Annotated in this window: 39 protein-coding genes (1 of these 39 cut by a window edge); 19 read left to right on the top strand and 20 right to left on the bottom strand. The window is 45.1% G+C overall.

Annotated features, from left to right (window positions below; genetic code table 11):
• The 3 genes in view from ACFQS8_RS14375 to ACFQS8_RS14365 are tightly spaced (at most 13 nt apart) and all read left to right on the top strand, a layout consistent with a single transcriptional unit that may run on beyond the window.
• Positions 1 to 1,224, top strand: partial view of an alpha-amylase family glycosyl hydrolase gene (locus ACFQS8_RS14375; protein WP_382168555.1) — the 3' portion only. It extends 684 nt beyond the left edge of the window; only the last 1,224 of its 1,908 coding nucleotides appear in the window; its start codon lies off the left edge, out of view; its stop codon occupies positions 1,222 to 1,224.
• A complete protein-coding gene (locus ACFQS8_RS14370) occupies positions 1,225 to 2,889 on the top strand; it encodes an alpha-glucosidase (RefSeq protein WP_382168553.1) in 1,665 nt (554 codons plus the stop codon).
• 13 nt (positions 2,890 to 2,902) lie between these two features.
• Positions 2,903 to 3,931, top strand: coding sequence for a substrate-binding domain-containing protein (locus ACFQS8_RS14365; RefSeq protein ID WP_382168551.1), 1,029 nt, complete (start codon positions 2,903 to 2,905; stop codon positions 3,929 to 3,931).
• Between the two features lie 66 nt (positions 3,932 to 3,997).
• Here the strand turns inward: ACFQS8_RS14365 and ACFQS8_RS14360 are convergent, their stop codons facing one another.
• The 3 genes from ACFQS8_RS14360 to ACFQS8_RS14350 are packed head-to-tail and all read right to left on the bottom strand — an operon-like array spanning position 3,998 to position 6,560.
• Complete coding sequence (locus ACFQS8_RS14360) at positions 3,998 to 4,795, bottom strand: SDR family NAD(P)-dependent oxidoreductase (protein WP_382168549.1); 798 nt, start codon at positions 4,793 to 4,795, stop codon at positions 3,998 to 4,000.
• A gap of 47 nt (positions 4,796 to 4,842) precedes the next feature.
• Positions 4,843 to 5,757 carry a 2OG-Fe(II) oxygenase family protein gene (locus tag ACFQS8_RS14355; RefSeq protein WP_382168547.1) on the bottom strand — a complete coding sequence of 305 codons (915 nt, stop codon included), beginning with the start codon at positions 5,755 to 5,757 and terminating at the stop codon, positions 4,843 to 4,845.
• Positions 5,758 to 5,759: 2 nt separating this feature from the next.
• Positions 5,760 to 6,560 carry a CmcJ/NvfI family oxidoreductase gene (locus tag ACFQS8_RS14350; RefSeq protein WP_382168545.1) on the bottom strand — a complete coding sequence of 267 codons (801 nt, stop codon included), beginning with the start codon at positions 6,558 to 6,560 and terminating at the stop codon, positions 5,760 to 5,762.
• Between the two features lie 123 nt (positions 6,561 to 6,683).
• On the opposite strand from ACFQS8_RS14350, the gene ACFQS8_RS14345 reads away from it, so the two are divergent.
• The 3 genes from ACFQS8_RS14345 (at position 6,684) to ACFQS8_RS14335 (ending at position 9,562) form a co-directional block, all read left to right on the top strand.
• Positions 6,684 to 7,586: a LysR family transcriptional regulator gene (locus tag ACFQS8_RS14345; protein ID WP_382168650.1), complete on the top strand. Its 903-nt coding sequence runs from the start codon at positions 6,684 to 6,686 to the stop codon at positions 7,584 to 7,586.
• 103 nt (positions 7,587 to 7,689) lie between these two features.
• Positions 7,690 to 8,679, top strand: a complete 990-nt coding sequence (locus ACFQS8_RS14340; protein ID WP_382168543.1) for a zinc-dependent alcohol dehydrogenase family protein — start codon at positions 7,690 to 7,692, stop codon at positions 8,677 to 8,679.
• A 19-nt stretch (positions 8,680 to 8,698) separates the two neighbouring features.
• Positions 8,699 to 9,562, top strand: a complete 864-nt coding sequence (locus ACFQS8_RS14335; protein ID WP_382168542.1) for a DUF4437 domain-containing protein — start codon at positions 8,699 to 8,701, stop codon at positions 9,560 to 9,562.
• Between the two features lie 146 nt (positions 9,563 to 9,708).
• Here ACFQS8_RS14335 and ACFQS8_RS14330 read toward each other — a convergent pair whose 3' ends face one another.
• The 3 genes from ACFQS8_RS14330 to ACFQS8_RS14320 are packed head-to-tail and all read right to left on the bottom strand — an operon-like array spanning position 9,709 to position 15,174.
• The gene (locus tag ACFQS8_RS14330) at positions 9,709 to 12,990 is read right to left on the bottom strand and encodes an error-prone DNA polymerase (RefSeq protein ID WP_382168540.1); all 3,282 of its coding nucleotides are present in this window, start codon (positions 12,988 to 12,990) and stop codon (positions 9,709 to 9,711) included.
• A complete protein-coding gene (locus ACFQS8_RS14325; RefSeq protein WP_382168538.1) occupies positions 12,963 to 14,549 on the bottom strand; it encodes a Y-family DNA polymerase in 1,587 nt (528 codons plus the stop codon). Before ACFQS8_RS14325 ends, ACFQS8_RS14330 begins: the two co-directional genes overlap by 28 nt.
• Complete coding sequence (locus ACFQS8_RS14320) at positions 14,434 to 15,174, bottom strand: ImuA family protein (RefSeq protein ID WP_382168536.1); 741 nt, start codon at positions 15,172 to 15,174, stop codon at positions 14,434 to 14,436. Before ACFQS8_RS14320 ends, ACFQS8_RS14325 begins: the two co-directional genes overlap by 116 nt.
• A gap of 229 nt (positions 15,175 to 15,403) precedes the next feature.
• Here ACFQS8_RS14320 and ACFQS8_RS14315 point away from each other — a divergent pair, with 229 nt between their 5' ends.
• Complete coding sequence (locus ACFQS8_RS14315; RefSeq protein WP_382168534.1) at positions 15,404 to 16,861, top strand: NAD-dependent succinate-semialdehyde dehydrogenase; 1,458 nt, start codon at positions 15,404 to 15,406, stop codon at positions 16,859 to 16,861.
• 132 nt (positions 16,862 to 16,993) lie between these two features.
• Here the strand turns inward: ACFQS8_RS14315 and ACFQS8_RS14310 are convergent, their stop codons facing one another.
• The 5 genes from ACFQS8_RS14310 to ACFQS8_RS14290 form a co-directional block, all read right to left on the bottom strand.
• On the bottom strand, positions 16,994 to 17,902 hold the full coding sequence (locus ACFQS8_RS14310) for a hypothetical protein (RefSeq protein ID WP_382168532.1): 909 nt from the start codon (positions 17,900 to 17,902) through the stop codon (positions 16,994 to 16,996).
• A 74-nt stretch (positions 17,903 to 17,976) separates the two neighbouring features.
• Positions 17,977 to 20,643, bottom strand: a complete 2,667-nt coding sequence (locus ACFQS8_RS14305) for a TonB-dependent receptor (RefSeq protein ID WP_382168530.1) — start codon at positions 20,641 to 20,643, stop codon at positions 17,977 to 17,979.
• Positions 20,644 to 20,743: 100 nt separating this feature from the next.
• Positions 20,744 to 23,689: a TonB-dependent receptor gene (locus ACFQS8_RS14300; protein WP_382168528.1), complete on the bottom strand. Its 2,946-nt coding sequence runs from the start codon at positions 23,687 to 23,689 to the stop codon at positions 20,744 to 20,746.
• A gap of 46 nt (positions 23,690 to 23,735) precedes the next feature.
• Positions 23,736 to 24,716 (bottom strand): FecR family protein, encoded by a 981-nt coding sequence (locus ACFQS8_RS14295; RefSeq protein WP_382168526.1) that lies wholly within the window; start codon positions 24,714 to 24,716, stop codon positions 23,736 to 23,738.
• 2 nt (positions 24,717 to 24,718) lie between these two features.
• Positions 24,719 to 25,198 (bottom strand): RNA polymerase sigma factor, encoded by a 480-nt coding sequence (locus ACFQS8_RS14290; RefSeq protein WP_382168648.1) that lies wholly within the window; start codon positions 25,196 to 25,198, stop codon positions 24,719 to 24,721.
• 430 nt (positions 25,199 to 25,628) lie between these two features.
• Here ACFQS8_RS14290 and ACFQS8_RS14285 point away from each other — a divergent pair, with 430 nt between their 5' ends.
• Together ACFQS8_RS14285 and ACFQS8_RS14280 are read left to right on the top strand one after the other, a co-directional pair.
• On the top strand, positions 25,629 to 26,654 hold the full coding sequence (locus ACFQS8_RS14285) for a VOC family protein (protein ID WP_382168524.1): 1,026 nt from the start codon (positions 25,629 to 25,631) through the stop codon (positions 26,652 to 26,654).
• Positions 26,655 to 26,668: 14 nt separating this feature from the next.
• Positions 26,669 to 27,718 carry a nitrilase-related carbon-nitrogen hydrolase gene (locus ACFQS8_RS14280; protein WP_382168522.1) on the top strand — a complete coding sequence of 350 codons (1,050 nt, stop codon included), beginning with the start codon at positions 26,669 to 26,671 and terminating at the stop codon, positions 27,716 to 27,718.
• A 20-nt stretch (positions 27,719 to 27,738) separates the two neighbouring features.
• Here the strand turns inward: ACFQS8_RS14280 and ACFQS8_RS14275 are convergent, their stop codons facing one another.
• Positions 27,739 to 28,539, bottom strand: coding sequence for a GntR family transcriptional regulator (locus ACFQS8_RS14275; RefSeq protein WP_382168520.1), 801 nt, complete (start codon positions 28,537 to 28,539; stop codon positions 27,739 to 27,741).
• Between the two features lie 95 nt (positions 28,540 to 28,634).
• Between ACFQS8_RS14275 and ACFQS8_RS14270 the strand changes: the two genes are divergently transcribed.
• From ACFQS8_RS14270 to ACFQS8_RS14245, 6 genes are all read left to right on the top strand, one after another.
• Positions 28,635 to 28,940 (top strand): rhodanese-like domain-containing protein, encoded by a 306-nt coding sequence (locus ACFQS8_RS14270; protein ID WP_382168518.1) that lies wholly within the window; start codon positions 28,635 to 28,637, stop codon positions 28,938 to 28,940.
• Entirely contained in the window at positions 28,927 to 30,294 is a 1,368-nt protein-coding gene (locus ACFQS8_RS14265; RefSeq protein WP_382168517.1) for an MFS transporter, read from the top strand. Before ACFQS8_RS14270 ends, ACFQS8_RS14265 begins: the two co-directional genes overlap by 14 nt.
• A complete protein-coding gene (locus tag ACFQS8_RS14260; RefSeq protein WP_382168515.1) occupies positions 30,294 to 30,770 on the top strand; it encodes a DUF3598 domain-containing protein in 477 nt (158 codons plus the stop codon). Before ACFQS8_RS14265 ends, ACFQS8_RS14260 begins: the two co-directional genes overlap by 1 nt.
• Positions 30,771 to 30,812: 42 nt before the next feature.
• Positions 30,813 to 31,619, top strand: coding sequence for a DUF4437 domain-containing protein (locus ACFQS8_RS14255; protein WP_382168513.1), 807 nt, complete (start codon positions 30,813 to 30,815; stop codon positions 31,617 to 31,619).
• Positions 31,620 to 31,927: 308 nt separating this feature from the next.
• Positions 31,928 to 33,712, top strand: coding sequence for a TonB-dependent receptor (locus ACFQS8_RS14250; RefSeq protein ID WP_382168511.1), 1,785 nt, complete (start codon positions 31,928 to 31,930; stop codon positions 33,710 to 33,712).
• A gap of 161 nt (positions 33,713 to 33,873) precedes the next feature.
• Positions 33,874 to 34,761 (top strand): alpha/beta fold hydrolase, encoded by an 888-nt coding sequence (locus tag ACFQS8_RS14245; RefSeq protein ID WP_382168509.1) that lies wholly within the window; start codon positions 33,874 to 33,876, stop codon positions 34,759 to 34,761.
• A 152-nt stretch (positions 34,762 to 34,913) separates the two neighbouring features.
• Here ACFQS8_RS14245 and ACFQS8_RS14240 read toward each other — a convergent pair whose 3' ends face one another.
• The 3 genes from ACFQS8_RS14240 to ACFQS8_RS14230 all read right to left on the bottom strand — a co-directional run bounded on the left by ACFQS8_RS14240 (position 34,914) and on the right by ACFQS8_RS14230 (position 42,672).
• Positions 34,914 to 36,284, bottom strand: a complete 1,371-nt coding sequence (locus tag ACFQS8_RS14240; protein ID WP_382168507.1) for a DUF1552 domain-containing protein — start codon at positions 36,282 to 36,284, stop codon at positions 34,914 to 34,916.
• On the bottom strand, positions 36,277 to 39,561 hold the full coding sequence (locus ACFQS8_RS14235; RefSeq protein ID WP_382168505.1) for a DUF1592 domain-containing protein: 3,285 nt from the start codon (positions 39,559 to 39,561) through the stop codon (positions 36,277 to 36,279). The genes ACFQS8_RS14240 and ACFQS8_RS14235 overlap by 8 nt, the downstream gene beginning before the upstream one ends.
• A 279-nt stretch (positions 39,562 to 39,840) precedes the next feature.
• Entirely contained in the window at positions 39,841 to 42,672 is a 2,832-nt protein-coding gene (locus ACFQS8_RS14230; RefSeq protein ID WP_382168646.1) for a TonB-dependent receptor, read from the bottom strand.
• Between the two features lie 724 nt (positions 42,673 to 43,396).
• On the opposite strand from ACFQS8_RS14230, the gene ACFQS8_RS14225 reads away from it, so the two are divergent.
• On the top strand, positions 43,397 to 44,188 hold the full coding sequence (locus ACFQS8_RS14225; protein WP_382168503.1) for a 3-keto-disaccharide hydrolase: 792 nt from the start codon (positions 43,397 to 43,399) through the stop codon (positions 44,186 to 44,188).
• An 82-nt stretch (positions 44,189 to 44,270) separates the two neighbouring features.
• On the opposite strand, the gene ACFQS8_RS14220 is transcribed toward ACFQS8_RS14225, so the two are convergent.
• A complete protein-coding gene (locus ACFQS8_RS14220) occupies positions 44,271 to 45,569 on the bottom strand; it encodes a serine hydrolase domain-containing protein (protein WP_382168501.1) in 1,299 nt (432 codons plus the stop codon).
• A 477-nt stretch (positions 45,570 to 46,046) separates the two neighbouring features.
• On the opposite strand from ACFQS8_RS14220, the gene ACFQS8_RS14215 reads away from it, so the two are divergent.
• Positions 46,047 to 47,309 carry an MFS transporter gene (locus ACFQS8_RS14215; protein ID WP_382168500.1) on the top strand — a complete coding sequence of 421 codons (1,263 nt, stop codon included), beginning with the start codon at positions 46,047 to 46,049 and terminating at the stop codon, positions 47,307 to 47,309.
• A 309-nt stretch (positions 47,310 to 47,618) separates the two neighbouring features.
• On the opposite strand, the gene ACFQS8_RS14210 is transcribed toward ACFQS8_RS14215, so the two are convergent.
• The 4 genes from ACFQS8_RS14210 to ACFQS8_RS14195 all read right to left on the bottom strand — a co-directional run bounded on the left by ACFQS8_RS14210 (position 47,619) and on the right by ACFQS8_RS14195 (position 53,823).
• Positions 47,619 to 50,441 (bottom strand): TonB-dependent receptor, encoded by a 2,823-nt coding sequence (locus ACFQS8_RS14210; protein ID WP_382168644.1) that lies wholly within the window; start codon positions 50,439 to 50,441, stop codon positions 47,619 to 47,621.
• 558 nt (positions 50,442 to 50,999) lie between these two features.
• Positions 51,000 to 52,049 carry a FecR family protein gene (locus ACFQS8_RS14205; protein WP_382168498.1) on the bottom strand — a complete coding sequence of 350 codons (1,050 nt, stop codon included), beginning with the start codon at positions 52,047 to 52,049 and terminating at the stop codon, positions 51,000 to 51,002.
• On the bottom strand, positions 52,042 to 52,650 hold the full coding sequence (locus ACFQS8_RS14200; protein WP_382168496.1) for an RNA polymerase sigma factor: 609 nt from the start codon (positions 52,648 to 52,650) through the stop codon (positions 52,042 to 52,044). The genes ACFQS8_RS14205 and ACFQS8_RS14200 overlap by 8 nt, the downstream gene beginning before the upstream one ends.
• A gap of 189 nt (positions 52,651 to 52,839) precedes the next feature.
• Positions 52,840 to 53,823, bottom strand: a complete 984-nt coding sequence (locus ACFQS8_RS14195; RefSeq protein ID WP_382168494.1) for an aldose 1-epimerase — start codon at positions 53,821 to 53,823, stop codon at positions 52,840 to 52,842.
• A gap of 359 nt (positions 53,824 to 54,182) precedes the next feature.
• Between ACFQS8_RS14195 and ACFQS8_RS14190 the strand changes: the two genes are divergently transcribed.
• On the top strand, positions 54,183 to 57,164 hold the full coding sequence (locus ACFQS8_RS14190) for a TonB-dependent receptor (RefSeq protein WP_382168492.1): 2,982 nt from the start codon (positions 54,183 to 54,185) through the stop codon (positions 57,162 to 57,164).
• Between the two features lie 267 nt (positions 57,165 to 57,431).
• A partial coding sequence (locus tag ACFQS8_RS14185; protein ID WP_382168490.1) for a transaldolase family protein occupies positions 57,432 to 57,671 on the top strand: 240 nt, incomplete at its 3' end.

The raw sequence follows: 57,671 nt of genomic DNA, 5'->3' as shown, positions 1-57,671 counted from the left end.
ACCGGCTTCTTGGGAGATGATCCCATTCACCAAACGGAAGAAAATTTTGAGAAACTAACAGATCCAAATTTCGCATATAACATCTTCACCCCAGAAGAAGAGAAAAATGCTAAAACACCCGCATGGTTGAACAACCCCATATATTACCACAATCGCGGACATACCACGTTTAAAGGTGAAGACGCAGTGTATGGTGATTTTGCTGGGCTTGATGACCTAATGACGGAGCATCCCGTTGTTGTGCAAGGATTTATCGACATATACGCTCAATGGATCCGAGATTTTCATGTCGATGGATTTCGCATTGATACGACAAAACATGTAAATCCAGAATTTTGGCAGCAACTCATCCCTGCGCTTGAAAAAACGGCCCTAGAAGAAGGCATTGAAAATTTTCATATATTTGGTGAAGTGTACGAATTTGATGCTGGACAACTTGCTGTATTCACAAAACGCGACAAAATCCCTTCTGTTCTTGACTTTGCTTTCCAAGGCGTTGTGACCGACTTCGTTCTTAAAGGGGCTCCCGGCGAAGAGCTCAAGCGATTATTTAATGCTGACCACCTATATGGCGAGCAAGCACGTAATGGACAGCATCTTCCAACCTTCCTAGGGAACCACGATATGGGTCGTTTTTCCGGCATGATGCAAGATGAAATGCCAGATATTTCACAAGAGGAAAAACTAGCCCGATTAAAACTTGCGCACGCCTTATTAATGCTCAATCGCGGCGTGCCAACAATATATTATGGGGATGAACAAGGTTTCGTTTCCGATGAAGGAGACCAAGGCGCTCGTGAAGATATGTTCCCGAGTAAAGTAGCATCTTACAATGATAACATCCTTATCGGCTCAGATGCACGCACCTCCTCTAGCAATTTTGATAAGTCTCACCCTCTATATTATGCAATTTCCCAAATGGCGGCCATTCGTACGCAACACTCCGCACTAAGAACAGGCACTCAAATCGTTCGCCTTGCCGATACAGAAGAGAGTACATTTGTTTTATCTCGATTTTCTCCGAACGACGGCCGAGAATACGTAATTGCCTTTAACGCAGAAAACACACCGCGTACCCTCACCTTTCCTGTCGATGGGCACTCCAACCAATGGGAAGCCCTCATCGGCACCTGCCCCAAATCAAGCCCTGCAACAGGCGTTCTTTCTCTCACCATACCAAGTTTGGGATATGCTGTATGTAAAGTTGCCGATGGAGTACAGTAGATGAATGCCTCAACCACACTCGCTAAGCCAAGCGTACACCCTCACACGAATTCACAATCGTTTTGGTGGAAAGGCGCGGTCATATACCAGATATACCCGCGCAGTTTTCTCGATACAAATGATGACGGCGTTGGAGATTTAGCGGGCATACTAAGCGGATTGGAATATGTCGCATCACTTGGAGTTGATGGTATATGGATTTCTCCATTTTACACATCTCCGATGAAGGATTTTGGCTATGATATTGCCAATTATTGCGACGTAGATCCCATTTTTGGAACGCTTGCCGACTTTGATGCAATCATAGAACGCGCTCACGAGCTTGGCCTAAAAGTCATTATTGACCAGGTGTACTCTCACACTTCAGACCAACACCCTTGGTTTGAGACGAGCCGAAAAGACCGAACAAATGAGAAATCCGACTGGTATGTTTGGGCTGACGCTAAACCAGATGGCAGCCCCCCATCAAACTGGCAGTCTGTATTTGGTGGCCCTGCTTGGGAATGGGATGCGCGCCGGAAGCAATTTTATCTTCATAATTTCCTGACTGAACAACCTCAGCTAAACGTCAACAATCCAGAAGTACAGGCCGCTCTGCTTGAAACCACTCGCTTTTGGCTAGAACGCAATGTTGATGGCTTTCGGTTGGATGCCATCAATTTCTCAATGCATGACACTCAATTGCGGGACAACCCCCCCTCGAACAAACCAATAGAAGCGATAACGCGTTCTTTTGATATGCAATTGCATACATACAATCAGTCCCAACCTGAAATACCTGCATTTCTTCAAAAAGTGCGCACACTTTTAGATTCTTATGGTGCAAAATTCACCGTTGCAGAAGTTGGAGGTGATGACCCCATTCACGAAATGAAAGCTTTTACGCATGGCGAAAAGCACCTTAACTCCGCTTATAATTTCGATTTTCTGTACGCTGAAAAACTCACAACAGAAGGGATTATGAAATCTGTAAATATGTGGGATGGAAACTCTGAAGAAGGTTGGCCCAGCTGGGCTTTCTCAAATCATGATGCTCCACGCGCTGTCTCTCGTTGGATTCCTCATGAAGAGCATCCCCAAGCATCCCACACTTTAATGATGCTGCTCATGTCATTGCGAGGCAATCCAATTATCTATCAAGGTGAAGAGTTGGGCCTCCCACAAGCCCATGTTCCTTTTGATAAACTTGTCGACCCAGAAGCAATAGTAAACTGGCCGCACACACTAGGACGAGATGGCGCGCGCACGCCGCTTCCTTGGCATCATGACAAGCCTCATGCAGGCTTTTCAAACGAGGAACCTTGGCTGCCAGTAGACGATAATCACTACCCTTTAAGTATAAATCAACAGAATCAAGACAACTCATCTTGTCTCAACGCCGTTAAAAAGCTTGTAAAATTAAGAAAAACCATCCCAGCCCTAAGCATTGGGGATCAGACTTTTATTCCACAAAGTGACGGGATATTGGTTTTTATACGTAAATCTGGACAAGAACGGATACTATGTGGATATAATTTGACGGATGAACACGTCTTTATTGATATCCAAGAAAATTTGGAGTTAATAGCCACTGAAGCTGGTCCAACCTCTCCGAATAGTCCGTTTACAAACAAACTGGCACCTTGGAGTGGTTTTTGGGCGAGGCTGATCACGCAAACAGAATGAGGAATTCTACTATATGGGTGATACACCTTCTGCACGCCGCAAAGCCACACGTTTAGAAGATCTTGCGCGCTCGTCAGGTGTCTCTGTCTCAACAGTTTCCAGAGCGCTAAATGATAGCCCGGCAATCAATCGGCGCACGAAAGAACATATATGGCAACTCGCACGCCAAATGGACTATCCTTTCCGACAGTCCATGCCATCAGGCCCTATTGGGGCTGATGCAACAATCGCTATTGTCGTACCGCAACCTCAATCAAGAGATGCGCACCGCTCCGATCCTTTCCTAATACAGTTATTGGACGGTGTGTATTCAGCCGCGCGCGACAGAGATTGTGATGTTCTTGTCAGCCATATCTCGCCGAGAACCTATGACGACTTAGCATTCGCCATGAAAACAAGCCGCGCAGACGGCATTATATTCATTGGTCAAAGCGCACTTCGCTCTGACTTCAATGCGCTTAGCCAAGAGGATAAGAGGTTTGTTGTATGGGGAGCAGAATTTTCTGATCAAGAGTATTGCTGTGTAGGAAGTGACAATCCGGAAGGCGGACGGCGCGCCACCGCCCACCTCATCAGACTGAATAGACAACGCATAGTTTTTCTAGGGGATACACAAGCACCGGAGGCGGCCCAACGCCATCGTGGATATATGGATGCACACGCTCAATCAGGCTTATCTATAGATGATAGGTTGATTGTCCCCGCCCATTTCGAATTAGAATCAGCGGAAGCCGCGATGGAAAGTCTAATTACATCTGGTGTGAAGTTTGACGCTGTAATTGCAGCAAGTGACGTACTTGCATTAGGGGCAATCAGGGCTATTGGAAAATCAGGCCTAAAAATTCCGGAAGATATATCCGTTATAGGCTATGACGATATCCCATTTGCAAAATTATCCTATCCCGCCCTGACAACCGTTTCCCAAGATACTCGCAAGGGCGGACGATTATTGGTATCCAAACTACTTGATGGTCGCGGCCACGCCAGCCGCTCGGAACGACTGCCAACAAACTTGATAGTTCGAGAAACATGCGGCGGCTAAGCGAAGTAAGTTTGTCCACCACCTTTGTTTAGCCGGTACTTTTTTGAGTACCTTTATATTAGCGGTTTAACTCACCAAATTCTCTATAGCCTCAATAAGGCGTTTGTTTTTAGCAGTGTCCAAAGCATCCGGATGAGGTTGAGCAAACGACTTGCGATCATTGTCGTAATAACGCCCTGACGCATTCATAAATTCCTCACTCAACGCCGCACGAGTGAGGATGTCCGCTCCAATACGAAGATCATTTCCTTCACGTCCATACGCTTCTTTTACCATCTTACTGCCCAAGAAAGATGCTGGATTAACAGCGACGATCATAGGGCCATTCGCATCAAGCACTCTTACCATTTCAACTGACCACATAATCAAAGCAAGCTTACTTTGCGCATACGCCTCACCGTCGGAGAAAGTGCGTTTGTTCAAAAAACCGCGAACATCCACAGGCGACTGCGCCGCCGAAGATAAATTTACAACTCGCCCCTGATCCCCCAATGCCGGAAGCAAAGTTTTTGTCAAAAGATAAGGTGCTACAACATTTACAATAAAACGTGCATCATAGCCTTCATCTGTAAGAGGGTTCGTCAACTTGAACACGCCTGCATTATTAATAAGAACATCGATAGATTCGAAACCTTCTTGCACCTCTGCAGCCAATGTTCTCACGTTAGATAAAATAGACAAATCAGCACGGTAAGTCTTGATTTCACCAGCACCAGATATTGAGCATACAGCTTCAGCAGCTTCGCTTAACTTATTTGCATTGCGCCCATGGAGCAGCAATGTGTGACCGCTTGGTGCGATCATTTTCGCTGTCTCTAAACCTATGCCATCGGTAGCACCAGTAATCAAAATCGTCTTGGTCATAGTTTATCCTATCCAGTATTTGTGGCCCTAAAACTTCCAGCGACCTTCTAAAACGGTGCAAACTTGTCAGGTTCCACGCTGGGTTTCGTCCAACGTTGATGTGCAGTGACATGCTCATGACGCGGGGCGTATTGATGCGGCACCTGCCCCCCTTCACCATAAAGCCATAATACGAAATTATGCCGTTCACCTTCGGTGATAGGCTCAGACGCATGACCGACATTTCCGTGGTGGATCAACGCTGTCCCTGGATCAAATGTTAAACTCTCAACCCTTCGGCTTATTGGGTCTATAAAACGCACGGCTGAACCAGAATATTTTTCATCCGGCAAGTTCAAATTTATATTGAGGGTTACACTTGATGCGTCTGTGTGCGGGCGCAGGGTTGTATCTTTCCCAGCCTGCCAAGCGATCGAGAAACCAAATGTCTGACTATCAAACCCATACACATCTGGAAATAGAACCCTAGAGATTGGCCTCATATATTGATTCATCAAATTCCGGTAAAAAGATTGAAAAGTGGGGGCAGCTAGATATCCCTCTGAGCGAGGATCGAGCATCGCTCCCCCACGGTTCAAAACAATCCCGTATGGCGGGCGCAAAGGAATTTCCGCATCTGACACGCGCCTCATATACTCTCTCAAGATGTAGAGCTTCTCAGGGTCGAAAAACTGAGCCTTATACACATTTGGAAATACTTCGGTCCAAATGTCTTTAACCAAAACCTCTTGATGAGGGTTTTCCCAGCTCTGCTCAATAGCGTGACGAAGTTTGGGCGCATAAAGGGAATCATCCAAACGGATTTGGCCATGTCCACCTTTGAGTTCCCACTCAGTCCAAGCCTCTTCAAACACCTTTTTATTTTCGTTCCAAAAACGATGAACAGAAGCATCTCTTTGAAGCATGGCTTCTCGTGTTGGGCGAGGCACATTACGAACTTTTTCGAGTAAGGTTAATGACATGATTATATGCCTTTCATTACTTCTGAATACCGGACAAGAGTCCGGCTCTCGATACTTTTGCGAGGAACAGTCACGTGATGGTCGTTTGGGAGATCCAACGCGCTATGCGCCAAGGAAGGCCCCCCTCTATTGTCAAAAATGTTAAAAATAATGACTTCGTCAGGATTCATCTCTGACTGATAGAACCATTCATGGTGTGGATTGACAGTTACACCAAGAATTTGACCATGACGGTCTGGATAGATCAGCTCGATATCTATCCAATCTTCAGAGTTCATCGACACGGGGCGAATGAAGCCAAGTGGCGATGACCGGATAATATTCTCGACCGGCCGCCAGACATTCACAAATCCATACCCTGACTTTTTAAACGTCTGTGCCCGCTCCTCACCAACCAAGTCGATGAGACGTTGCTCTGCGCCAGCTCTATTGTAATCACTATGGACATTTCGAGCGGGACGACGAGGAGCTGTTGGGTCATCAACACGAACCGTATGGTCAAATACAATGACCTCCTGAGCGCCAATCTTTGCTTTCAACAGATCACTCAGCTCTTGATCATAAATTGTCTGCCAGCCATCATCACATTCAAATCGCTTTACGCGCGATGGGTTATAAATAAACTCGATACCATCGCGATTGAATGTAGGCTGACAGTCACTCTTGCGTAAATTGGTGACCTTTATATCAGTCGCGACAAGCTCTGGAGACACTAAATTCCCCAAAATTCCGTCCACGTCAAATTCAAAGGCCTGCGGTAAAAGCTTTTTAACGTGATAGTTTACGCTAGCATCAATCTGCATGGTTCCATTCCATTTCGAAAATGAAGGCCGATACAGGCCTGTCCGATACATCCTATTTATTGATTTAATTTCATATATAAATGCGGTATTGTATTATTCAGTATTTAGAAAATGGATATAATGATGGACACAGAAGCCTTACGACTGTTTGTAATTTCAGCTGAACTCCTGAATATCAGTGCAGCAGGTCGACAGCTGGGATTAGCACCGGCGGTGGCTGGAGCACGCCTTGCAAAGCTAGAAAAAGAAGTCGGTGCAGACCTGCTTCATCGATCTACACGTAAAGTTTCCTTGTCATTGGAGGGAAAAGAATTTCTTCCATTCGCAAAAGAGATTATAGCGCAGGAAGATGCTGGGCTGGTTGCGCTAGGTAGAGGCAATCCGGAAATTTCAGGGACACTTCGTTTCGCCTGTTCTAGCACATTCGCCCAACTTTATATCGCACCGATACTTCCAGAATTTTTAGATCGCTATCCAGGAATTAATCTCGACCTTCGTTTTTCTGACACTCAGGCCAAACTAATAGAGGGGGGATATGATCTCGCCCTTCGAAATTTGGCTATTGAAGACAGCACAATGATTGGACGAAAGCTTGCTGATGATAAACGAGTGCTATGTGCATCACCTGCTTATCTAGCACGTTACGGCACGCCAGAGACGCCAAACGACCTTGCAAACCATAGGTTGGTAATCTTCGGAGATTTGAAACGTGACTTAACATCTTCTGAGGCACAGCTTTTTCAATTCCCACCTCCCCACGCTAAAACTCGTGTCCAATGCGACGACGGCGCAAGCACACGTCTAGCAACACTTGGCGGCATAGGTATCTCGATGGGCTCTATCTGGAGCCTCCACAAAGAATTACGAGATGGATCACTAGTACGAGTCCTACCAAACTATGAGGTAAATGATGGTTCTGCAATATGGTTAGTTTACCCGAAGTCAAACGTGCTGACAGGAAAAGTCCGCGTTATGATCGATTTCTTAATCGAAAAAGTTGGCTCATCTCCAGCATGGTTGACTTAAAAGTTATATTGAAATTCTAAATACTGAATATTTACCAAGGCCACTTATCTCCAAAAACTATATTATGTAAGTACCCCTCATGAACAATTAATGAGGGTCCACCATGAAAGCCATGATCTTAAACTCCTACGGGAATGACGCTAAATTCGAACCTGCCGACGTAGCGGAGCCTACCGTTTCTGCCGGTCATGTGCTCGTGCGTATTGCCGCTAGCAGCGTAAACACAGTTGATACTATGATCCGCCAAATGGGGCAGGAACAATTACCCCTTTCACCAGATTTACCTGCCATTCTTGGTATGGACTTCTCTGGTGTTGTCGAAGCTGTTGGTAACGGCGTGACAGGTTTTACTCCAGGTGATGAAGTCTATGGATGTGCAGGTGGCCTCATAGGTTTGCAAGGCACTTTAACAGAGCTTATTAACGCTGATGCCCGATTAATCGCGCACAAACCCAAAACTTTATCAATGCGCGAAGCGGCCGCCCTACCCCTTGTTGGTATCACTGCATATGAAGGTTTAACACGCGCCAATGTTGGTCCTAACCAAAAAGTATTGGTTCAGGGTGGCTCTGGTGGAGTCGGCCATGTTGCTGCTCAGCTTGCCAAACATTTCGGTGCAGATGTTTACGCAACTGACACCAGCGACAAACGGATGGACATCATTAAAAGCTATGGCGCAACACCAATCGACTTTAAAGCAGAGACTGTTGCTCAGTATGTTGAAAAACACACTAGCGGAAAAGGATTTGATATCATATTTGACACCGTAGGCGGAGCAAATATGACAAACTCGTTTGAGGCTGCTGCGCTTAACGCTCAAATAGCAACGACGGTAGCTTTGCTTGAGTTAGACCTCAGTCCTGCTCATTTCAAAGGCCTGTCCATACATGTAATCTTTATGCTCATTCCAATGCTGCATGATCACAATCGTGGAAAGCACGGTGAGATATTGAGCAAACTTGCAGATATCGTAGATGCAGACGCACTCAAACCTTTGCTTGATGATAATCACTTCCAACTTTCACAGGTTGGCGACGCCTATGAACATCTGATGAGTGGTCAGGCAATTGGTAAAGTAGTGGTTTCAAATTAAATAGTCACAGAGCAAATATATGACATTTTCAAGATTAATTTCTACCTTCTTTCTATCTCTATCTGTGGCGGCATGCAGTGATACAAGTCAGCCTTCTTATAGTGCAGAACAGAAAGAAAGCATTACTGTCCTAACAGCAGATGAAGTGTCTTATCAGGCGCTCAACCCTGCCAGAGGAGATGCCAGCCCTAGAGCTGGCATCCTTTGGGGAGATATCACCAAAGATGTTCCTTCGGGTATATTATTGAAATTTACTGAAGGCTTCTCCTCGCCCCCTCACATCCACAACATCACCTATAGAGCTATCGTTATTAGTGGTGAAATCCATAATGACGACCCTGACGCGGCTAACATGTGGATGGGGCCGGGTGCATTCTGGACTCAACCAGCTGGTGAAGTGCACGTAACTTCTGCCCGCCCAGGCGTAGGTGGTACAGGCTTCCTTGAAATTCTGGAGGGCCCATATCTTGTGCAACCCAGTGAGAAAGCTTTTGATAATGGGGAACATCCCCTCAATCTCATGCATTCAAACATGGTTTGGATGAGTACGAATGAAATGAATTGGATAAACACCAATGACAACACATCTGGACCTCAAGCAACTTTGCTATGGGGTGATTTATCAGATGGTGCATTAAGCGGCTCAATGATCAAACTGCCATCAGGTTACCACGCGACACTTTCAACGAATGGCGGTGACCTGAAAGCCGTTGTTATTCAAGGTAAACTGTCACATGTTGTAGAAGATGTTACTACTTCAAAAGAAATCATCGCCGGCAGTTACTTTTCATCTGCAGAAGGCGTCCCCCACTCCCTATCCTGCTCAACTCAAAATGAATGTATGATATATGTTAGAACGGACGGGCAGTTTTCAGTTCAATAACTCTTGAATGGTGCAACTCTTATATTGCCGCGTTCGCAGGCCTAATAGGCCTGCGAGCTACATTAGCAAAGCCACCTACTCAAGTGAACAAAGATACCCCTCTATTATACTTTGTGTTTGTATAGCTTTGTTGTCACTCGCCTTAATTAATGAAAGTCTCGACTGGGCGGTATAGCACGTACATTACGTGGGTGACGGGCTGTGTCAGACTTCAACACAAAGCCACCCCCAGACTTACCCTCACCTTGAATATATTGAGAGTCTTCAGCCAAAAATTCCAAATCAAGTGTACGGTCTATGATTTCTTCAGCCAAAATATGCGTCACATTATCTGCAGTTTGAACACGTCCTTTTACAACAATCAGATAAGCGCCCATCACAATGGGACGAAAACGTTCCATCACTTTAGGCCAGACAATAAGGTTCGCGACACCCGTTTCATCTTCCAACGTTACAAATACAACTCCAGAAGCTGTTCCCGGACGTTGGCGAACAAGCACAATACCGCCAACCATAACACGTGATCCACCGCGCAACTCATATATTTCCTTGGCCCTACGAATACCCATTCTTGAATATCGCTTTCTTAGGAATGACACTGGATGGGCCTTCAAAGATAATCGTGTCGCATGATAATCTTGGAGCACATGTTCAGACATTGGCATCTCAGGGAGTTTGACCTCTGGTTCATTTCCCTGCTCTTTAGCTACAGAACGCGCAAACAATTCAGTGGGAGCCTCCTGTGTTTGCCCGCGAATAACCCACAAAGCCTCACGTCTATCTAACCCCATAGAACGAAATGCATCCGCTCCTGCTAATCGTTCTAACACGCTACGTGGCAACCCTGTCCGTTGGCGTAAAATTTCAGGTGTATCATATCCTTCTTGACGCAAATCCATCAGAATTTGCATATGTGTTTCGCTTAAACCTCCAACCTGTCTAAGCCCTAGGCGTACAGCGAATGATCCATCCTCTTTGGGCTCTAAAAGACTATCCCAATCTGCATAATTTACGTCAGGGGGGCGCACCTCTACATTATGCTCACGTGCATCCCGAACAAGTTGAGCCGGCGCATAAAACCCCATAGGTTGTGAATTTAAAATTGCTGCGCAAAACACCTCTGGATGATGGCATTTAAGCCATGATGAAATATAGACCAGCAAAGCAAAACTCGCCGCATGGCTTTCTGGAAAACCATAATCCCCAAAGCCTTTGACTTGATTAAAACAAGCCTGTGCAAAATCGGGCTCATACCCACGTTTGATCAGACCGTTTATAAACTTGTCTTCATATAACCCCATCGTGCCATGGCGTCGAAACGTAGCCATAGCTTTGCGTAAGCCATTTGCTTCATCAGGTGTAAACTTGGCAGCATCAATTGCCACCTGCATAGCTTGCTCCTGAAACAGTGGAACCCCCAATGTCCGCTTCAGAATATTCTCTAACTCATCCGGCGGACCATGCTCAGGTGCCGGTGATGGATAACGAACAGTCTCAATGCCCTTCCTACGTCGCAAATATGGATGCACCATATCCCCTTGAATAGGCCCCGGCCGGACAATCGCGACTTCAACCACTAAATCATAGAAAACTCTTGGTCTTAAACGTGGCAACATACTCATTTGCGCGCGACTTTCGACCTGAAACACACCGATACTATCAGCCTTACACAGCATGTCATAAACAGCTGGATCGTCCTGCGGCACAGTCGCCAGATTATAATCTAGTCCCTTATAGAGCCGCAGCATATCAAAGCATTTTCGGATACAACTCAGCATGCCCAACGCTAGAATATCAACTTTCATTATACCGAGTGCATCTATGTCGTCCTTATCCCATTCAATGAAGGTACGATCATCCATAGCCGCATTACCAATGGGCACAGTCTCCACCAAAGGCCCCTGTGTCAGCACAAAGCCTCCAACATGCTGAGATAAATGTCTGGGAAAACCAATTAATTGCCGCGTAAAATGCAAAACACGTTGAATAGTTTCATTGCGCGGATCAAGCCCACTCTCACTCGCCTGTTTATCCGAGATAGTTTTGCCATATGCTCCCCAATTCGTTTTAGCGAGGGCTGTTGCAACATCCTCACTCAAACCAAAAGCCTTGCAGACCTCTCGCACAGCTGAACGAGGCCGATAGCTAATGACTGCCGCAGTAAGTGCAGCGCGGTGGCGTCCATACCGCTCATAGACATATTGGATGACTTCTTCACGGCGCTCATGCTCAAAATCTACATCTATATCGGGTGGCTCTTTGCGTTCACGAGATAAAAAACGGTCAAAAAGCAAATCATTGACCTTGGGATCCACACTCGTAATTCCCAAGCAATAACATACAGCTGAATTCGCTGCAGACCCTCTCCCCTGACAAAGTATGCCCTGTTCGCGCGCCCATTTTACAATGTCATGCACAGTCAAAAAGTACGGTGCAACCTTCAACTCTCCTATGAGGTCCAGCTCGTATTTTAGTGTTTTTTGTACCTTCTCAGGCACACCTTCTGGGTAGCGCCATTTCGCTCCCTCCGACGTCATATCAATCAAATGCTCTTGAGGTGTTTTCCCTCGTGGGACAGGCTCATCTGGATATTCATATCGTAACTCATCAAGAGAAAACTGACACGCTTCAACAATCTTCTGCGTATTCTCAATTGCATCTGCAAACCCACGGAATAACCGCGCCATTTCTACTGGAGACTTCAGATGACGCTCGGCATTAGGTTCTAGCAAATATCCCGCTTCCTCAAGCGAAACATGCTCTCGAATACAGGTAAGAACATCCTGCAATGGCCGCCTATTCGGAACATGATAAAGCACATCATTTGTCGCGATGAGAGGCAAACCATGCTTAGATGCCAAGACCGCTATTCGTGCAAGCCTTTCACGGTTTTTACCACCATGTTGATAAATAAGTGCCATAAAAAGCTTTTTATCGAGGGACGAATTAGGCTCCTCGAAGGAAGAACAAAGTTTTGCTATTAATATTTGCAATTTTTCTTCAAAAACAACATCTGTCTGCATCGGCGGAATAACAATAAAAAACTGCCCTTCCGCATGCGCAACCACATCATCCAACGATATATGACATTCCCCCTTCGGAGCGCGCATTTTCCCTTCCGATAATAAATGCGCCAAACGCCCATAGGCAGCCCGATCTGTTGGGTAACACAAAAGACTTATACCATCTGTGAGGTCCAACCTTGCACCAATAAGCAGACGTACATCATGTTCTTTTGCCGCCACATGCGCCCGTACAACCCCAGCCAACGTATTGCGGTCTGCTATGCCAATCGCGGATATGCCCAACATTTTGGCTTGCACAACGAGTTCCTCAGCATGACTGGCACCTCGTAAAAAAGAAAAATTCGTCGTAACAGAAAGTTCGGCATATGGAGGCGTCACGCAAACACCCCATGCATATACCATTGGGGTATCCCACCGCGATTATCATCGTAAAGACCATTACGATAAATCCAGTAACGATAGCCCTCTTCATCTTCAATGCGGTAATAGTCGCGAGCACGCGCACCTTTTTCTGAAAGCTTCCACCATTCTGGCGCAATGCGCTCTGGTCCATCCGCTTTCACAATCTTACGCATGACACATCGCCATATAAGGCGCGCAGGTGGACCATCTGGAACCTCCGCCATAACTTCGACATGCTCCGGCACCTCAAACATACGCAAGGGACGCGGCCCCATAAAACATGGTACGCTCTGCACCTTCATCAAATGCGTTGCAAAATTTGAAAAACCTTCAGATCGCTCCGGCACATGGCTCTTATAAGACGCCGGCATTTGCACTGCTTTTTCACCTAAGCGGACAACAAGTCTATCTGCCAGACGTATAAATGCCTCCCCGTCAAATCCCCCCATCATGTCAACCGCCAGAGGTCTCGCATCATGGTCTAAACTTTCGGTACGTGCCGCTGACAGCATAAACAGATCAATTCCAAAGCCCGGATTGATCGTTTCAACATGCTCTCCCAACAATCGCCTAATATGCTGTGCATCACGTACAGCACTCGCGGATGATGCATTGATTTGCGAGCATTTAGCATCAACACCAAACGCATAAAAACAAAAGTCACGCGCACCCACACCATGCATGTCCAACTTCTGACATAGTTGAGGAATGAGCTGATCCAGCGCATACTCAACCCCCTCTTGCGCTGCCACAGGCTCTGGGCATGGCAAACGCACGACCCATTCAGGTTCAGCTATAACGGGTTTAAGCGGCTCATGACGCAGGCCCAACGCTTGATCTAGCCTTAAGACCACAGCATCAACCGCTTCGCGCGACGCAAACCGTCTCATCAACGCTTTTCGCTCTAGCCCATAAAGTTGATCTATACGAGTGAGTCCAAATTTACGTAATAGTTGAACTGTCTTATCCGATAACCGCAAAGCCCCAACTGGAAGGCCCGCCAAGTCCTGCCTTTCCCGACTAGGTTGAGACACAAACACATCGCCAATGTTACAATATCGTGCAAGCGCATTCGCCGCCCCAGGAGTACCCGCTATCGCAATTTTGGATACATATCCATTTGTCCGCAAACACGCACTAACTTGTTCAATAAGTTTAGCTTCGCCACCAAACAAATGATCAAGTCCTGTTGTCTCCATAATAAGAGCATCATCTCCATCGATACTCACACTTGGCGAAAAACGCACCATCCAATCTACTAATTTAGATAAAGCCCGCGCATCAGCAATCCGATCTATTTCTTCGAATACTAAATTAGGCACGCGTGCACGCGCATCGGTAAATGCTAAACCCGCATGTACATTCTGACTTTGTGCAATTGGATTAGCTGCAACAATTTCAACACCATTCCTACATTTTTCAACTAAAACAAAAGGGACAGATTTAGGCGGTTTCTCTAAAATTGATGGTCTTGCCTGCAATTGCTGATATTTCGCGCGGCGCAACCGATCCAGCGGCCATGCAGGGAAGTACACGTAAAGATAACGCTTCATCATCATATTCCAACTCAAACACCTCACCTGATTGTCTTGGCGCAGATCGACACCGCTCCAACACAGCCCTCCAGCGAGGTGCACCCAGCGCTTTAGCGTCATAAGAATTCAAAGCGGAAGGCTGAGCATTAATACGCCATCGCGCATCACACGCACTAATACCCCCTCGTGTGTACGGCATAAGCAAAACAACAGGCGTACCATAGCGCGCACTCGCTAGTTTCAATCGGCGTGTTGCAGTAAAATCGGCATCTTCAAGCTCACCAATGACAATATCTAAAGTTCTAGATTTTATTCCTTCTTCAATTGCCCACAATGCATCCATAGATTTAGAAACAGTGACGTGTAATTTATGTGTTTTATCTCTGCTAAATAGCTCAAACCCACTTGGAAAAATAACACCATGTTCTTGCATGAACTTATGTTGCCTTACCCATAATATGGCATTCTTAGGTTTGATATTTGCCAACACAAATCCAGTAAGCGCGCTCATATCTCCGTGTTTTTTTTCAACGCATTCATGCAAACCTTTTTGCCCCAAGCCAAACGGAAAAATCGCTTCTTCCCCCCTTCTGAAAAGCAATGCTCTCGATGGCTCCAAACGGCCAGATATCAAAGATGCCTCGGTCATATGTTCTTATTTTGTTCTCTGCGCGATTAAGAGTCAAGTCTCAATCAATAAGGCATCTAGAAATTTTGGCGGGAGTTATTTTTTGAAACAACAAACTCGCCATTCATAGAACAGAATATATCTTTAGCAGTTGGCAAAAATACTGGCACGTAGCATTCTACAGCCCTAAATGTAACCAGCACAAAATATCCATACTCCAGTATAAAAAGCACCTTGCTAGGATAGAAACATGTCGCTCGACCTTAAAGACAATACGCTGCTAAAGACACATGCTCTTATCGATGGCCAATGGGTAAAATCATCGGATCAAACAACATTTGAAGTTTTAAACCCATCAGATGGAAAAATCATTGCCAACGTATACTCAAGCGGAACACTTGAAACATCAAACGCAATAAATAGCGCAGAGTTAGCCCTAAAAAGCTGGCGTAAACTCACCGCAAAACAACGCTCTTCTCTCTTAATGAAATGGTACGACCTCATTGCTGAGAATATCGAAGATCTAACGCAAATCCTAACTGCCGAACAAGGAAAGCCTTTAGCTGAAGCTCGCGGTGAGATTAAATATGGTGCAAACTATATCAAGTGGTTCGCAGAAGAAGCTAAGCGAATTTATGGAGATACCATTCCTCATACCCTACCTGGAACACGCATTTTAGTAACCAAACAACCTATCGGTGTGGTAGCATGTATCACGCCATGGAATTTCCCCAACGCCATGCTTGCACGCAAAATTGCACCCGCTTTAGCAGCGGGAAATACAGTCGTTTGCAAACCGGCAAATGAAACGCCACTCTCAGCTCTCGCTTTAGGGGAACTCGCTCATCGTGCGGGTATACCAGCTGGCGTTATCAATATTGTTTGTGGAAAAACAACAGAGATAGGTGAAGAATTAACATCGAACCCTATCGTAAGAAAACTAACCTTTACAGGATCAACTGCTGTTGGAAAAAAACTAACTGCTGACTCTGCACGCACAATGAAACGCACATCTATGGAGTTAGGCGGGAATGCGCCATTTATTATCTTTAACGATGCTGATGTGAATGATGCAATTGCAGGATTAATGATCAGCAAATTCAGAAATGCTGGACAAACTTGCGTGTGTGCAAATCGTATATTTGTACAAAGTGGAATTTACGACCAGTTCGTCAAAGCTGTCAAAATAGCGATATCAAAACTAAAGGTTGGAGACGGTACAGAAGCTGGTACCCAAATAGGCCCCCTTATCAATGAACGTGCCTCCAAGAACGTACGTGCTCTTATCCTAGATGCGCACAAAAAGGGAGCAGACGTTCTCACGGCAGAGGAAAGTCCAACTGGCAACTTCATTGCTCCAACACTACTCTTAAATACGTCTGACGACATGCGCGTATTCAAAGAAGAGATTTTTGGACCCGTTGCGCCAATTATAAAATTTGAAACTGAAGAAGAAGTAATTCGTGCAGCCAACAATACCCCTGTAGGACTTGCTGCTTATTTTTACGCTCGCGACATCGGCCTGATTTGGCGCGTATCTGAAGCACTGGATTTTGGCATGGTTGGGGTCAACACAGGCACGATCTCCGATGAGATGATTCCCTTTGGCGGGATGAAGGAGTCCGGGCAAGGTCGTGAAGGCTCAAGATACGGGCTGGATGATTATTTGGAAATGAAATCTCTTACAATTGGGGGAATAGACAAGTGACACATGCCATCTATAAAAAGCAAAAAATTACATACGCTTCTTGAGAGATGTGACGCTATAACAGCGTCACTCCGCTACACTTAACGACTATTTTAAAATATATTTTACATATATTACAACAGAGTAAGACGTTTACCGAAACGCCTTAGTCTCACTTGGAAGGTTCTTAACCACAGGAAGTTGAATTTCTCGTACCAACCCTTTTTTACGGTCAATCGCCCAAATGATAGACTGTTTTTTATCAGGAGAAAAAGCGAAAGCTTGCCCTTCAGCTTGAAGAGAAATCGTTGCCACATGTACTAAAGTTGGCCCCATTACTGGCTTGGCCAATACATACATTTCAGGTTTGTCGTGCCCGAGGATATACAGCAGTTCATCCGGCCCCAACGCACCGCCAGAAGCAGCATATGGAGCCATGGCATCGGATACGTTCTTAGGGAACATCCAACCACCTGTACGACGCCATTTTTCATCAAAAGTGACAACACTAGAGTATTCATACCCTTTGTGTGCGAGGCCACCCTTCTTAGAATAGTGAGCAAAACCAGTGATATAACCATCACTCAACTCATCAACCCAAGTCAAAGAGCCTTCATCCCGCATACCCAAAGAATGGGATTGAATGTGATGTAAACTCGCGGAATCAAACACCTCAATGGAGGAACCCATTGGTGTTTGGGAGTAATTTGAATTTGCGCACCAGATTTTCCCGTACCGCGCATAACAGGAATTCATGTGTCGAATCAGCCCCTTATGAGGCGATGTAAAGCGGGCAACAATTTCACCCGTATCACGGCGATATTTTCCAATCACCGTATTATCAACAGGATAAAAATACTCAGCATCCACAGCTACCCCCTGATCAGCTTCAGGAGCGGTATATTCCCTTAATGTGGTTGCCTTCAGGTACTGCACTGGTGGCGGTGTGTATGTGCTGATCTCATCCAGAGGTGTAATTCTGGTCTCAACGTGATGCACACTTGTTGGCGTCGTGCATGACACCAGCGTGCACACTGCTAAAATTGCGAGAACATAATGCATGGCGAACTCCAAATATGAACCACCCCACCCTTGGATAAGGGTGGGGAAAATGGATTGAATGAAAAAGGTTTGATTTAGAAACCGTAGCTCAAACCAAAATATACAGTCCGTCCGACATATTCCGCTTCAGTGTTGCGGCGCTCATTTCTACCTTGAAACTCTGTCGTTGGTTCATCATTGAGGTTCACGCCCTCAACAAAGATTTTCAGATTATCCATGACGTCATATGAAACCTTTGCATCCCACCGTCCAAATGCACCTTGGTCTAGATTCAAGTCTGAATTTGAAAGATTGATACCGGTTGCAAAGCTATCATTGTAAGCATAGCTGATAGATGCATCCACTCCGTGATTTTGATAGAAAGCGGAAAATGCATAGGAGCGCTCTGCTTGGTTAAGCAAAGGCAGAGTTTCACCATTCACTTCAGTTTCACCATCAAGGAAAGTTGCTGAAACCGATGCACCAAAACCAGAAAGAGATGCTGGTAAAAAGTTATCAAACTGAGTTTGCGCAATAAGCTCCAAACCTTTTAATTCACTTGAGCCTGCATTTTGTGTGGTTGAGATATTCAACTCTTCAAGGCCAAGCCCATCAACATCAACAGCTCCCGTGAGACCACGTGCAGCCAATGCGCTTTTTATATCAGATTCACCATTATATTGCTCGGAAAGCCCTACAATATCATTTGAAATATCCTTGATGAATACCGCAGCTGAAAGCAAGGTTAACTCATTTGGATACCATTCAATAGAGGCGTCATAATTCCATGAAACACGCGCTTCCAAGTCTGGGTTACCTATATTTAGCGAGCCTTCCCCAAATTCCTCAGAGAATGAAGAGCGCGGCGCTATTTGATCATATTCTGGACGCCCAAGTGCGCGGGTCACAGAACCACGAAGTTTAAGGCTGTCCGTCACATCCCAATTTGCAAGCAAAGCAGGAAGCACGTTGATGTAATCGCCACCATCATCGACTTTTTGCGCACCGCCATCAACGAAGAGATAACCTGAGCTATCAATATCTGTCGCCTCAACACGTACACCTGCGATAATGTCTACTGCGCCAAAGTCATGACGTCCCATAGCAAACCCGGCAAGGATGCTTTCTTCGATACTGTAATCAGATGCAAATTCTGAGGAAAAACTATCGCTAGTGTTCAACTCAAAAAAGTCTGCATTTCCACTATCAGCAAGAAAAGCATTCATCGCATCCACATCCATGAGGATATTTGGACGACATCCACTATCATTGCAGTTTGTAAAAGCACCTTTTGTGAAGGCATCAGACGACCCTAGATCTAGGTCCAAAGCACCTCCATCATACCGCGTTCTGCTGTAATCCCATGATCGATCGGTTGTACGGTATTTCATACCCGTTTTAAGCTGTGTTTGGTCATTCAAATCCCAAATCACATTGAACTGTGCAGCCAAACCATCTTCTTCCATTTTACTGTTTTGGAAACGTGCACGACGGAAATCAAAGAGGCTTGGTTCTTGGCGGTCAGGCGTGCCTGCATCTGGAGTGATAGACACAAGCCCCTCACCATCAATGGAGAATGTGTTGGGGCCAAATATTGCCGCTGAGCGCCATTCCCAATATGAATATGGCTCGTCGATACTGTTGGAGTTCGTGTTCACTTCATAATCAATTGTGAAATTGTTGATTAAATTCTCACCGCCGACCGCGAATGTGAAGATTTCTTTTTCTGGCTCCTCAAGACGGATATTTGCTTCAATTCTGTTTTCACCAGATGTTCCGGCATCCGCTGAAGAGAAAGCGATATCGCTAGTGAAGTTTTCAGAATAACGGTTGCGGTGCTGAAATTCTTCCCAAGTTGCATAAAAACCGCGAGCGAAATATTTTGCGTTATCAGTTGGTCTAAATTCGAGCACACCGTTTAAGTTTAGGCGTTTACGTCCGATAACATAATAATTGTTTTTAACAGCCTCGGGTGCATATCCACCCACAGAATTTGTGGCTGTATCTGCTTCATAATTTACCCAGTCATCTTGGTAAAAACCAGGAGCGATATACTCACGGTCAGAAAGTGAACCAGCAACAAGCCAGCCAAATTTCTTATCAGCTGTTTTACCCGCTATTGTTGCATCCAAGCCATATGGGTTGGAGCCACCATAGGCACCACTTATTGGAGAAATTTCTTCAAACCCGTAACGGGCATTTACATAACCATAAAAATTCTCATCGCGATCAAATGGGGATTTCGTCTCAACATTGACTGTCCCCCCAATACCTTGCGCATCCATATCGGGTGTTGGAGCTTTGATAACTTGAACTGCCCCTAAAACACCCCCTGCGATAATATCCAATGGAGCTTGGCGTCCGCCGCCTTCAACTTCTGGAGAGCCAAGGTTTGCACCGTTAATTGTCACATTGTTCAAAGAAGGATTGATACCCCGGATTTGAACATAACGCCCCTCACCCTTCTCAACGAGCATAGATACACCCGCTAACCTATTTAGACTTTCTCCGACATTTTTATCTGGAAGCTGGCCAAGTTCATCTGCGCTAAGTGCTTCAAGAATTTGAGACGCATCACGCTTATCCATAATGCCTTGCTTACGTGATAGAAGAGAGCCTTCAATCACAATCGTGTCCATTACGGCTGCGTCTTCTTCCGTATTGCTTTCTTGCGCTATTGCCGGCAATGCCAATGCTGTTGTGAGCGCTAGAACAGATGTTTTAATTCGTGCAGCCTTCAAGACTGAATTTGTCGTAGTCATAATACCCCTCATGGTCCAACTAGAGCGGATCAAGCGCGCTCCAACATGTAAGACGGAAGGGATTTCGCTGTGTGTTTGACAGTTTTATGAAATGAAAAAGTTAGAAACCATAACTAAACCCGACATAGATTGTCCGGCCCACATATTCATGTTCAGTGTTCCAATCTTCATGACCACCCTGAAATTCTGTAGTGGGTTCGTTATTCAGATTAACACCTTCAACAAACACCTTTAAATTATCATTGAATGTATAAGAGACTTTTGCGTCCCACCGGCCGAAATCTCCTTGGCTAAGGTTTTCAATAGAATTGTCATGATCAAACCGTGTGAGATAACTATCATTATAGGCATAAGATATTGAAGCGTCTGTGTTTTTATTCTGATACAGTAAGGATAAAGAATAGGTTTGGTCTGCTTGATTTAAAAGCGGGAAAGACTTTCCATTTATAAATGTCTCACCATCCAAAATGGTGGCATTTGCAGCCACGCTAAACCCACTGAGATAGTTTGGCACCGCAAAATCTAAACTTGCATTAAGCCCCACCTCTATACCCGTTAGCTGGCTCTTTCCCGCATTGATAAAAGAACGAAGCTCTAAGCGCGATAGCCCTTCAATTTGATTTGATGTGAGTGTGTCTAGACCGTGCGCACTTAATTCTGCGATGATCGCTTCGTTGTCATCAATCACTTGTGTGACTTTCACGATATCATCTGAAATTTCTTTGTGAAACAAGGTGAGATATAGCAATGACAATTCATGCGGATACCACTCAATAGAGGCATCATAATTCCATGATACACGCGCGTCTAACAATGGATTGCCTATTTGCAGTACATTATCGCCCTCATCCTCATAAAAATGCATGCGCGGTGCGATATATTTATAATCTGGTCGCCCAATGGCACGCGAAAGGCTCGTGCGTATCAATAGAGTTTCCTGAACATTCCATGTTGCAATTAAACTCGGAAGCCAGTTGAGATAACGCGCTTTACGTTCTACTCGCTGGGCAGATGCCTGAGTGATTTGATAACCCGCCGCCTTAAACAGAGTTGATTCAACGCGAAGCCCAGCGACTAAATCAACATTTGAAAACGATTTGCGTCCCATGAAATAAGCCGCCAACACATTTTCATTTATAGAATAATCTGAAGCAAATTCAGATCTAAAGCTCGTCTCTTGGTCGAGCTGAAAATGGGATGCATTTGAAGGATCAGCATAGAAGGCTTCCAAAGCGTCCACATCCAGCAAAATATTAGGCGCGCACAGGCTCTCATTGCAATTTTCAAATGCTCCCCGCGTGAATGCAGCAGCAGTTGCTAAATTGAGAGCCGAGCTGCCTGGAAGATATAAAGGCTCAGAAAAATCACGATCTCGTCGTGTCGATCGATATTTCATTCCAAACTTGAGAGTATTGTCGGGCGCAATGAAATGCTCAATATCGAAACGAGCTGTCAGCGACTTCTCGTCCATTTCACTTTCTAATCGTTCGACATTTTTAAAATTATAATATGATGGAGACTGACGGTCTAAAGAGTCGATATCCGGTGTTAAATGCACGATACCAGAAGAATTAATCGCAAAGCTTTCTGGCCCCAGAATAGGAAGCGTTTCAAATTTCCAAAACACATTCGGTTCTGAAATCCTGTTTTGGTTTACATTCACGCTGTAATTTAGAAGCAGATCTTCAAAGTGATGCTCCGCGCCGCCAGAGAGAGAAAATATCCGCTTTTCGGGTTCTTCCAATCGTAGATTTACATTTGCCGCAACATCAACAACTTGTCCCGCTTGAGGTGTGTTGAACTGAATGTCTGATCCTAAGACTTCTTCAAAACGATTGCGATGCTGAAACTCATCCCATTGCGCCCAAAACCCTGTCAAAGAAAACGTATGCGCATCATTGGGTCGGTATTCGAGAACGCTATTTAGGTTCTGTCTTTTACGACCTATCACATAATAATTATTCTTAATCAGTTGAGGAATAGCACCAATACCAGTGCCATTTTCGATAGGGTATTCCGCCCAATCATCTTGATACACACCAGAGGCAACATACTCTCTGTGTGAGATAGCGCCTGCAAGCAACCAACCCCATTTTTGATCTAATGATTTACCAGACATAGTGCCCTCCACCGCAAAGGGGTCTGAACCACCATAGGCGTTATCAAGCGCAGACATTTCCTCCACCCCGTATTTGAAAGACAATTGCCCTTCAAAATTTCCACTGCGATCGAAGGGCGACTTTGTTTCGATATCAAGTGTGCCGCCTATACCTTGCCCATCCATGTCAGGTGTTCGCACTTTACGTATAACCACACCATCCACGACGCCTATAGCAATCATATCTAAAGGCGCTTGACGTCCGCCTCCTTCAGTCTCAGGTGATCCGATATCAGCTCCATTGAGGGTAATGTTATTGAAGGTCGGATTGATGCCTCGTATTTGAAAATAACGCCCTTCGCCTTTCTCCACGAGCATGGAGACACCCGGAAGACGATTGAGACTTTCTCCTATGTTGTTTGAAGGAATTTGACCAAGTTCGTCACTAAAAACACTCTCGGTGATCGTTTCACTCAAGCGTTTGTGCCGAAGTGATCGAATGTTTGAAAGCCGACTACCTTTAAGCAAGATTGCGTCGAGAATGAGTGGTGCTCTATGGGACGTATCGGTCTGGTTATCGGTTGACCGCTTTGCGGTTTTTTTTGAATCTACCGTAACCAATGATGGTGCAATTTTGCGACGTTCATCGGATAATACATCAATAGTATAAGAGCCACGCCTATCTTGATGAAAACATAACCCCGCCCTAGATAGGACGGCTTCCAATGCTTCCTTCGTCGTATACTCCCCTACGACATATCCATTGGTTTTATTCGCGGTGTCTTTATTCCTAAAAACAATATCAACATTATATAATTTTGCGATATCAAGAAGCTGTTCAGACACCGAGGCAGGCTTCAAATTTACCCACATGGCTGCCTCGGCATATGCAGATAAACTCATCGTCATACAAACGGCACTCGCCGTCAGAATAAAATTCCGAAACATGCAAAGCCCCTCTTACATGCCTCTTAGTATTCTAGAAGTGTGTCAGTTATTTATCACTTGGGAGTCTTCTTGAAATTTCAATCTCACCTGTTGCATTTTTCACGATGTCGAGATCCAAGAGCTCACTCAATGTCTGCGTGAACGCTTCAGGCGTCGAGATTTCATATACACCCGAGATTTTTTCTGCTGCCAAATCCTCATCACGGATGATTATATCTACATCAAAGTAGCGATTAAATTCCTGCGTTACCTCATGCAGCGCAATATTATCAAAATAGAGCTTATTTTGTCGCCAGAGCGCCATCTTAGCATCATCCATAGTACTCAAATCTAATTGATAGGTTGCCAAATCAAATGATGCTTTTTGCCCCCGACGAACAGTTTTAATTGCATCACTAAAATGGATTTCAACTACACCCGTCTGGACGCTTAGTTCTACCTTTCTTTTTTGTCGATCTACTTCAAAGGATGTGCCTTTAACGACGAATTGAACATCCTCTGAATTCACAATAAATGGCTTAGATTTATCATGTGCGACATCAAGAAATATGCGACCTGTTTTTAAAGACACCAGACGGGAAGTCTGCGTTTGTTCAAAATCAGCTTGCGCACCTCTATCTAGCCAAATTCGACTTTCATCAGCCAATTGAAAATCATCTATTCGCTTTTCAATGGCTGCTAATTGTATCGCAGATTGTACCTGCTTCTGACTGTCAAACTGCGTGCCGAAGAAAACAGCAATGGCCAACCCCGCTGCGATAAGTGCGCCCATTTTACTGTATTTAGACCAAACATGCGGCTTCTTAGGCAAAGCAATAACTTTGCTTGTTGTATCAGCTCTTTTTTCGACCAAACGCATCAATGCGTAATGTTGAGCCAGCGCTTCGGCTGCTAGTTCTTCGCGCGATACCCATTCTTCAAACTGAGCTTGCTGATCCGCATCTAACCCACCTTCAAGCAGACCCGCCCACTCTACAGCTTGCGAAATCACATCTTCTGGGATGACCGTATTGCTATTATTTGTCATGATCATCCCCAGACATAATTTATGAGTTTTGAGTGCGATCTTTTGATCAATTTTCTAACGCGCGCGATCGAAACATCAAGTTCATCAGCGACTTGGGACAGAGTTTTAGATTGTACACGATGAAGCTCAAACGCATGACGTTCATCCTGTTTCAATTTACCTAACCCCTCTTCAAACCTTCGATAGGATTGCTTACCATCCAGCGTATCTTCGAGTGAAAGGTCATCATTTGCGAGACTAAGATCATAAATCGGAACATGCATTCCTATCTGTCTTGTGTGAGAAGCCCTGAACCAATCTGCTACCAAATTGGAAGCCATTGCGAATAGATAGCCTTGGAGGTTCCCGCGTTCTTCATCATTGGAAGATGTCAAAACGCGCGTTGCGAGATCATTCAAACAATCTTCCGCATCTTGATCCGTGGGTAATCGTGATCGAAGGAATTTTTTTAATGCGGGCCGCAAACTTATATAAGATCGCATTAGATCATTTTGAGGTTTCATCCCATGTACTTTCTTTAGTTAGGGGATCAACCAACCCGCTCTGTTTGAAAGGCTTGTTCAATATAATCTCGCCGTTTCAAACCTCAAATGATGAGATAAAAGTACAATTCACAAAAGCTTCACACAAGTAGTCAGTTTTCATCCGTCTTATTGTTTAGGTGTAGTTTTCTCCTACATCCCCAGCACTCTAAACCATCCCCAAGCATCTGAGTTGCAGAGGTAGGTTAACTGAAGATTCCCCCTCATGCGTATGCTTTCTTACCCATAGGATTTATGCCCCTAATCAAGGATGTATTGACAAAGCTAACACTTGTATTAAAAATAAAACAAGTTGGAGCACTGAGTGCAGATCCAATTCATAGCCTTATAGCTCCGCACCAAGGACTTTAAGCCGTTAGAGGGGAAGAAAATGAGCAGTAAACCAGAAATTCGCGGCCTCTATGAAAGCTGTATAGGCGTGCCAAATCTAATTGATGCAATTCGATTTTGGGGACAGTTTGGATACAAAATTGTCGGCCGTGGCGAGTTATCACAGGAAAAAGCCGCCAGCCTCTACAACGTCGACTCCAACCTGCAATCTGTACGCTTGCGCCATCAAAATGCGGATCACAGCTTTATTAGATTAATGCAGTGGGACACACCCAAAAACTATGGAATTGGACCGACCTCTACCTTTCGCCAAGATGGTGGTCGCTGGGGCGTTTTTCTAACCCAAAGCATCTTAAATATACTCAACCATGTCGAAGACGCCATCGCCCAAGGAGAACCTTGGAATACAATTTTTCCTCATTGGCTCCAAGTCTACGCTATGGACAAAGGCGAACCTTTTTTCGATCCGCCATTGGGCGTACGGGAAGGTATAGCGTGTCATCCGTTTTGGCGTCTCGCCATCTTTGAGCGCTATAATTATGAGAAAAAAACATACGGCAACATAGACGAAACCAGCTTTATGAAAGCGAGCCAGTTTACCCATCACGGCATCTTAGTTCGTGCCGACTCGGCCGATGCTCTCAAATTCTACGACCAGACACTTGGGTTGATGCGGCAAAAAGAGCAAACCTTAGGCGGCAAACCCACTTGTTCATCTGGAAACAAAGAGACTTTTGCTCTGTCGGATGATGAAATCTATCACATCCATGACTTCGATGACCCCCGCTCTTCTCTGGAGATTTCTGGACACCTATCAGGAAGGCTTAAAATCGTCCGCATGGAAACCACATCTGACATGCCAGATGTGTATGAGAAGAGCAGCCCCGGCGCATTGGGTATGTCACTTTATACATACCAAGTTCGCGACATAGAAGAATATCGCAAACGCGTAATTGATGGAGGCGCCACTAAAGTTTCCAACATTCAAGACAATGAATTTGGCACCCCTAGCATCACTTTCACTGCGCCAGATGGAAACATTTGGAACCTTGTTGGCGATCTATAAAAAGGACAAATACTATGATGCGAGCTGACCCACATTACCTTGCCCTTGCGCTGCAAATCTCATGTCGCGCAGTCAATGGACTCAGCTCGCGTGAAGCTTCCGAAGAAGTTATGATGCGTACCATTGCGCATGTAGGAAAAGCTATTGCAGGCGCTGCGGGTTTCCATGGAGACCTCGCGCTTGTCGTACTGCCTGAGTATTTTCTAACTGGGCACCCTGCTGGAGAAAGCATTCCACAATGGCGAGACCTCGCTGCTATATCTATGGATGGCCCTCAGATTGAGGCATTGGGAAAAATAGCTGCAAATGCCAACGTTTATTTAGCCGGAAATGCATATGAAGCAGATCCAAACTTCCCCAGCATCTACTTTCAAACATCTTTTATCTTAAACTCATCGGGAGATTTAATCCTCAAATATAGACGCTTGATATCTATGTACACACCGTCACCCTATGACGTGTTGGACCGATATATAGATACATATGGTGAAGATGCTCTATTTCCCGTTATAGATACGCCGCTAGGTAAATTAGCGGCGATAGCTTCCGAAGAGATACTTTATCCTGAAATCGCGCGATGCCTCAGTATGAAAGGCGCAGAGCTGTTTACGCACTCTTCATCAGAGGCAGCTCTAAAAGGGTTATCTCCCAAGAACTTGGCCAAGCGCGCTCGTGCAATGGAGAATATGGCCTATGTCGTGTCAGCAAACTCTTCAGGTATAATTGGCGGGCCAATGCTACAACACTCCACCGATGCCTGCTCTCAAATTGTGGACTATAATGGCCGCGTTATTCTTGAGGCTGAAAATGGAGAGAGCATGAACATCGTGACAGAAATTGACATGGCATCTCTACGTCGTGCTCGGAAAAGGGTTGGAATGAGCAATTATCTTGCGAGACACCCAACAAAGCTGTTTGCCCAGATTTATGCCAATTCGCCTTCATCACAACTCCCCAATGGCTTTATGTCAGAAGATGGAGAAGTGAATGTTCCCGAGCGATCTTTCTTTCGCTCAAGGCAACAAAATGCGATTGAACGCCTAGAAAAGCTCGGTGTGATTTAATTGCAAAGACAGGTATCAAATTAGTGTTTTGGTACCCAAATCATCTTTCCGGTTTCGTGATCTCGTTTAAATGAAATGCCGTACTCATACCGCTCGGGGTGGTACAAACTATCCTGACAATACACAGGCGTACCATCGGGAGTATTAGCGACACCACGCATACGTAACACGGGCGACCCTACCGCAAGCTCAAGGAGGTCAGCGCACTCTCCTTCCGCTAAGCTGGCGGACAGGGAATATTCAGAATTATCTGTGACATATTCAGTGTCATCAAGCCTACGAATGATGAGCTTTGAATCATTGCCTTCTTTGGAAATCAATTTCCCCACATGCGCTGGAAGATAAATTGATGCATACGATATTGGAAGGTTGTCCAAAAGCCGTACGCGGCGGATTAGCAAACACTTTTCACCGCGCCTCAATGCCAATTTTTTTCGTGCAAATTCAGATGGCGCTCTTTCCTCCCACAGCAATGTTTTCACCGTGAATTCGACGTTTTGCGCCACAAGGTCTTCTAGGAAGCCACTCAATTTGTTTTCGTCTTGGCTGAAAGTGTCATCTCTCTGAGCAACGATTGTGCCTTGACCTCGATGCTTTATCACCAAACCATCTTCGACCAATTTCTCCAAAGCGCGACGGACGGTTACCCGCGACATTTTATAAATATCAACCAGTGCATTTTCCGATGGAAGCAAGTCTCCCATAGGGTATTTTCCGCTCTTTATCCCTTCAGATAACAAGACATATAAACGGTGATAGGCTGGCAGAGCAGCGTTATGGTGTTGAGCAGACCCTGCCCTTGAAACGGATTTATCTTTCATGCGGCTCGTATATCTCACTGATTCTAGTTGACGCAAGTTGTTTTATATTGAATACATGTTGTAGTGCCGAAAAACATTTCGGAGATATCATTCTTATGAACGCCTCGTTATCACAATCTGAGTTCAGAGCGTATGAACCGTCAAACAACTTTGACGCTCTTGTCGATGTGAGATCTCCAGAAGAGTACGCAGAACAGCATATTCCAAATTCAATAAACATCCCTCTTGCCGACTTATCAGATGCCCTGCCTCAGTTCACGCAAGGAGCCAGCATTCTGTTCATCTGCAAGAGTGGGCTGCGAAGTATGAAAGCCGTATCCTTTGCTAAAGCGGTAGGCTTCAGTAACACAAAAAGCCTTGAAGGCGGCATCGCCGCTTGGAGTAATTATGTCTCTCAATAGCAAGTTGCCCTATCCGTCGCCAATCCGTGCCTGGACAATGGTGGTTATTCTCACACTCGCATATGTGCTTTCCTTTGTGGATCGATATATTCTGAGCCTATTGGCTGAACCCATAAAGGCAGACTTAAACCTTTCCGACACGCAAATGGGGCTTTTATTAGGACCGGCATTCGCAATCTTTTATGCACTCGTTGGGCTGCCACTAGGTTATCTTGCAGACCGCAAACGCAGAACATGGATCGTCGCAATCGGCATAGCATTATGGTCCTTAGCAACCTCCCTCTCAGGTATCGCGCGTAGCTTCTTTCAACTCTTCATCGCCCGCATGGCCGTTGGTGTAGGTGAAGCAGCACTCAGTCCGTGCACGATGTCTCTAATAGCTGATAGCTTTGCGCAAGAAAAACGAGGCAAACCCATTGCACTATATTCTACCGCAATCTCGCTAGGCGCAGGCATAGCGCTACTCGCAGGTGGTGCGGTCATCGGTTGGGCTATGACAGCTGATCCTATTTCAATCCCCTCTTTCGGTGAACTAAAACCTTGGCAGCTAACCATGATAATAGTCGGCCTGCCTGGGCTTATACTAGCTCCCCTCCTTTTGCTTCTACCAGAACCAAAGAGACGGAATGAAAACATTGCTCCAGGAACATCCCAGCCTACTTACGCAGATACGTTTAAATATATTCTCGCGAGACGTAACTTCTTTCTATGCTTCATATCCGTGTTCTGCCTGATGACAATCATCGGCTATAGCACCTCATGGGGCGCGCCAATGTTCACCCGCACATGGGGATGGTCCATCGTTCAATACAGCCAATGGGCTGGTATTATGTTTATCGTCGTTGGCCCAGTAACTGTAAATTTTGCAGGATGGCTGTCCGACTTTCTGTACAAAAAAGGCATAAATGACGCCCCCATGCTTATCGCTATGGCAGGTGTGCCAATTATGAGCGTTAGCGGTTTTATCTGGCCACTTATGCCAACCCCAGAACTCGCAATCTTTGTCTTGGGCATCACGATGGCAGGCGTCGCACTATCCTCAGCAACGGGAGCGACTGCACTTTTGAACATATTGCCTGCAAACATGAGAGGCCAAGCAATGGCGATATATTATGTTTGTATAAGTTTTTTCGGACTGGGTTTTGGCCCAACAACCATTGGTTTGCTAAGTGACTTCGTCTTCGGAGAAGCACAATTACGATACTCCATCGCAATGTTATCTATCATTTATGGAATTCCCGTCCTCATCCTCATGCCATGGACCCGAAAATCATACAAAGCAGAGTTACAAAAAGTACGTGAATTACAACTCACGGCTCAATCCGATCAAACGACATCAGAAGGCACTTCATAATGATTTCTCTACGTGACTCATTCCCCTTATTGGCTCGCCATGAAGGTATTTGGGAAGGCTGGTACAGATATATTGATGTGGACGGCAATCAAATTGATGCCCACCGCTCTCGTCTCATATGCCGCATCCCAGATGACACGCCAAACATCTACCACCAAACCAATCATTATACTTGGGAAGATGGACGCACCGATATACGGGACTTCAAAGGACATGCAGAAGGTGTGCGTCTTATTTTTAACAATGACATCATCAAGGGATGGTCGGCAGAAGAGCCATTAGACGAGCACCGCCGCACTATGATGTTACATTGGACCAGAGTCGGCGAGCCCGAAATATATCTCTATGAAATGATCCAACTTTCCGATTGCGGGAATTTCCGCACACGCGTTTGGCAATGGCTCAAGAACGGCAAAACTGTTCAACGCACGCTCATTGACGAAGAGCGCATTTCCCACGAATGGCGCGGCGAATAAATATTTCGTCGCCTCACCACCTATAAGCGGGCTTTGAATTAGATGATGAAGAACGTCCCAGAAAATGCAATTTTCTTTTTGAATTCAAAAGAATTGACCAGCCACACACACGCGCTTGCGTGGGGATTGCCATCAAAAACGCTTAGACAAAACAGTGAAACCGGTATTGCGCTAGAAGTCACATTTCCGGAGCAATACAATATCCAAGCGGAGAATGTCGAATTTAACAAAGCAGTTGAAATTTTTCTATTGGAAGGAGAATTGCAATTTCAGGATATTACTCTCAACGCTCGGGATTTTATCCAAATACCTGCAGGAGTCTCAATCCCCCGCCCGGCAGCTAGCAAAAACGCAAGATTTCTTATGTTTTTCGAAGAGGGTAATATTGAATACAAATCAACGGACACTGCCTTGCCACTTATAGATGCCTCTAAATGGCTTATCGTACGCGATGATGAGAATCCTTGGGTTGCAGGAGAAGCTATGAAAAAAGCCGGACGAGATGACGTCCCACTACTTATTAAGCATCTAAAAAATGACCCGCTTAGTGGCGCGCGTTCTCATTTGGTTAGCGTAAAACCAGGTGTGATTGTTCCATGGGAAATGCATCCAGTTGCAGAAGAGGCTTATATAATTGAAGGTGATTACACGCTGGCAGAATGCTTGCCTACCGGTTCAGTTGTCGGAGAATATCTTCAAGGTGGGTATTTCTACAGACCCAAAGGAATTGCGCATAGTGGCCCCAAATCTGGCACTAAAACGGGTGTAACAATGCTTATCAGAACGCCCGGTCCATTGGAGGTGATTTTACTTGAAAATTGCCCATTTGACGAACAATGCCCTCAATAAAACAAAGCTTAAGCGTAAGCGTATTCAATATAGCTACATTCGCTTTTGCTCATCTGAGCCCTCACAATAGAGCACATACTAAGAGTGCTCCACCGTTTAAGAGCCACCATAAGCCTTAACTGCATTGTCTTTGATGATCTTAATCATACGCAAAACACATGGTCGCTGAATACCTTGTCGCCGAACCCCGACATACCCTGTTCGCTTAGGTAAAATTAGTGAATGGGGCAATGATTGTATCAAGCCATTATCTTTAAAGGGACGGAAGCAATTTAGGAGAAGAAAAGTCACAAGCAATTTCGGCGGTATTGTTCGCGCAACCGACATCTAAATTTGATGCCAAGCTTCGTTTATTTTATCAGCAAGACGACGATGGCCCCGCTGCTGCGGGCTTTATCCCTGGACGTTTGGCAGACACTTGCTCAGGCACTACTCGGCAAGGCTTGGACGATCAGGGAAACTCAGTCATCCTAAACCCAACTGGTTTTGTTTGTGGTGATGTTCCCGAACTGGGCAATCTCAACTTTAACCCAATTGATTACAACACAAGCTTGCGCCTGCAAGCATTTGCAGGGGGAAATGCAGATTTCCTCATTAACAATCTATTGAACGCAAATACGATTTCTGGCGTCCCCGAACTAGATCGGTTTGGTTTGCGCCGTGACATGTTTAGGGCATCTCTTAAGACAAACTATGAATTCGAAAACAACATGACGCTCTCAATGTCAGCGTCATACAATGAGAGTCAGGGAGCTTCCCTTCGTGACCTAGATCTTACACCTACAGAATCTTGGTACTCTTACAACGCACGCAAAAGCGAAGACAAAGGTATAGATATATCTCTAACATCATCCGATGGTGGCCGCCTAACTTGGCTTGTCGGCGCAAATTACTACGAGCAGGAATTTCTCACGAGTGCGACTGGAGGCACATTTGTAGCTGCTTGCCCTATCGCTGCTTTCTGCCCTCTCTTCCTCCCGACTGGAAATGATGGTGGAGATTTCGCAGACGTTTCCAGTATATATGGAGCAGCCTCATTTGATATAACAGACAAATTAACCTTAGGTATTGAAGGACGCTTCCAAAGTGAAGATCGGAATGATGGAATATCGACCATCACCCAGAGCTACGAAGAGTTTTTACCTCGCATAACCGCATCTTACGAGGTCTCAGATGCACTCACACTATACGCAAACTGGTCGCAAGGCTTTTTGCCAGGTTTGACCAATGGTGTAATCATCAATTGTAGCCAGCAAGCATATACATCTCCCTTCATTGACCCAAATACAGGTCTTCCAAGTTCACTTTCTGAATGTGATCAAATGCGCGCAACTCTGGGAGCTGATTTCAAGGAATTTACAGACACCCAAACGTTAGACTCCATTGAAATCGGATTCAAAATTGTTGGATTAAACGGTCGCCTAAATCTTAACACGGCTGCCTACTCCTACGATTGGAGCAATCAGCCTAGTACAAATTTTGTGACAGTCTATAGAGATGATGATCTAAATGGCGTTCCAAATGCAACACCCAATACAGTTCAAATTGCTTCATCTGGTAGCTCAAAATCACATGGAGTAGAAGTCGATGCATCCTATGTCGCGACAGACAATCTGCGATTTGATGGCTCTTTGTCCTATAACTCCAACGAATATACAAATTACCTTGGTTTGACGACATTTGCGCGCGCCAATGGTGGGTCTCGAAATTTCCAAGGCAATCGAGCCCCGCGCTTTCCCGAGTGGTCAGGTAATATATCCAGCACATACACTCATCAATTGAATGCTATGTGGGAAATGTTTGTCCGTGGAGATATTGTCTATCAAGGAGAAACTTTTACAAGCTCAGCCAATTTAGCAAAAATTCGACCTTTTGCACTCGCTGATTTTCGTATGGGCCTAGAAAAAGATGATCTTCGATTAGAAATATTTGTGAAGAACATTTTTGATGAAACATCTTGGCGTGGCGGTTTAAGTTACTTTGATGTTGGAAACCCAGCGGACCCAGGGACTTTTGATTTCAATAACCTCGGGGTGACAGTAATCCCACAAGAAAAGCGCACATTTGGGATCAGAGCAGAATTGTCATTCTAACAACTGCACACAAGTAGTAGCCCGCTACTAAAGCGGACTACTATTTCTCACCTCCTCAAATCAAAAACCACATGGATCTCAGGCATCAATTTCAATTCAGAACTGACCTATTGATATCCCTCCCCTTTCAACCGCATACTGCTTGAGTAGAACGTTTCACATTGACTAAATTAATCGACAAAAAACTCTCACGACGCTCGCTTATGCTCGGAGCTAGTGCTGCCTATATCCTAACGATTTCGGGCTGCATAAATACGTCTACAATTGAGGTAGATACGCACAGGAACGTGCCTCCTCAAACATTTGTTTTAGTTCATGGAGCATGGCATGGTGGATGGTGCTGGCGGGAAGTAAAACAACTATTGGAGAGAGATGGACATACCGTATTAACCCCAACTCTATCAGGGTTAGGAAATCGTGCCTCCGAACTCACCCAAGACATTGATCTCGAAACTCATATTTCAAATGTCGTTGACGCAATAATTGCCGCAAAACTCAAAAATTTTGTTCTTGTGGGGCATTCTTATGGCGGCATGGTGATTACAGGCGTCGCTGATCGGCTCCAAAAACAAATTACTCACATTGTGTACCTAGATGCAGCCGTACCAACTGACGGACAATCCATGCTCACAGCTGGGCCCACTAAATCTCATGATGTGCTGGATGCAACCAAGAATGCTTTGTTGTCACTATCTGATGACAATGGGCTATCCATGCGGGTATTTCCTGCCCACGCGCTGGGTATCCCAACGGATCACACCTCTTACAATTGGGTCGTTGAGAATTTAACGCCCAACCCTATGCGGCCATGGTTTTCAACCATTAGATTGGAAAATGGTGGAGCCAAAGACATACCGAAAACTTACGTCCATTGCGTAGCCCCTGTGTTGGAGCAGACGAGCTTCCCATATTTCGCCAAGGTCGCGCAAAGTGACAGTCATTGGAACTATTTAGAAATACAAACAGGACATGAAGCAATGATAACAGCGCCCGAAGAAGTCCATAAAATTCTTATCGAAACCCTATTGATAAACAGACCACAGACTTAAGAATTTCACGTACTCAGTCCTATCAGCAGTACGAGATTTTTTGATATAAAACCACAGCAATGACGAGCTTTTGGTTTTGCAGATCCTAGGGATTAGCAAAACCAAAAGCAGTCAATTTTAAAACTGAACTTATAAAATTTCTTAGCCCAATTTTAGATCAGCAACTCCGGAATATTTCCTGTGCTGTCTGCAAATTTATCTACCGGTGTACCAAGCTGCTGTAGCAATGTAAGCAGAAGGTTAGACATTGGGATATCTTCTTCAAAGCGCTGGTGCTTACCATGCTTCAATCCAAAATTATTTCCACCGGCCAACACTAACGGGAAATTACGAGGGTTATGCTCAGTACTCGTACCTGAACCAAAGAGTATGATCGTATTATCCAACAAAGACCCTTCGGCAAATGGATCATCCGTTTCATCCATTTGCTTCAAGAAACCAGCAAAGCGCTGTGCGAGATATTGATCATACCGTCCCCAACGTTCGTATCCACCTTCAGAATTGAAGTCGTGGGAAATACTGTGGTGATGAGGAAGCCCTAAAGCTTCAGGAAAACGACATGCCACAGCACCAGGTGACTCTTCAACCAAGGCATAGGACGCAACCCGCGTACTATCAGTCACAAAGGCTGTATGGATCAATTGGAACATTGAGTCGATAAATTGTGTTGGACCATCTTTTATCGGATCAACGTCGAGAACAAACTGACTTTCCGGTACAACAGGCTTTGGTACGTCCAACCATGACTGCGCACGCGCAATACGGCTTTCCAAAGACCGCACAGCCGTTGCGTATTGCTCCAAACGCGCCTTATCTTCTGAGGGCAGAGAAGCATTTAACTTCTTCAGGTCAGGGACCAAAGAATCCAATATCGATCGGTCACGGCCATATTGGCGCTCTATAGCCTCACGTCCTGCATTTTGCACACTAAATAATTCATTGAATAGTCCACGAGGCCCTGCAACAGAAGGGATAGGCTGCCCCGTACCGGAATATGACATGGTGTGAGGTTCACGAAAATCACCAACCCCTCCCTCTGTCGACATGGTAATGAATGGGTAGCGAGTCTCCCCCCCAATGTGGTTGGCATAGACTTGGTCCGCAGAGATTGAATTCCCACCTGGGGCCTCAGGGTCAGCCGCGCTTAAAAAATACCCCCCTGTAGAGTGGGAATACATTGTTCGGGTACGAGGGTGGGATAAGCCTGAAAGAACACTTAGTTTGCTTTTATAGGGCTCAAGTGCCTCCAATGATTTGTTAAATTTATAATCACTGCCCAATTGGTGGGGAAACCAATGCCAATCCTTATGTGCAACATGCCCTTCTGGTGGCAAACTAACTCCCATACCAAAGAAAACGAAACACAAGCGCTTTGGTGGTGTGCCTGCAAGACTACCTGCTTCAGATGACCCAGTATTCTTTGCATATGCAGGATATGCCAAAGAAGAGAGAGCTGGCAGAAGCAATGACGTACCCCCAGCTTTCAAAAAAGATCTACGATCTGAAAATAATCCTCTACTCATGACTTGTTTCTCCCATAGTTTGTTCAGCTTTCTGCTTTTCTAACGCATGCTGATTTCTGTTCGTAAAAGCGTCTGTTTGTACAATGGCCTTAATTAATTCCGGTATTTTGTAGCCAGATGCTCGGAAAGTCGTTGCGACCTCTTCCGCTTCTTGCTTGTCCAAAATATCGAGTTCGCGTCCCAAGGAATACGTCATCAAATGTTGAACGATATTTCCCATGAGAACATCTTCTTTGCTGTCGAGAAGATAGGCTTTAATTTCTTCAAAGTGAGCTATATGCGTTCCATCAGGAAGCACACTGCTTGCATCAACTTCACGCGGAGGGCTCCCCTCTTTAACGGTAACAGTATCTCTCCAACGTCCTGTCGCATCAAAGTTTTCGAATGCTACGCCCCATGGGTCGATCTGTTCATGACACCCAGAACACGCACTGAGCTGACGGTGATGCTCAATCTTCTCTTTAAGCGTCATATTCGCTAGCAACGGATTGTTGGTATCAAGATCTGGCACCGAGGGAGGCGGAGGTGGAGGCGGATCATTTAACGCCCTCTCCAGCAACCACACACCTCGTTTAATAGGGTGAGAATCTTGACCATTGGAGTTCATGGTTAGGATACTGGCATTGGTTAAAATACCAGCACGCTCCGGAGGGTCACCAACATGCACACGACGCATGTCACCACCGACAACACCTTCGACACCATAGTGACGCGCCAATTCTTCATTCAACATCATATACTCTGACTTAAACAAAGAACGCGCGTCTCTTCCATTTTTCACGACATCCACAAAAGTAGAACGCGTTTCTTCAACGATTAACTGAGCAAACTCTGAGCTGTAATCGGGATAAATTTCCGGTGATACACCCGTGTTTGCAACTTTCTCCAACTGCAACCATTGATCCGCAAACGTCCTACTCATGCGAAGAGATTTGGGGTCATCTAACATCCGCTCAACTTGAGCCGCGAGTACTGCAGGGTCTGTTAATTTCAGATCAGCCGCCAATTGCATCAACGTTTCATCCGGCATGGAAGACCATAAGAAAAAAGACAAACGAGATGCTAAATAATTATTCTGACGAATTTCTTCTCTATCCACCGCATCCGCTTCAATCCGTGCTGCTGGATATCCTATGTATAGAAACTCAGGTGAAATCAGTGCTGACGCCATGGTTTCTTTCAAAGCAACTTCAAATCCATCGCCGCCTTCGTTTAGTTTTCTGAAAAGATTCTCGTAGTGTACTAACTCCGAAGGATGCACAGAACGTCGGAATACGTAGGGTAAATATTGTGACAATACCTCCCGCACTTTCGCAACTTGCACCTCCACCTCATCGCTAGCTGGTGGCTCAATGACCCAACGAGACTCAGGATTGGCTTCAGTTGGCGTTATAGAAGCTTCTACAGCATCCAATTTCAAATAAGGAACACCGCCTTCTTTCCACTTTGCTAAACCAACTTTTTGGTATTCAGCAGCGGCTTCTGCTTGCTCTCTGTACGGAAGAGCAACAGTGGCGTATGATGGCAAATATGGGTCTACTTGACCATAAATCGACCCCGCAAGCGCACCCTTTTCGTGGCGTGCATAGTTCGATAGCACCAGCAACAACCATCTATCTTCACCTTCAGGATCATGGCGCGCTTTTTCAGGAACGATAACGTCCTCTAACCTGAATTTAAATTCAACAGTTTGTGGAGCATCTAAAGGCGCAGTAACATCCTTCTCCCCAATTACGGATACTCTCAAGCTTTGAATTTTACGCCAGCCGGCTTCCAGCTTTAGGCGCGGAACACTTTTATCACCATTTTTACCCGGTATCATGGCAGCTTTTACTTTAACAGTAACCTCACCATGGGTTTGCTTTGTTCTCAGCAACATAAACTGCTCGTGAAGTCTAGCAAAGCCTCTTCCCTCACCCACACCACGCACATCTCCTGTGGGAATCACACCATATGGCAATGGACCATAAACTCGATCACGATATATTGGTGTTTTACCTTCTCTAGCCTGCTTTATAGCTTTCAGTTCTGATGCTGAAATTGGAGAAGGAGCGCGATCATAAGATAAATTATCACCTTCTAAGCGGCCGTAGTGATAGACATCCTCCATCTCAACAAAGAAGTGCTCAACATTATCCGTCCGATCGCCTATTTTCACATAGCTATTCACCGCTTCTCTTGCGATATCTTGATAGAAACGAAGATCGGACATCGCGACCATCAATAGGTCCGCATCAGTATCATACCCGTGCTCTGACTTAGGATCTGATGGCAAAATACCCGAGAAATCTGATCCCACATTAAAAAGGTCTTGATAAACGTGGTTGAGCTCCCGCTTACTTAAACGACGCAAGGGTGCATTCGCACGATCAGCACGACGCGCTAGCGCATGCTCCTTTAGGGCGTCTTGAATCCAATTGATTGCTTTTGCTCTTACGGGACCATTGGGTTGTTTTGCTTCAACAGGTGGCATCCGGTGAGATCCCAACACTCCCAATACTCTATTCCAGTGATGCTGACTGTCGTGCGCTTGAAACGTCGGATCAAAATCTGCCAGCTTTACGTTAGCTTCTTGCTTTCCATCGCCGTGACAGCGAGAGCAATAACTACCAAAGAAGCTACCAACATCTCCTTGGAAACGATCTATAAGGTCAGGAGATATTCCTGTGCCGTCATGAGATACTTGTGCGGTTTGCGTAGTTTCCTCGCCAACATGCGTTATCAATATTGGGCGCAGAAATTTTGGTGCGTGGTCTGCCAAATAAGTAGGTCCATGAACCATCGAACCACCGTCATGAGCAGCAAGCCCCATCAAAGCAATGGAAATCCCTAAACATGCACGGTATCCAATTTTCAATTTTGTATTTTTTACAAATATATCAGTATAATAAATTGCTGCAGCAAGACATGCGAGAATAGCTACACCTATTCCTCGACCGCGATGTCGCTCAACCAAATCTCCTGCATGTCCTTCATTCGACGCAAGCAAAATACCCAGAATTACAGTCGCACAAGCAGAGAGAGCCGCAAGCACTAAAACAGGCCCGACAAACTCAGAAAACTTAGCCGTTTTTTTATTTAACCTCGTAAGTTCCAGTAATCCGGCGAGCACTAAAAAAGCGACTGGGAAGTGTAAAATAAGTGGGTGAAAGCGCCCCAAGAACCGCCCAAAACCTGCTCCTTCAGCTCCGTTTAATGGAGCTAATATCGCTGTAAACTGCACACCTAGCACGAGGCCTATCGTGATTAGCCAAATTAGTAATATGGGGCGACGCATCTTTTTCCTCAAGATTTTTGTTAATTGTAGACAATATTACATATATTTAATAATTTTTCAACGCGGAAAATCCGGCATTCGCCTCTCAAATTATTGTGATGTAAAATTGCCATTCACGGCGCAGCTGTAATCATTCTAACACTTCAGCTGCACATATCCTCTACTCCGGCCAATGAAAAACTTTCGACCATCAAATCAACAGGATAAATCTTCACTACTGAATCCGACCCATGTGAAGTTCTACAAGAGTAAAACCCCACATGGCTCAGAGGCTATAGACTAAAACTTAGCCCGCAGCCCGACATTGTAACGCGCACCATATTGTTCAGCACTCAATAGCTGCTCTCTATAGCGACCGTGACGTCGAGTCGTTTCATTTGTGAGGTTCAAGCCTTCAATAAACACCGTGAAATGATCGTTTATTTCATAGCTCGCATTTGCATCGAATTGCCCATAAGCTTCTGTGAAGGTTGGTTCATTTCCACCTTTTAACAGAAACTCATCACGCCAATTATATGCAATTCGCGCTTGGATACCGTTTTTATCATAAAACGCTACCAAATTCGCTGAGTCACTTAACCCAGAGAGCGCACGGTTTCCATTAATCTGACGAATGTCATATTTTGCATCAGAATCCACCAACGTATAGTTGGCAATCGCGCCAAAGCCGCTATCGCCAAATATGTGCTGGACATTAAATTCCCAACCATCAACTTCAGCAGAATCCAAATTCTCAGGCGTAGTAAATTCAAAATTCAATACTGGTTGATCTGCACGGTTGAAACATGCAGCCGTAGGAATAGTCGCGTCTGGACACAATGCCGGATCAGCGTCCACGCTCGGGTCAGTAAGAGGGTTACCATTCGCATCTTCAATAACACTTAAAACGGTTGTCTCACCAATAAAGTTGTTTACGTATTTCTGGAAATACCCCACAGACACATAGCTTGCTTCATTGTAATAATATTCGACTGAAAAATCGAAATTATCAGACTCAAATGGAAGCAAATTTGGATTCCCCTGACGTGCAAGAGCTGGATCCCCAGGACGAACCTGCGTAATTCTCGTGGATGGGAACATTTTGTCCAATTCACTACGCGTCATGGTTCTTCCATATGAAAAGCGCCCTACCAATTGGTCGGTGATATCAACCTTCACATCGAAATTAGGTAGAATTTTCTTGTATCCACCATAAAGAGTCTGCGCGACCGGAACGCCATCATAAATTACAGAAATACCTTCTAGGTGATTGTATTGAAGATTCTGAATTGTCTCCAAAACTGAATACGCTGAAACATTTGTATCTTCAAATCGAACCCCCGCATTAGCATAAACCGGCATTCCATTAAATTCAGTTTCAAATTCTGCGCTCACAAACGCCGCGAGTGTTTCCTCTTCCACACCATCTGAAGAAGGCGGAGCTTGGAAGAATAGTCCTTGCTCATCGGCAAGTGAGATGTATTCGCTCGCAGAATATCTTGGAACAAATGGATAAATAGTTGTGGCATCTCCAAATTCACTCAGAGCATCGCCTACAGGTTCAAAATCCAAACTTAGGTCATCAAGGGCCAGCGTGGTAATGAAAGCAAAAGTTCCAAATTGACGCGTATCAACTTTATATGACGTTTTTTGAAGTCCAAAGTTTACCGCTGTTAACGCACCTTCGCCAGCATTTTCCCATTTACCAGCGAAACGGGCTTGTTGAATTTGGTTGTCAATTTGATACCCATAAGTATGAAATAAATCGGGTATAATATTGGCCTTATCGTATGCGCCATTTCCTGGAAGTGCTGAATCGTCCACTGTTACTGTTGGAATATCACCCGAGAAGTCAGCAGAAAAATTCACCAGCTTATTGGCAACGCCTTCTAGCACACCCTCTTCGTTAAGTTCATATATGCCATTTGCCAGATTTGTGCGGTGCTCAGAATTGGTGCCATTCGGGTTAGATTTAGATGTTGAATCGTGAAAATCAAAAGTAAAACTCAGAGTATCTGTTGCTTGCCAGTCCAAGTTAAGACCGACAGAGTCCCCTTCTGTTTTCTCATAGAACTGCCATGCCCAGAAATTCAACTCATCCGTTACTTCTATAGGGTTCACCAATGTACCATTTACATCCGGCACACCTGTTGGCTCATCAAACCATAGTCCCTGACGATTCATGTTAGACGTTTGTTCAAAACGTTGGGCAGTATAGTCAATAGTAGCTGTTAAGCGATCAGTAGGTGCAAACTGTAATACAAGCTGCCCATTTTGACGTTTTCTTTGTGTATCAAGTAAATCCAGATCGACTGTCCAGGGCGCCCACCAAGATCCAGTACCATTATCTATGTTGCTAGTATCAATATTCTGGCCACGGTTACGTACCCAACCTTCTGTGCCCACACGGTCCGTATGACTATGGCGCTCAGATTGTGACAACGCCAACAATATCCCTACTTTATCATCTAGGAATTTATGGCTCACCAATCCAGAAATCTCTGGGGTAATATCATCGCCCGTCTCGACGCTTCTATCGATCACTCCCTTTACGCTTCCAAACGCAGTGAAGCCTTGATAGTCAAATGGACGAGCAGTTTTCACATTGATTGTGGAACCAATACCGCCAGAGTCCACATCAGCACGCCCCGTCTTATAAACCTCGACGCCTGACACCAATTCCGATGATATTTCTCGGAAATTAAAACTACGCGTTATACCTTCAGACTCAATTGAGGATGAGCGTGGCATTTGACGCCCGTTCAATGTCACCATGTTGAAGCTTGGTCCGAAACCACGAACGGTAACTTGGTTACCTTCATTATTCGAGCGATCAATAGATACACCCGTAATACGCTGCAAGGACTCTGCAAGGTTGGTGTCTGGAAATTTACCAATGTCTTCTGCTGAAATCGCGTCAACAACACCTTGAGCTGAGCGCTTTATATCCATGGCATCTTTCAACGATCCACGAATACCCGTAATAACAATGGTATCTAATGTCCGATTTGCGTCAGCAATTTCCTGTCCGCCGGCACCGTCCACCACCTCAGCATTTGTCCCCGCGTCACTCGTTTGCGCGTAAGCTTGCTGATTGGCAAAAGACAATGCCGCCGCAGCTGCAGCCCCCATTAAAGATTTCCGAGTCGAATTGTTCACTTTTTTTTCTCCGCCTAAATACGGTAGAGTAGATGGGCGAATAAGTATGACATTGTAGTCAGTCCTATGCGCCTCTAATTCATGCCCCTCTAAAACTTTAGCTAGAATTTCATCCACCGTACATTCACAAACGAAACCACGAATATTTGTGGTTCCAACGATCTCCGGTGAAAATAAAAGAGGGATATCAAAACGTTCCGCAACCAACTGCAAAGCCTCGGCAACACTTACCTCAGGCAAAGTAAAGGAAATTGTCTTTCCTTCGGAATGTGCATGCTGCAGAGCAGAAGCGTAAATAGCTATGCACAGCCACATATGGTTGCGTAATATTCTTATCCCAATTTTCCTCCCGAATATGTGCTCAGTGTGCGGATTATTGTTCAATCACTACCGAGCACGTAAAATTGTAAACAATTGACAAGAAAATATCCTCCATCCCCTTATCAATTTTATTTCATTTATTTTGTATTTCCCTCTCCTCTCTTCTTCAGCAGATTCAAAATAATCATACTCAATTGCGATCAGGTTTCAGCCTTAGCCCAATGCAAATAATTGCTTCGCAATAAGGCATGGGTTGAACGCGCACCCAGCAATTACAATTGTGTTATCTTGCACAAAATGTTTACAATGAACAATACACCAAAATTAAAAGGCTGACTAATCGCCGCAAACTTAAGATCATCATCGGGGAGAAGAAGTGAATAAATTTATCGGAATATCCGCCATATGCTTGGCCGCAGCATGCACATCCCAACAGGGCTTCAATAAGAGCAGCCCCCCCAGTTCCAATCAAACGGACACAATCCAAAACCCAACAATTGAACGCCAATCGCCAACTAACTTCACATATTTATGGGATGGTGAAACTTTTGACGGCTGGCAATTTGTGGACGGAAGTCAGGCAACGACAGACCGCTGGATTATTGAAGGCTCAACACTTAAATCCATCAAGTCCGACACAAAGCGCGAAAAAGACTCTCAGAGCATTTTCACAGACAAATCCTATTCCAATTTCGAACTTATGTTCGATTTCAAAGTTGCCGATGGTGCAAATAGTGGTGTAAAATATCTATCTAAACTTGGAGAAAAATCATTGCCTGAATACCAAATCGTATTCGCGCAACCTGATAAACCATCGTCCAATACCGGTCTCGGAGCGTTCTTCGCTATCGCTTCTCCCCAATACCAACACGCGCAAGGAAGAGATGCCCGCCAATCAAATAGCGAATGGCAGAATGGCAAAATTGTTGTGAAGGATAAAATAATTCAGCATTGGTTGAATGGAGTGAAGATAATCGAAATAAATCGCTGCAGCCCAGAATTCAATGCGCAAGTTGCAAGCAGTATGTTCAAAGAAGAAAATAATTTTGGAAAGCGCGCCTCAGGGAAAATAATGCTTCAGTACAATGATGGAGGTGTGGATTTCAGAAACATCAAAATCAAAGACCATGGTGGAGCAAGCAAAGCAGAAAACATCTGCACCCAATAATATCACCAATCAAACGCCCCATGATTGGCAGCAAAAGCGCGTTGCATTTCAAAAAAATGCAACGCGCTTTTATTTTTTAGAATTATTCGACAGCGTCAAATCGATCCATTACGTTATATACGGCATCGCGGATCTGCTTATGCAGCTTGCCATCATAAGGCAAACGTTGGGTCATAATGACAACCGCAAGATCATTTGTTGGGTCCACCCAAAAATTAGTTCCGGCTGCCCCTCCCCAGCGAAACTCGCCAACATATCCAAAATTATCAGAATCACTTTCTGGCGGCAAAAGACGGACGGTAAACCCTAGACCAAACCCACGCTTGCCAAGAAAACTTGTATCAACAAGCCCCGAAGGAAGGTGATCATCACTCATCAAACTTACCGTCTGCGGCTTTAGAACACGTACACCATTTAACTCACCGCCATTAAGCAGCATGAGCGCAAATTGAGAGTAATCATCAATAGTAGATACCATCCCCAAACTGCCCGGCTTCATAGCGTGCGGTTTGCGATGCAAATCATAAGTGAATTGATCTATATTTTTCTCCAACACCCCCTCTTCATTCATCGTGTAAATGGTAGCGAGACGATGTTGTTCGCCTTCAGGGACATAATAAGTTGTGTCTTTCATTCCCAAAGGATCGAACAACACTTCTCTTAGATACTCCTCCACAGGCTTTCCAGATAAACGCTCTATCATTAGAGACTGCATATCTACAGCCCAAGAATATCTCCACTGCGTACCCGGTTGAAATAACAATGGAAGGCTTCCGCCTGCCTCAGCCATTTCCGAGAGAGTATTCTCCAAGCCAATCTCTTTTTGCGAACCAAAAATTTCTGACCCTGTGTCAGGACCACCCCAAAAACTTTCTGGTAGCCCTGCTGTATGGCGGAGCATATCCAAGACAGTTATAGTTTTTTCAGCTGGAACAAATATTGGCTCTCCGTCTTCTCCTTCACCTGCATAGACGACCATATTGCCAAATTCAGGTATATGTTTTGAAATTGGGTCATCCAATTCAAACAAATCTTGCTCATACAATGTCATCAAACCAACGCTAACTATTGGCTTAGTCATTGAGTAAATGCTGTGAATAGTATCACGCTGGATGGGCTTTTGACTTTCTAAGTCTGCAAATCCAGCTTCACCATAATAAACCTCTTCGTCATTTTGGTACACGACGACAGAATATCCTGCGACATCTCCACTTGCGACAAAATCGGAAATTACTTTATCCACAACTTCCGGCTTGGTAATATGTTGCGATGCGGCTCGCTGAGGGTTTGTTGAGTCTTCGGAAAGAGCAGCGTCCGGCAAAGGCGTCGTAGCACACGCGCCCAAAAGAATCGCTGACACTGAGAGTAAGGCTAACTTCATATTTTCCTCCACATGGAATAATCTAGGAATCTCACGAAGGGCACTACCTCTCCATTCATCATGGCGAGCGTTAGTAAAATGATTTCAACATTAACCGCTGAAACACCATACTCCTCGAAAGCTTCAACAATCGGCAGAGCACTTTCCGCTACTGACAAAATGCATTTTTCGAAAGGGGATCATCGGTTTTGATAAATTTCTCCATGTTCTTGAAGACGAAAAGCTTCAATACAATCGAAACGTACAGCACCTATTTTCACTCTTCCCAACACAAATTGACACGCACCTAAAATCGCTTCGGTACAGGTTTTTTTGTTTATTTTTACACCTGCCGAATTCTGCCGACACACTCACTAAATCAAATATGTATACAATTGACAATGTGTATTTCCATGCTCATGGTTCAGGCAATTAAGGAGAGGAAGTCATGAATAAAACAAACAAAAACCTCAAAGTTAAAATCGAGGCTGTATAGTTATGCTAACAGATAAGAGACAACGCACACTATTGCTCGCACTACTGTTTTTTACAGTTGTGATCAATTATATGGACCGGATAAACATATCCGTTGCTGCCTCCGCCATTAGAGGCGATTTAGGCCTATCCAAAGAGTCTATGGGGATTATTTTTTCTGCATGGGCATGGACATATACAGGCTTCCAAATACCTGGCGGCATCGTTGCTGATAGGTTTAAAGCACGCGTACTTTATCCAATCCTACTCGTGGGTTGGTCATTAGCCACAATTGTCCAAGGATTTGTATCTTCCCTAGGCGCACTTGTCGGATGTCGCGTATTTGTAGGTGCTTTTGAAGCCCCTTCATACCCAATCAACAACAAGGTTGTGACCCAATGGTTCCCACCAAATCAACGTGCGTCAGCAATTAGTATTTATACGTCTGGTCAGTTCATTGGATTGGCGTTTCTCGCACCCGTTCTCACCATTTTGCTTGTAGAGTTTGGATGGCGCAATTTCATGATTGCAACTGGGATCATGGGCGTTTTATGGGCCGTTGTTTGGTTTGTACTCTATCCTAAAACAAAGGAAGATAATAAAAAAACCAACGAAGATGGCTCACAAGAAGAAGTTGTCCAACGCCCCCAAGCCAAGATAGACCTCCCCCTAGCGTTTAGTCATTCTAAACTATGGGGACTATACATTGGGCAGTTTGCTATTGGATCTGTGTTTATCTTTTTCCTAACATGGTTCCCTACCTACCTTACAGACTACCGAGGAATCGAAATTGTTAAATCTGGCTTTATGTCAGCAGTGCCCTATTTAGGTGCTTTTGCGGGCGTTCTCTTAGCCGGCTTCTCGTCTGACGCGATGTCACGCAGAGGAATTTCTGAAGAAATTGCACGTAAAGCTCCGGTAATGCTCGGGTTGGTTTTCTCTACAGCTATTATTGGGGCCAACTTCACAACCAATAACAATCTAGCGATAGCCTTCCTTACAATCTCATTTTTCGGTGTGGGTTTAGCCTCAATCACATGGGTTTTCGTATCCCTAATTGCACCTGATGAATATGTTGGAATGATCGGTGGGGTGTTCAATTTCTTTGGAGGAACGTCCGCTATTATCACTCCGTTCCTTATCGGAGTATTGATCTCTGACGACAACTTCGCACCCGCCTTTTTCTACATAGGAACAGTCGCGGTATTGGGCTTTTTATCCTACCTATTCATCGTAGGAAAAGTTGAGAAAATCGAACTCAAGACAGATAAGCCTCTCGAAGCATAATTTGAGGCATTCACTTATATCTTAAACTTCTCCATCACAGCCCCCTCTAAAACTCTCACGGGGGCTGTGATACTTTAAACTCCCAAACACCAATGTGGGCCACAAACTAAACGCAACAATGCGTACGCACACACTTACGCGGTTCGCCGATTAGCCTTACCGCTATAATCCGTGCCCCAGTTTGAAAACACTGCTTTATACTCCCCCCACCCAAATTAGCAGAACAGCATAAAAAAAGGGGCACCAAACCTTGGCACCCCTTCTTAGATATCACCCCCCTAGCTTAAGACTAGGAGGCACTCGTCACGGCTAAAACGCCGCCCGTACTCCAAAGGCAAAGCGTGGACCAAGTTGCTCCATGCTTATGATCTGATCAGGGAAACGCCCATGAGACCGCGTTGTCTCATCAGTAATATTCAATCCCTCAAGGAAAACAGAGAAATTATCATTGATCTCATAGCTAGCACTCACATCGAACTGACCATAGCTCTCTACGAACACCGGCTCCCCAGGACGCTGAGGCTGCGTTAAGGACAGCAAGAAATCATCACGCCAGTTGTAAGCCAATCGGGCCTGCAACGGGCCTTTCTCATAGAACCCAATAATATTTGCAGAATCACTCAAACCTGTGAGTGCGACTGTTTGATCAATATCATACACATCATAAGCAAGGTCACTTTCAACTAATGTGACATTCCCAATGATACCAAACCCAGTTTCACCGAATGTATGCTGGATGTTAAGTTCCCAACCATAAACTTCAGCATCCTGAATATTATCTGGCTGAGCTATACTAAATTCGATGACCGGATCAGTCGGCATTGAGAAACAATCCGGATTCCCCCCCTGAACTTCATCAGGACATCCAGGACGCGGATTTATACTTGGGTCTCTTAATGGGTTTCCGTTGATATCAGGGATACTTCCCACAACTGTGGATGTACCAATAAAGTTCTGAACATACTTATGGAAATATCCCACAGACGCATAACTTGCATCGTCATAATACCACTCAGCAGTGAAATCGATATTGTCGGAGGAAAGTGGAGACAGATTGGCATTCCCCCGCGAAGCATTAAACGGCCCACCAGGACGTGCATCTAAAGCCAGTGACGGGAACATAGACGACAAATCAGGTCGACTAATTGTACGGCTATAAGAGAAGCGCCCCACAACATCTTCCAACACATCCATTCTAAAATCTACATTCGGAAGGAGTAAGGAATAACTATTATTTTCAGCGACCCCAGTCAGCTCGTCTGAGAAAATTTCAAAGAACCGCCCCGCTGTATTCACGTAATTCAGCGCAATAATCTGGTTTTGCAACGAGCTTGCTGTCACCTGAGTATCTTCGTACCGAATACCCGCATTCAAACTCACAGGCATTTTGTTGAATTCGGTCTCAACATCAAAAGACAAATAAGCAGAAATAGTCTCTTCATTCACAGCATTGAAAGTCGGATCATTTTGCAGATAGAACCCCTGATCCTTAGCCAATTGCAATGCTTCAAGCGCATCATATTCCGCCAAAACAGGAAACAGGTTTTGGTCGCCACCAATATTGCTACCAAATCCATCTACCGGTGAAAATTGAAGGTCCAGCGCAGAAATATCAACCGGCGCAAACACCACTGTTCTGCGTCTCAAGGTATCTATCTGATAATCCGTCATTGCAGCACCAAAATTGATGCCTCTCAACGCTCCATCGGATAAGTTTGCCCACTGACCATGCAATTGTGCTTGTTGAATATTGTTTTTGATTTCAAACCCACGGGTTTGAAACAGGTCAAACACTATATTTTCACTACTAAAAGCATTGCCTGTTGGGAATCCAGAATCATCATACACAATATCTGGACGACCGCCCGGACGTGTAATCAACCCAATATCGACATCACCTTGAGGCAGTGTTGAGGGGTCATTGTCGTGATCGCGACGCGGGTTTTTCAGATTGATAATAGTCTCAGAACTTTGTCCATCTGGCTGCGCGTGAGATGTAGAATCGTGGAAATCAAATTGTAATGAGAGCGAATCCGTTGGCTTCCAATCAACGTTGAAACCAACAGAGTCGTTTTCTGTCTCAAACAGATTATGGAAAGACCAGAAATTCAACTCATCATTCGCACGCATAGGATTTGTAACTGTCCCATCGGCATCAGCATTTCCACCTGCATCTGTGTCAAACCAAAAGCTTGAACGGTTCAGACGGTCAGTTTCCTCGAACCGAGACAGCGTATAATCGGCTGTCATCGTCAGGCGGTCAGTAGGCGCATATTGCAGCACCAACTGTCCGTTTTGGCGCGTACGCTCCTGCACATGCTGGTCAACATCTATAGATAGCGGCAACCAATGTGTTTGGTTTGGATTATTTGAAGTATCAATACCGCTTTTATCAACTTCAGTACCGCGATTGGCTGGCCACCCTTGAGACCCCACCCGTTCCCTGCGCGAGTCACGCTCAGCATGAGAAACAGACAGCAATATGCCAAGCTTATCATCTAGGAAGGTTTTGCTAATCAATCCAGAAATTTCAGGCGTGACACTGCGCCCCTCTTCAACACTTGTATCCATATTACCCTTTACCGTGCCGGCAAATTTAAAGCCGTCATAGTCAAAGGGTTTGGCAGTTTTAATATTGATTGTGGATCCTATGCCGCCCGAACTTACATTCGCACGACCGGTTTTATAAACCTCTACTCCCGATACAGACTCAGCGGCCAACTCACGGAAATTAAAACTCCGGTTAATGCCCTCTTCCAATAATGTAGAAGATGTCGGCATTTGACGGTTATTCAATGTCACCAAATTAAAGCTTGGCCCAAAACCACGTACCGTAACTTGATTACCTTCCCCATTGGAACGATCAATCGACACACCAGTAATCCGCTGAAGCGACTCAGCGAGGTTTGTATCTGGAAACTTACCTATATCTTCTGCTGAAATGGCATCCACGACGCCATCCGCATTGCGCTTTATGGCTGTCGCATCAATAAGTGATTTACGGATACCCGTAATTACAACGGTCTCCATAACTTTATTTTCGTCTTGTACAACAACTTCATTCGCTGCTGACGTAAGCTCTTGCGCTGATGCAGCCCCCGCGCCGACAACGACTGACGCCGCGCCTGCCATTAACATTCTTTTGAGTTCAATACTTGTCAATTCTGAGTCCTCCCTCTTGACCTTGCGATCACGTGAGATCGTTACGATCCCGCTTGATGTCAGACCGGCAGAGAAATCAGTGCCTTCAAATATAATCTCTAGCGCTTCGCGAACAGTATACTTTCCTTCAATTGGCCGAAGCCCAGAAGTGGAAGCTAATTCATATGGAAAGATGAGTTGCACGCCCGTTTGCTGCGCAAACAATTCCATGACTTGAGACAATTGAGACGCTTCAATTTGAAAATCAAAACGTGCGTTCTCATCATCCTCCGCTATGGCGATGTTACTCGTGCTAATAATAGTACCCGCAATTATAGATATAACGACAGTACGACCTAGCTTGGCGTTTCCTCGACCTATGAATTTCTTCAATTTATTATTGTCCGCTGCATTTTCTCTAGCAGTCTATCTGTGAGACAGACGAAGCGATTAAACCCGCAGCTTAGAAGATGTCATTTTTGACAATTGTTTACAATAATCTCAAAAAAATGATCTCAACCTACCTTTCAAAAAAAGGGAGGCCACACATTATACAGCGCGACGGATGTGCACGGTATTTTCATCTTGATATTCAATTTTCAGATCGAATGTCTGCCCGATTGCCTCAAGCAATCCATCCACATCACCAGCTTTAAAATAACCACCAATGGGCAACTCGGCGATTGCTGGATCATCGACGATTATGTCAACATCCGTATAACGCCCAACCTCTAAAATAACTTCAGATAACGGCTCGCCTGCGAACGCCAGCAGTCCTCTCCTCCAAGACATTCTACGATTGAGTTCAGAATTAGATAGCGGCTGCAATAGCTCAACTTTAGCACGCACAACGCGCGCATAATCACCTGCAGCCAATTCTTGGCCGCCGCCCACACTCTTAGAAATGTGAGTATCACCAATCTCAAAAGGTTCAACAACCTTCACACGTCCTTCTGTAACCGTCACCTCAACACTGCTTGTATCAAGCTTTACAGAAAAAGCGGTTCCTACAGCCCTCACGACACCATCGGATGTATGCACAGAGAAAGTGCGCCTCACATCCTTCGTCACTTCAAAATGCGCCTCACCAGCCAACAAAAACACATCCCGCCCGCTATCTGTAAACTCTACAGACATCTTGCTTCCAGTGTTTAACGTCACAATAGAACCATCGGCCAAAGTCACATCCCGCTTCTCGCCTACTAAGGTCGAAAATTGCTCATGTTGCATGGATGAATTTACTTTTGGAAATACACTACTTGAAGTCCCATCCACCAAATTGAAGCCAACACCGACCACCCAGATGGCTGCGACTGCCGACACAATGCCTGCGATGACTTTAGATACTTTCTTTACATTGGAGGGGCGACGAATATCATCAAGATAATTCAACTCATCTAATATATCTAACTGCCCCCACAACGCGGCAAGCCTTTCAAATTCCTCTTCATGCGCAGAACTCTGAGACAACCAAAGGCGCAATTCATCTAAACGCTCGGCACTTAAAGGACGAGATTCGCAAATAGCCACCCAAGAGGCGGCTTCTTCTCGCACCTTGCTGCGATCAGGGAATTTCACAATATTCGTTGAATCAGTCATCTTTTAATTCCCGACCGACCTTACCATCATTTGATAGACTTTCTGACTTAGGGATTTTCTTCCCATAACTACGTTCGCCCCTACCATAGTCCTCAGGATCATACCCACGCTCACTCAGATAATCTTCACATTTCAAAATGCCGATCGCAATTTGCTTCTCAACAGCGCTGACCGAAATACCCAATTGATGCGCAATCTCTTTGACTTTAAGCCCTTCAATTTTGCGCAAAATAAATACTTTTTGACACCTTGATGGTAGGCTTGCTACGGCCTCAGTAAGCAGCACTAATTTCTGCTTGGACTCATACCCCACATCAACACTATTCTCAAACCAAGTAGCGCCGCACGCCACATCAATATCTTCAACATTATCAGTCGTCGTATTTGATTTCTTGACGAGTTCGTTCAGGGCTAAATTTTTTGCTGTCTGGAACAGGAAAGCGCGCGGTGCATTTATCTTCTTGGATCTATTCGCCATAAATGTCCGTAAAAACGCTTCTTGCGACACATCTTCTATGTCTTGCGTTCTGGATAGGTACCGCCGAAGAAACCTCTGCAAACTATCCTTATTTTCGATATATGCCTTCAGCAATGGCGTCATTCTAGTTCCAATCAGCGCCCAATCGTGCAGACACTTCGTCTTCGCACAAGCAATCCTCAATGCTTAGACATCTCAGCACCCAAAACCCGCATATATATAATGCTATTTTATTTCATGTACTTTGTCGAAGAGAAGCATACATCTCTCTTCGACACTGATAAACGACAACGCCTAATTAGATCGACAGGTTCACCACTCCAGCTTCATCCATGCAGAAACAGTTTCTTTGGGCTGCAACGCGATCATGCCTGGCGCCCCCTCAACACGCGTCGCATCAATCTGATGAGACACGGGCTCAAAGCACACAATATCGCTAGGCCATGCAGGTGTGTACATCATGGCAGTCGATAGGTTTTCTGACGCTGTCATTTTTACGGACGTAAAACGCTGCCCCTGCTCCAATGTGGCAACGCGGTCCCAGCCTGTAAAATCATTATTGATATATTTTTCAGTCTTGGGGATGACTTTACCTTGAGAATAATCCCAATACGGATTTTGCGCGATTGGAATATACTCATCAGGCATATCCATCTCATTTTGCAGTCCGACCTTATCAGCCTTAAAGGTCAATTTTGTATCCTCATCACGCGGAAACCATGGATGAAAGCCAAACCCGTAGGGCAATTCGATATCAGCTTCATTCGTAATAGAAAGCGTGATTTTCACCGAATTGTCCGACAATTCAAACTTTTGCTTGGCCGAGTACTTAAAAGGCCCATTGCTCCCGTTTGGCAGTACGATCTCAGCAATATTTCCAGATGTTTCGGATATTTGCCACGGCCGCTGAAAAGCATCTCCGTGCAAAGGAAGCTCTGCACCTTCAATATTCTGCGGAATATCGTAATGCTGCCCCTTCCAGACAATCCCATCAGTCAATCGGTTCGTGAACGGTATTAGAATAATAGATGCAAGCTCAAATGGTCCGTCCGCTACTTCACCACTCCATGGTCGCAGTATCGGACGTTCCCCCATTGATAGCGAACCAATTCCTCCGCCCATCTCTGGAATAATCGTCATTTCTGCATCGCCACTTTGAAGGCTAATCATGACCACATCACCCCCCGATCCCTCTACTAAGTCTGTTTGATTGGGCGCACTCATATCACGACACGAGGCTGTTAGTGCAAGGCTTGATCCAGCCAATACAGTTAAAATAAACGTCCGGCGTTTCATCTCCTCCCCCTATGTTTAATAATATTATTTTATACGTCATATTAATTGCAGACAGCTGTCAAAGCAATCGCTGACTGGTCAGATCAATCCCTTTCCTTAGTGCGCGCCCAAATACATCCGACCTAAATGTATACCACTTCAGCTAGACCCACATACGAAAAGTACCAACTATACAACCATACAACGAAAATTGTTTCAATATTGCCACACCAACACACATAAACCCAATTGGTCCTACCAATTAAAACTATATTACAGCATTATTGGTTGACTTATTGGTAATCACAAATAATTGTGTACTCACCACTCTTCGCATCAAGACGAAGACAGAAACAAAAACCCATTGGGAGGGATAAGCCGTGCCGACACATCACCGAGAAGAATCCACCAAGCAAAAGCCAAGACAATTCTTGCGCGCCGCCTTACTGGCTGGCGCAGCCTTTTCCTTTGCTTCCCCTGCCATCGCGCAAGACAATGCCGAAACAACTGTCGACGAACAGAAAAAACTCGACACAATCGTTATCACTGGCATTAGAAGCTCACTCGCAAACGCTCTAGAAGAGAAACGTAGTGCAGCCAGCCTAATAGAAGTCATCAACGCCGAAGATATTGGTAAACTACCTGACCAAAACCTTGCTGAAGTCCTAGAGAATGTAACAGGTGTCCAAATCACGCGTACTGCTGGTGTGGGTACAGGTGTGCAAATCCGTGGTACAAACGCCAACCGTACAGAAATCAACGGTGTATCTACTGTTGGAGCTGGTTCGGGGCGTAGCGGTATCAGCTTTGAAGATGTTCCAGCTGCCATGATTGCGGCTGTGGAAGTCACAAAGTCCCCAGAAGCTAAAACTATTGAAGGGTCTGTAGGTGGTACGATCAACCTTAGAACAATTCGTCCCCTTGACCTAAATGACCGCGTAGCCAACATCCGCATCCAAGGTGAAGACAGCAGCCTGACAACAGACGGTATCACACCAAGAGTATCCGGAACTTATGGGGACAATTGGCCAACTTCAGTTGGAGACTTCGGTGCAGTCATCAGCTTAAGTTATGCGGAACAAGATGCGACTGCTTTCCGCCCTCGTGTAGACCGCGACAACCTCATTGCATCAGACAGTGGCGCAGCAAGCGCACAAAACTTTGACTTTTTACCCATTCAATTCCTGATTCAAGATTACGACAATTACGAATCCCAAACAACGAACTTTGCTGGTGCATTTGAATGGGCACCAAACGACAGCTTAAAATTCTACCTAGACGGTGTGGTGAACGACCAAGAACGTCGCCAAGAAAGCTCTCGCATCCAAGCATCTGGTATTTCTGATGTAAGAGATATTGCAGTTCCCAGTGAGTTTGAAACAGTAAATTTTGGCTCCCTTAATGGCCAAGGGCTTGGCAGTATCGACGCAGCAGTCAAAGGCATCCTGCCCGTAGACACTGACGGCCTTGATGGTAACCTGCGCTTCTCTGGTGACACAGGATCACGCCTAACTGAAAGTCAGATTTTCAGACTCGGCACAGAATGGAATAGAGGGAATTTTTCTGGAACGGTTGAAATAGCAACCTCTCAGTCTGACACAACTCGTCCAGACTTCAGCACGACCTTAAACTTCATCAACCCAAACTCACCAACCAATTCATCAAATGAAAACGGTACTCCATTTGAATACGACCTTACTGGCGGTTCACTAACATGGGGAATTGCACAAGGCGCTGCCGGTGGCCCAACAACAGCTCAATTGCTGGACCCAGCAAACATTGTGCTTCGCGATGTGAACATTTCTCAAGACAGATCAGAAAATAGCGAAGATGCTTTCCGTACTGACATCTCTTATGATTTAAGTGAAAACAACATTTTCCTGACTTCAATCGATGCTGGATACCGCTACAATAAAACAACAAGCCTTCGCGACGAGATCACATCAAGCGTTGGTCTTAGAAACATGGCCGATAGCCCAACTGGGGATCTGTTCGCAGATATCCTTGTTGCTGGCCCTGATAATTTCAATGCCGCTGATGGTAGAGAATTATTCGTTCGCGACTTTCTCCTAATTGATCCAGAGCTAGCCGCTTCAAACCCTCAAGCTGTGCTTGATACGCTAAATGCAGCAATACTTGCGAATAACGCAATCACAGGCTCAACGCGTGGACCGATCAGCTCACCCACATCCAGCCAAAGTGCATTCTTTGACATTGAAGAAAAGACACATGCGGTATACGGACAAATTAATTTCGAGCACGGCATTCTACGCGGGAATGCGGGTCTACGTTATTTAGAAACAGAGATTGTCTCTAAAGGTAATGCTATTCTTGACGGCGTTGCTTCACCAACAACGACTACGAGCGACTACCAATTCTTGTTGCCACGTCTAAACTTGGCTGCAAACATTACAGAAAACCTAGTTGTACGTGCAGGCTATGGTAAGGACATCCGACGTCCTGACTTTGATGATTTGTCTACATCATTCACATTCGGCACGAGCCCAAACTCATCGGTTAATCTGGGTAATCCAAACTTGATACCTGAAGAAGTTGAATCTTTCGATATTTCAGCTGACTGGTATTTCGCTCCATCAGCCGTTCTGAGTGCAGGTTTCTTCCACAAAACGCGTACAGGCTTGTTTGTTGACCAAAATGAATCTCCATTCGAAGATCCTGTAACGGGTTTCCGTGATATTGTGGGACCTGACTGTGAAGACGGCGGTATCTTCAACCCAATCGCAGACATCAACGTGTTTGGTCCTGTTGGCCGCGGTGTGTGTGTTCCATCATCACAAAAAGTCAACGGCGCGGGTGAAAACACACTATCAGGTATCGAATTGGCCTTCCAATACGACCTTTCAAGTTTTGAAGACAAGATTGGTTGGGCTTCAGGCTTTGGTGTACTTGCTAACTTCACCCATCAAGAATTTTCTGGTGGTGAGGAAGTCTGGACACCAACATCTCGTGCTGAAGCTGTTTTCGCAGCAAATGGCGCAACAAATGTTGAGCTTTCAGTTTCAGAGATCGACCTGTCTGAAAATGCATATAACGCGACGCTCTACTATGAGAAATATGGCCTTTCAGCCAGAGCGCGCTACACATGGCGTGATGCATACCGCTCAGAAGACTTTGGTAGCACATCAAGTTACCCATGGGGCTTCCCAGTTATCCAAGAAGCCAGAGGCCAGCTCAATGCAAGCATCAATTATGATGTAACTGAAAAGCTGAACATCGGTATCGAAGCTGTAAACCTTACAGAGTCTGAAGTATCACAATCCTGTGTAAATGAAGGCGCCCTACTGTGTTACCAAGGTCTAACAGACCGCCGTATTACATTTGGTGCAAACTACAATTTCTAAAAGACCTTCGTCTCATTAGAATGACGCATAGAAAACGCCTCACATCTGTGAGGCGTTTTTTTTGTGCAAAGCATACCAACTCCAGCCAATACGCCGAACGCTCGCCCCAAATTACCTGCTGAAAGATGTTATTTTCGAAGACGACGTCCCTTGCCGACATCTCAGACCATGATAAACCAATCTGCATAAACAGCACACACGCATTTAGGCATCGGGAATACCTTGAAAACCTGATCAACCTAAGCATCAAATAGGCGGAAGTTTCTGATGAAATTCTTTGTAGATACAGCAAATGTCGATGAAATCCGGGAGCTTGAATCCTACGGTCTGATTGATGGGGTGACAACAAACCCTTCACTCATCAAAAAATCAGGACGTGATTTTGTCGAAGTCATTACAGAAATCTGCTCCGTCACAAACGGTCCGGTTTCTGCTGAGGTCATCGCACTTGATACAGAAGGCATGTTAGCTGAAGGGCGTAAGCTGGCAAAAATTGCAGACAATATC

It is taken from the genome of Hirschia litorea (assembly GCF_042665075.1).
GTDB classification, from domain to species: Bacteria; Pseudomonadota; Alphaproteobacteria; order Caulobacterales; family Hyphomonadaceae; genus Hirschia; species Hirschia litorea.
Note: the sequence above shows the minus strand (reverse complement) of the source record. Positions and strands in the feature narration are given on the sequence as shown.

Bases quoted from the DNA above. Each gene is read 5' to 3' on its own strand.
- ACFQS8_RS14210 (WP_382168644.1), bottom strand. From the start codon at position 50,441: ATGGCAGGCGCGGCGTCAGTCGTTGTCGGCGCGGGGGCTGCATCAGCG.
- ACFQS8_RS14305 (WP_382168530.1), bottom strand. From the start codon at position 20,643: ATGACTACGACAAATTCAGTCTTGAAGGCTGCACGAATTAAAACATCT.
- ACFQS8_RS14270 (WP_382168518.1), top strand. From the start codon at position 28,635: ATGAACGCCTCGTTATCACAATCTGAGTTCAGAGCGTATGAACCGTCA.
- ACFQS8_RS14325 (WP_382168538.1), bottom strand. From the start codon at position 14,549: ATGATGATGAAGCGTTATCTTTACGTGTACTTCCCTGCATGGCCGCTG.
- ACFQS8_RS14195 (WP_382168494.1), bottom strand. From the start codon at position 53,823: ATGAAACGCCGGACGTTTATTTTAACTGTATTGGCTGGATCAAGCCTT.
- ACFQS8_RS14335 (WP_382168542.1), top strand. From the start codon at position 8,699: ATGACATTTTCAAGATTAATTTCTACCTTCTTTCTATCTCTATCTGTG.
- ACFQS8_RS14310 (WP_382168532.1), bottom strand. From the start codon at position 17,902: ATGCATTATGTTCTCGCAATTTTAGCAGTGTGCACGCTGGTGTCATGC.
- ACFQS8_RS14240 (WP_382168507.1), bottom strand. From the start codon at position 36,284: ATGAGTAGAGGATTATTTTCAGATCGTAGATCTTTTTTGAAAGCTGGG.
- ACFQS8_RS14330 (WP_382168540.1), bottom strand. From the start codon at position 12,990: ATGGTATATGCATGGGGTGTTTGCGTGACGCCTCCATATGCCGAACTT.
- ACFQS8_RS14340 (WP_382168543.1), top strand. From the start codon at position 7,690: ATGAAAGCCATGATCTTAAACTCCTACGGGAATGACGCTAAATTCGAA.
- ACFQS8_RS14350 (WP_382168545.1), bottom strand. From the start codon at position 6,560: ATGCAGATTGATGCTAGCGTAAACTATCACGTTAAAAAGCTTTTACCG.
- ACFQS8_RS14365 (WP_382168551.1), top strand. From the start codon at position 2,903: ATGGGTGATACACCTTCTGCACGCCGCAAAGCCACACGTTTAGAAGAT.
- ACFQS8_RS14230 (WP_382168646.1), bottom strand. From the start codon at position 42,672: ATGGGGGCTGCAGCTGCGGCGGCATTGTCTTTTGCCAATCAGCAAGCT.
- ACFQS8_RS14220 (WP_382168501.1), bottom strand. From the start codon at position 45,569: ATGAAGTTAGCCTTACTCTCAGTGTCAGCGATTCTTTTGGGCGCGTGT.
- ACFQS8_RS14345 (WP_382168650.1), top strand. From the start codon at position 6,684: ATGGACACAGAAGCCTTACGACTGTTTGTAATTTCAGCTGAACTCCTG.
- ACFQS8_RS14355 (WP_382168547.1), bottom strand. From the start codon at position 5,757: ATGTCATTAACCTTACTCGAAAAAGTTCGTAATGTGCCTCGCCCAACA.
- ACFQS8_RS14300 (WP_382168528.1), bottom strand. From the start codon at position 23,689: ATGTTTCGGAATTTTATTCTGACGGCGAGTGCCGTTTGTATGACGATG.
- ACFQS8_RS14370 (WP_382168553.1), top strand. From the start codon at position 1,225: ATGAATGCCTCAACCACACTCGCTAAGCCAAGCGTACACCCTCACACG.
- ACFQS8_RS14295 (WP_382168526.1), bottom strand. From the start codon at position 24,716: ATGACAAATAATAGCAATACGGTCATCCCAGAAGATGTGATTTCGCAA.
- ACFQS8_RS14205 (WP_382168498.1), bottom strand. From the start codon at position 52,049: ATGACTGATTCAACGAATATTGTGAAATTCCCTGATCGCAGCAAGGTG.
- ACFQS8_RS14200 (WP_382168496.1), bottom strand. From the start codon at position 52,650: ATGACGCCATTGCTGAAGGCATATATCGAAAATAAGGATAGTTTGCAG.
- ACFQS8_RS14255 (WP_382168513.1), top strand. From the start codon at position 30,813: ATGATGAAGAACGTCCCAGAAAATGCAATTTTCTTTTTGAATTCAAAA.
- ACFQS8_RS14215 (WP_382168500.1), top strand. From the start codon at position 46,047: ATGCTAACAGATAAGAGACAACGCACACTATTGCTCGCACTACTGTTT.
- ACFQS8_RS14260 (WP_382168515.1), top strand. From the start codon at position 30,294: ATGATTTCTCTACGTGACTCATTCCCCTTATTGGCTCGCCATGAAGGT.
- ACFQS8_RS14290 (WP_382168648.1), bottom strand. From the start codon at position 25,198: ATGCGATCTTATATAAGTTTGCGGCCCGCATTAAAAAAATTCCTTCGA.
- ACFQS8_RS14265 (WP_382168517.1), top strand. From the start codon at position 28,927: ATGTCTCTCAATAGCAAGTTGCCCTATCCGTCGCCAATCCGTGCCTGG.
- ACFQS8_RS14360 (WP_382168549.1), bottom strand. From the start codon at position 4,795: ATGACCAAGACGATTTTGATTACTGGTGCTACCGATGGCATAGGTTTA.
- ACFQS8_RS14235 (WP_382168505.1), bottom strand. From the start codon at position 39,561: ATGCGTCGCCCCATATTACTAATTTGGCTAATCACGATAGGCCTCGTG.
- ACFQS8_RS14280 (WP_382168522.1), top strand. From the start codon at position 26,669: ATGATGCGAGCTGACCCACATTACCTTGCCCTTGCGCTGCAAATCTCA.
- ACFQS8_RS14320 (WP_382168536.1), bottom strand. From the start codon at position 15,174: ATGACCGAGGCATCTTTGATATCTGGCCGTTTGGAGCCATCGAGAGCA.
- ACFQS8_RS14275 (WP_382168520.1), bottom strand. From the start codon at position 28,539: ATGAAAGATAAATCCGTTTCAAGGGCAGGGTCTGCTCAACACCATAAC.
- ACFQS8_RS14285 (WP_382168524.1), top strand. From the start codon at position 25,629: ATGAGCAGTAAACCAGAAATTCGCGGCCTCTATGAAAGCTGTATAGGC.
- ACFQS8_RS14315 (WP_382168534.1), top strand. From the start codon at position 15,404: ATGTCGCTCGACCTTAAAGACAATACGCTGCTAAAGACACATGCTCTT.